Genomic DNA, 56,443 nt, shown 5'->3' on the forward strand with positions numbered 1-56,443 from the left:
CCCCGCCCGGGGGGGCCGCTTCCGTATGCTCGACGTGGCCGGCGCCGCACCCGCTCGGGCGCGCCATGTCCGCTCGAGCGGCAGCGCCGCGCTGAGACACGTCAAGACCCCTGAGACGCTCTGCCAGCGGTGACCCGCCACGACGGCCGGGAAGAGCGACACGGCGCAAGGAGCGAGCATGCCGGAGCACACGACCGGGGCCGGCCCTGCGGTCGACGCCCCCGGGGGCCGTCTGCTGGCCGAGGGAACCCTGGGGCACATGCCGGCCTATGGCCCAGCGCACCTGAGCATGCTCGCGCTGCTCGTGATCGCAGCCCTCGCGCTGACCCTCTGGGCACGGCGCGCAGACGGCGCCCAGGTGGACCGGATCCTGCGGGGCGCCGGCTGGGTGCTGCTGGTCAACTCCGTGCTCTGGACGGCGTGGGGGTTCATGCCCTGGGCGTGGAACATCGACGAGTCCCTGCCGCTGCACTACTCCGATGCGCTGCGATTCATCATCCCGATCGCCCTGATCACCCGGGCGCCCTGGGCGATCGTGGTGAGCTGGTTCTGGGGGCTCACCCTGAACATGCAGTCGGTCCTCACCCCTGATGTGAACTACTTCGTGTGGATTCCCCTGGAGTTCATCGAGTACTGGATCGCGCACCTCAGCGGCGTGCTCGCCCCCGTCGTCCTGACCTGGGGACTGCGTCTGCATCCCACCTGGCGCGGCTATGGGGTCGCCTACGCGGCCACTGTGGGATGGGCGCTGATCGCGATCACCGGCAATGCGCTGACCGGCGCGAACTACGGCTACCTCAACCGGGCGCCGAACGGCCCCTCGATCCTTGACCTGCTCGGTCCATGGCCCCAGTACCTGCTGGTCGAAGCGGTGCTGATCGGCGTGGTGTGGGCCCTGATGACGTTGCCGTGGGCCCTGCTCGATGAACGCCGCGGTGCTCACCGCGTGGGTCGGGGCGGCCTGCTGAGACGGCCCGTCCTCCCTCAGGCCAGCAGCTCCACCTCGGCCAGCCGCAGCGGTCCCTCGGAGGTCACCACCACCAGCCGGTGATGCGTGCAGGGCCGCGGAGAAGCGATCTCGAAGGGCCTGGTCTGCCGGCGCCAGCGGAAGCGCTGACCGGACCGCTCGTCGAGCGTCTCCCAGCGGTGACCGTCCTCGGAGCCCTCCAGCCGCCAGGCGATCGGGTCCGCGCCGGGACCGACCGAGGAGGTCAGGGTGAGGAAGCGAGCCTGCTGCGGCTCGCCCAGCTCCGGCAGGTCGATCACGGCCTCCGCGCGCGGGAACTCCCGCTCGGTGCGGGAGTCGTCGTCCTGCAGCGGGTTCGCGGGGTCGGCGGCGAACAGATCCCGCAGCGGCTGCGGCTGCTCGCCGGGCGGTGTGAGCGAGGGCGGGACCCCGCCCCAGCCACCGGGCTCTGCGCCGAGGCGCATGTGGAGACGACCGTGCAGGTCGGAATGGTCGATCCAGGAGTCCTCGTGGGCCCGACCCTCGACGGTCATGCCCGTGATGCAGACGTCATCAGGACCCTCCGCCTCCGCGGTCACGGAGAACGGCGCGCCGCCGAGCGGGTGCACGCTCACCCGGGGGAAGAGCGGTGCCACCAGGTGGTAACGGCTGGTGCCCAGCTGCAGCGGGTAGAGGCCCAGCGCCGTCAGCAGCCACCAGGCGCTCATCTCTCCGTTGTCCTCGTCGCCGGGATAGCCCTGACCGATCTGCTCGCCGACGAACAGCCGACGCTGGACCTCCCGCACGATCCGCGAGGCCTCCTCAGGAGCACCCGCGTGATGGAAGAGGAAGGGGATGTGGTGCGAGGGCTGGTTCGACATGCCGAACTGCCCCATCCGCACCGCCCGCGCCTCGAGCATCTCGTGGATGACGTGGCCGTAGGTCCCCTTGAGATCCGCCTGCTCGGGGGTCGCGAAGAACTCCTCGAGCCGCCCCCGCAGCATCTCGCGGCCGCCGTACAGCGCGGCCAGGCCCTCTCCGTCGTGCGGGACGTGGAAGGCGAAGTTCCAGCCGTCGGTCTCGGTGAAGTCGCCGCCCCATACCCGCGGGTCGAACTCCTCCGGGCTCTGCGCGAAACCGCCGTCCCGTCGGCGCCCCTGGAAGAACTCGATCGCGGGGTCGAACAGCAGCGGGTAGTTCCGGCTGCGGGCCCGCAGATAGTTCGCCTCCTCCTGCAGCTGCGCGGCACCGGGCGCATCGCCCTCCTTCGCAGCGCGGTCCGAGAGCAGCTCGGCCTGGGCGGCGAGGCCGACGTCGTTGATGTGGGCCTCGAGCGCCCAGGAGACGGACTCCGGGGTGTCTGTGTCGACGTAGCCGGTGAAGACGGCCCGGTCATTGCCCTTGCGGCCCACCTCCTGGATCGGCGGGGTGACGGTGGCATTGCGCAGTCCGGCCTCGTACGCGGAGACGGGATCCGGCAGCGGCACGCCCTTGACCTGGAGATCCGCGAAGGCGATGTCGCTGCTGGTGCCGGTCATGCAGTCCGCATAGCCCGGCGAGGACCAGCGGGCGATCCAGCCGCCCTCGCGGTACTGCTGCACGAACCCGTCGGCGAGCTCCGCCGCGCGCTTCGGATACAGCAGCGCATAGGCGGGCCAGGCGGTGCGGTAGGTGTCCCAGAACCCATGGTTGACGTAGAGGGTGCCGGGGACGACCTGCGCATCGGTGCGATGGTCGGTGGCCTCGCCCTTGGGCGGCAACACCGGGCTGGCGTGCACGGGCTCGGGCCGGGCGCTCGTGCCCGCGTTCTCCCAGTGGGAGTTCGGGTAGAGGTTCAGGCGGTAGAGGTTCCCGTAGAGGGTGCGCCGCTGCGGCGGGGTGGCATCGGGGGCCTCGATCACCTGAAGCCGTTCGGTCCAGGCGGCGTGCGCGGCGGTGCGGATCTCCTGAAAGGAGCGCCCCTCGAGCTCCTGGGCGAAGGTGCGCCGCGCCTGGGTGAGCCCGAGATAGCTGGTGACCAGGCGCACCGTCACCCGCCGTGTGCCGGGGGCGAAGGAGAGCACGCTGCCGGTGCTTCCCTCGCGGGCCTGCTCCACGAACACCGGCGCCGGCTCCACCTGGGCCAGCACGTACATCCGGGTCGCCCCCTCGCTGCGCGCCTCTCCCGGTGCGGTCGAGGAGTCGACCCAGGCGTGCACCCGGCCGTCGAACACGGCGCCGGCGGCATCGATCCGGGAGTGCTGGTCCACCCCCTCGAGCAGCAGATGGCCCGCATCGTCACCGGCCGGCAGGTCGATCTCGTAGATCGCGCCGTGGTCCGTCGGAGCGAGGCGCAGGGAGAGGTCGCCGTCGAGCGCGACCTCGTACAGGTCCGGCCGCGCCGTCTCGCGGTCATGGTCGAAGCCGCGCGACCGCGCCTCCGGGCCGGTCTCGGGAGAGGCGCCCAGCAGCGGCATCAGCATGAACTGGTTCCGGTCCCCCATCCAGGGACTGGGCTGGTGGGAGATCGCCATGCCCTGCAGGCGGGGCCGGTTGTCGGGGCCGTTGGCCCGGTGGTACTCGTAGACCCAGCGCCGGGTGCGGGCGTCGGTCGCCGGGGTGAACAGGGCGAAGCCGTTGGGCAGCCCCGTCAACGGCAGCGTGTTCCCGCGGGAGAAGTCGCCGGAGGCATTGCTGCCGCGGCGGGTGTCGACCCACGCCACCGGGTCCGTCAGCGGCGGGTCCGCGGGGAGCGGTGCGAGGTACGGTCCGTCGATCCAGCCGGTAAGCGTGGCGGGCTCCGCTCTTCGACCCTCGTCATCGAGCAGATCGGCGTCCGGATCCTCGGGGAGGTCGAGGACCAGAAGCACCTCCGTGATCGTGCGACCGACGATCCCGCGGAGATCGACCTGGATCTCGTTCCACTGATCCGGGAACAGGATCCTGCCCTCCCCGAAACCGCGCGCAGTCGCCGGGGTCCCGTACTGGTCCTGCGGGTCGTGGGCGGACAGCCGGCTCCCGTCCTCGAGCACCAGATCGACCCCGACGAAGGTCGCACCCCAGGTCAAGGCCGGATCGAGCACCGGGTGCACGAACCAGCGCAGCACCTCACCGGACGCGACGGTGCGTCCGATCAGCTCCTCCCCGCCCGCCACCGCAGGCAGCGCTGCCTCCCCGCTCTCACCGCTCGACGCCGTATAGCGCACGGCCGACGGTGCGAGGAAGCCGGCCCCGTCCTTGCTGGTCGGTGAGCCGACGGGTCCGTTGTCTGCGGTGACGATCATGTCCTCCAGGCTATCGACCGCAGCGGCCCCTCCGTGCGAGGCGTGCCCTGCGTGGACGCCCGTGCGGGATCGGCTGAGCGTGGGGGCTGCTCCGCATCGCAGATCGGGAGCACATACGGGATACTCGGGCCCGTACCTCGTACCTGCTCCGGGAGAAACACATGGTCTACGCACAGCCGCCCCAGGGGCGCCCGATGCCCTCAGCCTCCGGTCGGGCCAAGCGACCGCTGTGGCACTGGCTGCTCCTCGCCGGAGTGGGTCTCCTCGGCCTGGCGGTGGTCGGGGTGTTCGCCGTCTTCATCGCCATCCAGGTGCTGACCCGCGGCAATCCGCAGACGACGCTCGAGGACTTCTACAGCTCCCTCGAGCAGACCGACTGCGAGCTGTTCATGGACTCCACCACCGAGACCTACCGCGAGGCGACGGGCCTGACCAGCTGCTCGATCTTCGAGGAGGCCCTGGGCGGCGTCACCGCGATCGACTACCAGGTCGATGACCGGATCAACCGGCAGGGGTACGCGATCTTCGAGGTCACCGAGACCTACTCGGACAACGGCGAGGAGGTCGAGGTCGAGCTCCGCTACTACGTGCGTCGCATCGACGGCCAGTGGGACCTCGACGGCATCGAGCTGGTGGAGGAGGGCTCGGAGCCGATCACCTGATCGCTCCCCGATCCTCTGACCTGCCCGTCCGGCAGGGTGCCGGAGTCCTCTCGCCGGCAGCCCGTGCCGGAGGCGCCAGCACCGACGGGCAGCGCCTCATCAGGCGGTGCTCTGCGGTGCCGTGCGCCGATGGGTGCGGCACCGTGCCTGATACGACTCGGCCCCGCCCACCTGGGCCGCGGTCGCCTGCAGCGCCGCCGCGCCGTCGGCGATCAACCGGATGTGGAAGGCCGCGTCCGCGCCGCAGACCGTGCACACGGCGGTCAGCTTCACGACCTCCTCCGCCATGGCCATCAGCGTGGGCAGCGGCTCGAACGGCCCACCGTCATAGGTGATGCACAGCCCGGCCACCTCCACCTGCACGCCGGCCGCGAGCAGACCCTCGATCTCGGGCACGATCCGCGGGCCGAAGAACTGCGCCTCGTCGATCGCCACGATGTCGGGCCGCGCGGCCCCGGCGAGGGCACCGAGCCCCGTCGCGTCCTCGAGCATCCGGGCCGGAGTGCTGCGCCCGGCATGCGTGCTCAGCCGGTCCGCTCCACCGCGGGAGTCCAGACGATGCCCGATCACCGCGACCTCGAGCCCTGCCAGCTGCGCTCGATGGACCCTGCGCAGCAGCTCCTCGGACTTCCCGGCGAACATCGGTCCGGCGATCACGTGCAGTCGTCCTGTCTCCATGGAGCGCATGGGCCCACAGTACGCCCGGGGTGCGGAGCGAGGCCACGGGCACGGACGGCTCCACCGGCACCCTGCTCGGTGGAGCGCTACGGTGGGATGATGAGCACTCGGCGCCCTTCTCCCCTGGCCGGCCGCACACCCACCAAGGGCGACCTGGCCGCCTTCGCCGGCCCGGAGCCGGACGCGATCGACGATGTGCTGCCGATCCCCGGTGCGCCGCTGGGACTGCTCATCGTCGGGATCAATCCGGGGCTGTGGACCGCTGCGGTCAACGCCCCGTTCGCCCGTCCCGGCAACCGGTTCTGGCCTTCGCTGCACCGCGCGGGCCTCACCTCGAGGCTGGTCGATGCCTCCCGGGGGCTCCAGGCCGAGGACGAGGAGGATCTGCACGAGCGCGGCATCGGGATCACGAACCTGATCGGTCGCGCCACGGTGCGGGCCGACGAACTGGGCCGCGAGGAGCTGCAGGAGGCAGGGGCGCACCTCATCGACCGTCTGCCGCGGCTGCGGCCACGGACCGTCGCGATCGCCGGGATCACGGCGTTCCGCCTCGCCTACTCGCTGCCGAAGGCGCGGCTGGGGCTCCAGGACCCTGCCACGATCCCCGGCTGGCCCGAGGAGGTGGCGCTCTGGGTGGTGCCGCAGCCCAGCGGGCTGAACGCGCATGCGAACGTGGAGTCGCTCGCCGCGACCTGGCGCGAGGTCGCGCACTCCGCAGGTGTCCGATACCGGAACGAGGAGTGACCGCCGCCTGACGGGCCGAGGGCGGCGAGCGGAAGCCCCCGACGTGCGCCGCCGGGGGCGTGGGAGATGTCCTAAGGTGCGATGAACAGGCCCGGGACCCCGCCGCGGAGGCGGGAGCAGGTCCCCTCCCTCCCTCTCCGAAGGAGCCCGCGGTGAGCCGCAGCGAACGCCCCGAATCCCCTGATGATCACCAGCGGTTCTCGCTGAACGAGGACTGGGCAGCGACGCTCGTGGGCCTGGTCATCTTCGCCGCCTGCATGCTCGGCCTGCTCTCCCCGGACCTGCTCCCGTGAGCGCCACGGAACGCACGGCCGACGGCACGGCGAACGGGCGGGCGGGCGAGAGCAGCCCCGCCACCGCCGTGGACGGCGAGCACGGCGCACCCACCGGGAGCCCGGACGCGCGCACCGGAGGTGCCGCCCTCTGGACCGTCGCCGGGCTCGTGATCGTGGTGCTCCTGGCCTGGCTGGTCATGGTGCTGACCGATCTGGTGCCCGCGGTCACCGAGGGCACCGGCTTCGGGCAGGTCGCCAAGAGCATCGAGTACCCGGTCTACGCGATCGCTCTCGGGTTCGCCGGGAACGCGGTGCTGTCGCTGACCGGCGTGCGACAGCGCATGGCGGCCGCCTTCCGCACCGAGTTCTTCATCAAGATCGGCCTGGTGCTGCTGGGCGCCACCGTGAACTTCGCCGTGGTGGTGCGCGCGGCCGGTCCCGCGGTGCTGCAGGCGATCCTCCTGATCACCGTGGTCTTCGCTTTCACCTGGTGGTTCGCCGGCGTGCTGGGACTGGACGACAAGCTGCGTGCGCTGCTGGCCACCGCGCTGTCGATCTGCGGGGTCTCCGCGGCGGTCGCCGCGGCCGGGGCGGTGGAGGCGAAGAAGGAGCAGCTCGCCTACACCGCGACCCTGGTGATCGTCTTCGCCGTGCCCTCGATCTTCCTGCTGCCGTGGCTGGCGGGGCTGATGGGCCTCTCCCCCGCCGTGACCGGGGCCTGGATCGGCGGCAACATCGACACCACCGCCGCGGTGACCGCTGCCGGTGCGGTGGCCGGCGAGCAGCCCCTGCAGATCGCCTCGATCGTCAAGGTCACCCAGAACGCGCTGCTCGGCGTGGTCGCCGTGCTGCTGACCCTCTACTTCTCGTTCCGCGCGGCACAGACGGTGGCCGCGGGGTCGGGCGCCGCCGGGTCCGCCGCTGCGGGGTCGGGCGCCGCGTCGGCAGGCGCCGCAGGAACAGGTGCCGCAGCCGGTGGTGCATCGGCCGGGGACGTCCCGGCCAGGGCCCCGCGCTTCGGCGACCGGCGCTCGCTGGCGATGCTGTGGGGTCGGTTCCCGAAGTTCGTGCTGGGGTTCCTGCTCGCCTCCGTGATCGCGACCGTGCTCGCGGAGTCGATGCCCGCCGAGGTGCTGGAGCCCCGGCTGGATACGGCGAAGGAGATCCAGAGCTGGGCGCTGACCCTGGCGTTCGTCTCGATCGGGCTCGAGTTCAACGCGTCGAGCATCCGGGAGTCGGGCTGGAAGCCGATCGTCGTGTTCGCGGCGGCCACGCTGGTGAACCTGGTGGCGGGGCTGGGCCTGGCGCTGCTGCTGTTCCGCGACTTCACCTTCTGACCCCGCCGGGGCGGCGGCGAGATGACCGCGATGCGGACGGACGGTCCCTCACACAGGTTTGGTGAGGCTATCCTTAATCACGCTCGCGGATCGCTGCGGGCAGCCCACCCGTCCCGCCGCCCTGCGGCTTCCCGAAAGGCCCTCCATGGCCCCGCTCTCCCGTCGCGCCTTCGCCGGCTCCGCCGTCACCCTCGCCGCCCTCCTGGCCGGATGCTCCACGGAGGGCTCGTCGACCGGCGCGGAACCGGCGGCCGGCGGCAACGGCGGCGGTGGCAGCGGCGATGGACCGGTGACCGTCGATCATGCCTTCGGAAGCACCGAGCTGCCCGGGACGATCGAGGTCGTCACCACCGTGGCCTGGGCGAACCATGAGGTGCCCCTCGCCCTCGGCGTGGTGCCGGCCGGCATGGCGGCCGCGACCTTCGGCGACGACGACACCGACGGGGTGCTCCCCTGGGTGACGGCCCGGCTCGAGGAGCTCGGCGCCGAACCGCCCGTGCTCTTCGACGAGTCCGACGGCATCGACTTCGAGGGCGTGGCGGACACCGCCCCGGACGTGATCCTGGCCGCCTACTCCGGTCTCACCCAGGAGGACTACGACACCCTCACGGAGATCGCCCCCACCATCCCCTTCCCGGAGGTGGCCTGGGGGACCTCCTGGAGGGACATGATCACCGCCAACGCCGCCGGGATGGGCCGGGCCGACGAGGGCGCCGCCCTGGTCACCGAGCTCGAGGGCGTGATCGAGGAGGCGGTCTCGAAGCACCCGGCGATCGCGGGCCGGAGCGTCATGTTCCTCACCCATGTGGACGCCTCGGATCTCTCGACCGTGAACTTCTACACCGCGCACGACACCCGCACGATGTTCTTCGAGGACCTCGGCATGACCATCGCGCAGAGCGTCCAGGACGCCTCCGCCGAGACCGAGGAGTTCTCCTCCTCGGTCAGCGCCGAGCGGGCGGATCTGTTCGACGACGTCGAGATCATCGTGACCTACGGGGACGAGGCGCTGGTCGCCGCGCTCGAGGCGGATCCGCTGCTGTCCCAGATGCCGGCGGTCAAGAACGGCGCCGTGGTGCACCTGCCCGGGGACAGCCCTCTGGGAACCGCTGCGAACCCGACGCCGCTCGCGATCCCGTACATCCTCGAGGAGTATCTGGTGGAGCTCGAGCGCGCTGCGACGGCATCCGCCTGATCCCCGCCGTTCCGTGACCGCGACCGCTCCCCCGTCGCCCGGACGCACGGCCTCGCTCCTCCGCCGGGCGTCCCGGGTGCGGCTGTCCTGGATGCTCCTGCTCCTCGTGGCGCTGCTCCTGGTCGCCGTCCTCTCGGTGTCCATCGGCTCGCGCGGCGTGACCCCCGGCGACATCCTCGCCGCGCTCGGCGGCTCGACGGAGGGCTTCGGCCCCGCCTCTGTCGCGAAGCGCATACCCCGCACCCTGCTGGCCCTCGCCGCCGGCGCCGCACTGGGCGTCTCCGGAGCCGTGATGCAGGGCGTGACCCGCAATCCGCTCGCCGATCCCGGCATCCTCGGCATCAACACCGGCGCGTCGCTCGCCGTGGTGGTCGGCATCGCCTGGTTCGGCCTCACCGCCGCCTCGTCCTACATCTGGGTCGCGATCCTCGGCGCCGCACTCACCGCCGTGCTGGTCCATACCCTGGGCTCGCTCGGTCACGGCGGGGCCACTCCTCTCAAGCTCGCTCTCGCCGGCGCCGCCACCGGTGCCGCCCTGGCGTCGTTCATCAGCGCCGTGGTGCTTCCCCGCTCGGACATCGGGGACAGCGTGCGCTCCTGGCAGATCGGCGGAGTGGGAGGCGGGACCTATGCCTCCCTCGGGCAGGTGGGTCCGTTCCTCCTCGCCGGAGCGCTGCTGTGCCTGGCGACCGCTCGCGGGTTGAACACCCTCGCCCTCGGGGACGACCTCGCCGCAGGCCTCGGCGAACGGGTCGCCCTCACCCGGGCGGCGGCGGGGCTGGGCGCGGTGGTGCTGTGCGGTGCGGCGACCGCCGTGACGGGACCGATCGGCTTCGTCGGCCTTGTGGTCCCCCATGCCTGTCGCCTGCTGATCGGACCCGACCACCGCTGGCTGCTCCCGTTCAGCGCCCTGGCGGGGGCGGGACTGCTCACCGCCGCCGATGTGCTGGGCCGGATCGTCGCCCGCCCCGACGAGCTCGCCGTCGGCATCGTCACCGCGCTGCTGGGAGCCCCCGTGTTCATCGCCATCGTGCGTCGGCAGCGGATGGCCCATCTGTGAGCGCCGCGAGCACGCTCGAGCGCGTCGCGGCGGTGCGCACGCGCCGCCGACGCCGTACCGCCCTCACCGTCGGCGCTCTCGCCCTCTCGATCCTCGCGGTGTTCTGCCTGACCCTGATGGTCGGGCGCACGTTCTACCCTCCGACGGAGGTGCTCGGGGTCCTGCGGGGCCACGAGGTGCCGGGGGCGAGCTTCACCGTGGGCCGGTTGCGGCTGCCCAGGGCCGTGCTCGCCGTGCTGGCCGGGGCAAGCTTCGGACTGGGCGGAGCGACCTTCCAGAGGCTGCTCCGCAATCCTCTCGCGAGCCCCGACATCATCGGCATCACCTCGGGGGCGAGTGCGGCGGCCGCCTTCGGGATCGTCGTCCTGGGACTGTCGGGAACCGAGGTCTCGCTGCTGGCGATCATCGCCGGCCTGCTGGTGGCACTGGCGATCTATCTGCTCTCCGCCCGCGGCGGCATGGCCGGGACACGGCTGATCCTGGTGGGTATCGGCATCTCGGCGATGCTCACCAGTCTGACGGACTGGGTGCTCTCGACTGCCGGGCAATGGGACCTCCAGGAGGCCCTGCGCTGGCTCACGGGGAGCCTGAACAACTCCTCCTGGGAGCAGGCTCTGCCGGTGCTCGGTTCGCTCGCGGTGCTGGGGCCGGTGCTGCTCTCGCGCTCCGCGGAGCTCGGTGCCACTCAGCTCGGCGAGGATGCCGCGCAGGCCCTCGGGGTGCGGGTGGGCCGGATGCGCCTGGTGGTGGTCATCGCCGCGGTGGGCCTGATCGCCGTCGCCACCGCGGCGTGCGGGCCGATCGCCTTCGTCGCCTTCCTCTCGGGCCCTATCGCCGTGCGGATCACGGGCCCCGGCTCCTCGCCGCTGCTGCCGGCCGCACTCGTCGGTGCGCTGCTCGTGCTGGTCGCCGACCTCGTGGGCCAGTTCGCCACCGGCACGCGCTACCCGGTGGGCGTGGTGACCGGGGTGCTCGGCGCCCCCTTCCTGCTCCACCTCATCATCAGCGTCCACCGTCGAGGGAGTTCCCAGTGACCATCGACCATTCCCTCCGCGTGGAGGACCTCACCCTCGGCTACGGCGAGCGCACCGTGATCGAAGGCCTCGATCTCGAGCTCGTCACGGGAGGCATCACCTCCGTGGTGGGGGCGAACGCCTCGGGGAAATCGACGCTGCTGCGGTCGATGGCGCGGCTGCTCACCCCGCGGCACGGTCAGGTGCTGCTGGACGGCCGGCAGATCCATCATCTGCCCGCCAAGCAGCTCGCCCGCGTCCTGGGGCTGCTCCCCCAGTCCCCGATCACCCCCGAGGGGATCACCGTCGCGGACCTGGTGGGACGTGGCCGCCACCCCCATCAGCGACTCTTCTCGCGCTGGGGAACGGCCGACGACGAAGCGGTCGCCGCGGCGCTCGATGCCACCCGCACCGCCGACCTCGCCGAACGCCCGGTCGACGAGCTCTCCGGCGGTCAGCGCCAGCGGGTGTGGGTCGCGATGGCTCTCGCGCAGGACACGGACCTGCTGCTGCTCGACGAGCCCACCACCTTCCTGGACGTGAGCCACCAGGTCGAGGTGCTCGACCTGCTGACGGATCTGAACCGGGAACGAGGGATCACGGTGGTGATGGTGCTGCACGACCTGAACCTCGCCGCGCGCTACAGCGACCAGCTGGTGATGATCGCCGGCCGCGCGGTGGCCGCCTCGGGTCCACCGGCCGAGGTGCTCACCGCCCAGCGGGTCGAGGAGGTCTTCGGACTGCGCAGCCAGGTCATCACCGACCCGATCTCCGGGACCCCGCTGATGGTGCCGATCGGCAGGCACCACAGCACAGGCCCACCGGCACCCTGACCCACCGGCCCTAGGACGCACCAGCACCCTGACCCGCCAGCCCCTTGACCTGCTGGCCCCGAGCCACCGGCGACTCCCCGGCCCGCTGCAGTCCCTGGACGGCAGTCCGTGATCTGCCGTGATGCTTGCGGCGGCCCGTCCCGCGTGGAAAGGTTGAGCGGACCCAGGCGGGGCGATGACGCCGAGCTGGACGTCCGGTCCCCGCATGCCGAGAACGCTGGAGGTCCCCTGTGAAACTGCCCTGGCTCACGCCCGTCCTCGACCAGACCGGCCCCCTGACGTCGGTTCATCTCGACACCACCCGGACCGACCCGCAGTCCGCCGGCGAGCTCGAGGCGAGGTGGGCGCAGCTGCGCTCGCAGCTCACCGCCGAGGGCGCTCCGCAGCAGCTGCTCGCGCAGATCGAGGAGACGGTGCTCAGCCCCTCGCCCCTCGGCGGGCGCCACGGCCGCTCCGTCTTCGCCTCCGACACCGAGATCCTGGTGGATCGCGTGCTCCCGGCACCGCCGCTGCAGGAGTCCGCGCACCGCGGCGAGTTCCCGCGGCTGCTGCCCTTGCTGCAGCTGATCCCCTTCGCGGTGAGCCAGCTGCTGATCGTGGTGGACCGGGCAGGGGCGGATCTGCATCTGCGCTCCCCGGAGAACCCCTCGATCAGCCATGGTGCCAACGGTCTGGGCGCGGATTCCACGGTCGACGGCGGACACGACGTCCTGCACAAGGTGAGCCTCGGCGGGGGCGCCCAGCACGGCTGGCGGGCCGACAACTACGAGGCCCGGGTCGAGGATTCCTGGGAGCGCAATGCCGATGCCGTCGCCGGGACGGTCGAGAAGATCCTGCGGGAACGCCCGGTGGACATGGTGATGGTCAGCGGAGACGTCCGAGCGCTCGGACTGCTGCGCGAGGCCTTGGGCCGGGAGACCCGTGAGCGCCTGATCGAGGTGCAGGGGGGCAGTCGCGGCGGGGTCCTGGACCGGGGTCCCTTCCGGGAGGAGCTGGACCGCACCACCGAGGACTTCATCGACTCCCGCCAGCATGAGCTCGCGGAGCGGTTCCGGGAGAGTCAGGCCCGCGACGGCGCTTCTGTGGGCGGATCCGCGGAGGTCTGGCAGGCCCTCTCCCGCGGTCAGGTCGAGGAACTCGTCTTCGTCGCCGGCCATGAGCCGGCCGGCATCGAAGAGCTGCTCCGCGGAGCGCTCGCCACCGATGCGTCCCTCTCCGCTCTCCAGGAGGACGCCGACGGGATCCCCGAAGGAGTCGGCGCGCTGCTGCGCTGGAGGGATGAGGCCACCCCGTCCAACCGGGTCGGTTCGATGTCGGGGGATGCCCGCCGGGAGTGACCTCGTCTCCCCGGTCCGCGGGCCGGAGAAGATGCGACCGGCCGGAAGAGATGCGACCGGCCGGAGCCGGGACGGCGCAGGCTCGTCGACCGTTCGGTGGACGTCCTCGACCGCGCCGCCCGAGCGATGCAGGATGGGGGTGCGGCGCCGACGGCCCCGCGGTGTCGACGAGAGCAGGAGGACTCATGCCCGAGGCATGGAGCGAGAAGCGCGAGCGTCAGTACCAGCACATCAAAGACGGCCAGCTGGACAAGGGAGTCTCCGAGGACGAGGCGGAGGAGATCGCCGCCCGCACCGTGAACAAGTCCCGCGCCCAGGAGGGTGAAGCCGAGGAGGCCAGCCGCTCGTCGCTCGAGGACAAGTCACCGTCCGAACGCGGCGGGGAGCGCTCCCACACCGGTGCGCAGGGACGCACCAAGGAGCAGCTCTACCAGGACGCCAGGCGTCAGGACGTCGACGGGCGGTCCAGCATGACCAAGGAGGAACTGCGGGACGCGGTCGAGGACCGATGAGACGCGCGTTCTGAGACAGGCGTCCTGAAACCGGGGCCCGGACGGGCGCCCGGACGGCGGCTCCGCATGGCGGAGAAACTCCTGGCGGGCACCGTCTCCCGAATGGCACGATGCACGGATGGCTGCCGACGATGCACTGACACCGCTCGAGCCCGGCGACCTCGAGGCCCTGGTGGCGCTGGGCGCCGACCATGGGCTCGAGCTCTCCCCGGACACGCTGCGCACCGAGGAGATCGGGCTCGACTTCCGGGTGGCGATCGCGACGGCTGCCGACGGAACGGACTGGGTGCTGCGCATCCCCCGCCGCCCTGACGTGCTGGATCGCGCCTCCGTCGAGGGTCGCCTGCTGTCCTTCCTCCGCCCCCGTCTGGACGTCGCGATCCCGGACTGGCGGATCGTGTCGGACTCGCTGATCGCCTATCCCCTGCTGCCGGGCGTCCCCGGGCTCAGCGTCGGGGCCGATGGCGCCGTGTCGTGGCATCTGGACATCACCTCTCCTGTCCACGCCGCCTCACTGGGACGGACCGTCGCCCAGCTGCACGCCGTCGACCCCGCCGCTGCAGCCGGCACCGGCATCGACTCCCGCTCCCCTGCCGAAGTGCGCGGGGGCTGGCGACGCGACCTCGACCGGGTGGCCGCCGAGTTCGAGATCGCCCCGCGGCTTCGGCAGCGGTGGGACGCCTGGCTGGCCGAGGACGATCTCTGGCCGCAGCACACCGTCCTCACCCACGGCGAGCTCTACCCCGGCCACACCCTGGTCGAGGACGAGCAGATCTCAGGGATCATCGACTGGACCACGGCCACGATCGGCGATCCGGCCAAGGACCTCATGTTCCTTCAGGTCAGTGCCCCCGCGGACGCGTTCGAGGTCGCGGTCCAGGCGTATGAGGCGGCAGGTGGCACCACCTGGCCCCGTCTCGCGGAGCACTGCGCGGAGATGTTCTCGGCCGGGCCCATCGCCTACGGGCTCTTCGCCCTGCAGACCGGCGAGCCGGCCCACCGCGAGGCCGCGAGCGCGGCGCTCAACCCACCCGCCGACCAGTGAGCCGCCCGCCGGCAGCCTGCCGCCAGGCGGCCCCCGTGCAGCCGCCGTGTCACCCCGCAGCGTCTCGCTGAGCGGGCTCTGACCCTGCGCGACAGTGATGTGGCAGACACGGTCGAGCAAACGATCACAAAATCATCACGACACCCACGATCGTTGCCATCATCGCTGGTCAGATGTCCGCACAGGGAGGGGTTGAGCGTCAACACCGCTTCAGGACATGGTCAATTCTGGCCCGTCCCGGCGCGTCACCCCTTGCGTCCGGGGGCCCCGGATCGCCTACGTTGGCCGCCGTTCGTCACGCGAGATACGCGAGATACGCGAAAGGACGGCTGCATGTCCCTCCAGACCACGCACACCCATCGTTCCTCCCGCCCGGCCTCCCTGCGCCGCGGCCTGACCCGCACGGCGGTGACCCTCGCCGGCGGCGCGGTCGTCGCGACCGGCATGCTCGCCACCGGCGGCGCCGCGAACGCTGCGACCGGCTGGGATGACGTCGCCGCCTGCGAGTCCGGCGGCGACTGGTCGATCAACACCGGCAACGGCTACTACGGCGGCCTGCAGTTCTCGCAGCAGACCTGGGAGGGCTTCGGCGGCACCGAGTACGCCTCCAGCGCCGACCAGGCGTCCAAGAGCCAGCAGATCGCCGTGGCAGAGCGCGTCCTGGCCGAGCAGGGTGCAGGCGCCTGGCCGAACTGCGGCTCCGCCCTCAGCGGTGGCGCCGACACCGGCAGCTCCCCGACCCCCGAGCAGGAGGCCCCCGAGCAGGAGGCCCCGGAACAGGACCAGCCGGAGTCCACCGAGAGCCGTCAGTCCGGCCAGCAGGCCAACCGCTCCACCGAGCGCGAGAGCACCGAGCCCCAGGGCGACTGGAGCTGTGACGGCGATGGCATCGCCGACAACTGCGACGAGAACGGCTTCACCAAGGAGACCGAGAAGCCGCAGGAGGAGCCGCAGCAGGCTCCCCAGCAGGAGTCCGCCCCGGCCCCGGAGAAGCCCGCCGGTGAGCCCGGCTCGAAGGCCACCGGTGACCTCTCCGTCGCCGGCACCCTCGAGGTGGACGGCACGATGGGCCCGAAGACCGTCACCGCGCTCCAGGACTGGCTGGGCGTGGAGCAGACCGGTGAGATGAACGAGGAGACGACCCTCGCGCTCCAGGCCTGGGCCAACACCGAGCAGGACGGCAAGATCGGCGAGGACACCGTCGCCGGGCTCCAGCACGAGGTCGGCGCCACCCAGAACGGCTCCGACGAGATCGACGAGGACACCACGGAGGTCCTGCAGGCCTTCCTGAACCTCTACTGATCCCTCCCGGACGCCGCGGCCCTTCGGTCGCCGCTCCCGCGCGGCATCGCCGCACCCTCCCGGACGGCCGGGCCGCCCTCACAGGTGGCCCGGCCGTCCTCGTCGTCCCGGCCCTGCCGTCGTCCCGTCACGCCGTCGCGCGGTCGCGCGGTCGCGCGGTCGCGCGGTCGCGTCACACTGCCCGTGGCCGCCTCGCCCCGTGCACGCCAAGACCGCGTCGGCCGAGCTCGAGGCGGCGGGCTCCGCACCGACGATGACCGCACCCCCGCTCGGACGTGGCAACCCGTGGCAATTCGACTCCCAATGCTCTCTCGCTGACCGAAAGTGAGACAGATCTCTTTCCTCGCGCCCTCTAAGGACTGCAGGTGACGTGGCCATTACCGACGAGTTCGTGATCACAGGACTGGATACGGATCCTGCAACATCTGGCAACAACCACCTCGTCAAGCGGGTGCTGATCAGACTCGACGCACCCGCCGCAGCCGCCCTCGTGGCGACACCTGCGTGACCGAGCCCCGCGCCCCCGGCGCCCGGGTGCTCACGCCCTCAAGGATGAGACCCAAGGAGCACAACGATGAGCACCACCAGCGCGATCCGGGACCCGGGACCGGTGATCCCCTCCGGCGCGCCGCAGCAGACGGCCAATCGGCCGTTCGGCTTCCGGGACAAGATCGGCTACATGTTCGGCGACTGGGGGAACGACTTTACGTTCATCCTGCAGTCCACGTTCTTCATGATCTTCTATACCAACGTGATGGGCATCAGCGCCGCCCACGTGGGCACCCTGCTCTTCGTTGCACGCCTCCTCGATGCCTTCACGGACGTCGGAGCCGGTCGACTTATCGACGTGCTGAAACCGGGCAGATCCGGGCGCTTCAAGCCGTGGCTGCTGCGGATCATGATCCCGGTGACCGTCGCCGCCTTCCTGATGTTCTCGCCGTTCCTGCGGGACGGCATCTACGGGGCGAAGCTGGCATGGATGGTCGTCACCTACATGCTGTGGGGCTCGGTCTTCTACACCTTGATCAACATCCCCTACGGCTCGATGGCCTCGGTCATCTCCAACGATCCCGGCCACCGCGCCTCGCTGTCGGTGTTCCGCTCCCTCGGCGGCACCCTCGCCAACCTCGCCATCTCCGTGCTCCTGCCGCTGATCGTGTTCGTCCAGGTCTCCGGCCAGTCCGAGATGTCCGGCAGCCGGATGATGTGGGCTGCGCTCGGCTGCGGCATCCTCGCCGTCGTCTGCTATCTGCTGTGCTTCGTGAACGTCGAGGAGCGCATCGACACGCCGCCGAAGGCCAAGGATGAGCGCCAGGGTCTGGGTGCCGCCCTCGGCTCGATGATCACCAACCGCGGCCTGACGGGCCTGATCGCCACTGCGCTGCTCATGCTCGTCGCCTTCATGATGCTCGGCGGCATGATGCCGTACATGCTCAACGAGTACTTCAACAACGGCCAGCTGCTGAGCGTCGTGAACTTCGTGGGCCTCGCCCCGACCCTGCTGCTCGTCCCGGTGGCCTCCAAGCTCGCCAAGACCTTCGGGAAGAAGGAGGTCGGCGCCGTCGGCCTCACGCTCGGCGTCTTCTCCGGCGTGCTGCTCTTCGTGATCCGCACCGACAGCCCGTACGTGTTCATGGTTGGCTATGCGCTGCTGATGCTCGGCGTCGCCGCGCTGAACATCCTCATCTGGGCATTCATCACTGACGTGATTGACCTCCAGGAGATCCGCACCGGAGAGCGTAACGACGCCACCGTGTACGGCATGTACTCGTGGTCCCGGAAGCTGGGTCAGGCGATCGCCGGTGGCCTGACCGGCTGGGCGCTGGGCTGGATCGGCTATCTGCCCGGCGGCGTCGACCAGGAGCAGTCGGTCCTCGAGGGCATCTACACCCTGGGCACGCTGGTCCCGGCACTCCTGCTGCTGGCCTCCCTGCTGGCGCTGGTGTTCTGGTACCCGCTGTCCAAGAAGCGGGTCGACGAGAACGTCGCCCTGCTCGAGGAGCGCCACGCCACGGCCGCCGCGGCCGCCGAACACCCCTGACCCTGCAGGCCCCGGCCGGTGTCCCGGAAGCGGGTCCGCCGGCCGTTGTAGGGTCGACGGAGGCCGGGAAACGCATTCCGTGCCCGCCTCCCCGCACTCCCACCCCGCCTCCCCGTCCCGGGGCAGCGCGTCCTCACCATCAGAACGGAGACACCATGTCGGAGAAGCCAGAGAAGACCGTCCGTCTCGGAATCATCGGACTCGGCGCGCAGGGCGGCATGTATGCCGGCCTCCTCGCGGACGGCAAGGTCGCGGGCATGACCCTCGGCGCCATCGCGGACACCGATCCCGCCAAGAAGGACGCCGCCGCCGAGAAGCACCCGGACGTCCACTTCTACGACGACTATCTCGCGATGCTCGATTCCGGCGACGTCGACGCCGTGGTCACCACCGTGCCGCACTTCGACCACGCGGGGATGACCATCACCGCGATCGGCAAGGGCATCCACACCCTCACCGAGAAGCCGGCCGGCGTGTACACCAAGCAGGTCGAGGAGATGAACGCCTTCGCGGCGGAGCACCCCGAGACCACCTTCGCGATCATGTTCAACCAGCGCACCAACCCGGTCTACACCGACCTCAAGGCCCTCATCGCCTCCGGTGAGCTCGGGAAGCTGCGCCACACCTCCTGGATCATCACCAACTGGTGGCGCCCGCAGGCCTACTACGACCAGTCGGCATGGCGCGCGACCTGGGGCGGCGAGGGCGGCGGCGTCCTGGTCAACCAGGCCCCCCACCAGCTGGACCTCTGGCAGTGGCTGTGCGGCACTCCGAAGAGGGTGTTCGCGAAGCTCGCCTTCGGCTTCCAGCGCGACATCGCCACCGAGGACGAGGTCAACGCGGTGGTCGACTTCGGCGACGGCGCCACCGGCAGCTTCATCACCTCGACGAACGACATCATCGGCACCGACCGCCTGGAGATGCTGTTCGACAAGGGCAAGATCGTGGTGGACGGCTCCAAGAAGGTCACCATCACGCGCCTGAAGCAGGACGAGCGCTCGCTCTCGGACACCATGTCCACCGAGGACGTGGGCCGACTGTTCAGGGGCAAGATCGACACGTCCGAGCTGTACGAGACCGAGGTCAAGGAGTACGAGTCGGCCTGGGGCCAGCAGCACATCGCCGTCCTGACCAACTTCGCGGCGCACATCAACGATGGCACCCCGCTGATCGCCGATGGCGCCGAGGGCATCAACGGCGTGCGTCTGGCCTCCGGCATGCAGCTGTCGGCCTGGACCGGCCGCGAGATCGACCTGGTCGACTACCCCGCCGAGGAGTACCTCACCGAGCTGAACCAGCGCATCGAGGCCGAGGGCACGTTCCCGACCCGCAGCTGATCACCTCCGCGCACGACCCGGCGCCGACAGCTCGTCGGCCCGGGTCGTGCCGCACCCGGTCGGCGTCATGGCCGACCACCTGGCCGGCGCCGCTGCCGACTGCCCGGCCGGCGCCGCTGCCGACCGTCCGGCCGGCACCGCCCTCGGCCCCCTCCGCTCGCACCCCGGAGCCGCACCACGGCTCCTCCCCCACTTCGAAGGAGAACCACCATGCCCGTCCTCGGACTCCAGCTCATGATGCTCAAGGACCAGATCAACGAGCAGGGGATGTATGACGTCCTGCGCCAGGTGCGCGAGCTCGACATCGACGCTGTCGAGGTCTCCCAGGTCGAGATGACCGACGAGCTCATCGACGACCTGGTGCGGGGCAAGACCGATTTCGGTGTCGAGACCGCCGCGATGAGCGCCTCGATCGAGCCCGGCGGCAACGGCTTCGCCCTCTCCACCGAGTTCGACCGCGCCGTCGAAGCCTGCCAGAGGACAGACTCCCGCTTCCTGCGCATCGGCATGATGCCCTTCAAGGCGATGACCTCGAAGCCCGCCGTCGAGGAGTGGGCCGCCTCGGTGGAGCCCTACGCCGCCCGCCTTGCGGAGCAGGGCATCACGCTGTGCTACCACAACCACCACGTGGACCTCATCCAGTTCGACGGCGAGCGGATCTTCGACATCGTGCGCCGGGTCGCCCCGTCGCTGCTGTTCGAGGTGGACCTGCACTGGGTCCAGCGCGGCGGCATGGCTCCGCTGGACATGCTCGAGGCATACTCCGGCGCCTGCAAGCTCATCCACGTCAAGGACTTCCGAGTCGCCCCGCTCCCCACGGATGTCTACGCGAAGTTCGAGGCGAAGGAGATCGACATGAAGGAGTTCTACGGAGCCTTCCTGTCGCTCGGCCAGTTCGCCGAGGTGGGCCAGGGCAACATGAACTGGCCCGCGCTGCTCCCCGCTGCGGAGAAGGCCGGCGCCGAGTACTTCCTCATCGAGCAGGACGACACCTACGGCCGCGACCCGATCGACTGCATCCGAGAGTCCCGCGAGTACCTGAGGTCCATCGGGTACTGAGCGCTCGGGCCGACGCCGGCCGGCTGGCACCTTCCCTTCCAGCCCGCGTTGCCCGGTCGGTTCCAGACTCCACCGTGACCCCGACGCCCGGCGCATCGTGCTCCCGCGCGATGCGTCGCGCGTCGGGCGTGAGACGGGTGGCGAGCACACGGCGAGCGGCCGACGGACGGCTGCAGGCGAACGACGAGCGGCCAGCGGACGGCCAACGACGATTGTCTGGATCTGAACCACGTCGAGCGCCGATCCGGTTCACGTCAACGCAATGGCCGTCGCCCCTCGCGCAACGGCACAGCGGGCGGCCACCGGTCCGTGCAGATCGGTACGGGACTCGCGCATCCGTCCGCGCTCGTGGATCCGCCGGCACCCGCTCGGCGGCTCAGCGCACGGTCGGCGAGCGCTGCAGGTAGGTGCGGATCTCGCGGATCTGCGCGGTCTTCGTCGTGCCGGCGAAACGCAGCACGTGACAGAAGTCCACCCGCTGACCGTCCCCCTCCAGAGAGCCGTCGCACGCGGCGAGGCGGCCGTGGTTCAGGACGGTGAGGATCTCTCCTCGCGCCGCGACGAAGGGCGGCGGGACGATCCCCTCGGGTGCCGGGGCGTCCTCGCCGACGAGGTGCCAGGTGGCGTCCTCGCGCAGCCACTCGCGCACGGCGCCCTCCTCCCCCGCCGCCCAGGCCGTCACGATGTCGGCCACGATCGCCATCCGGGGCGAGTTGCCGCAGTCCTCGGGGATCCTCATCTCCATGGCTCGACACCCTAGAGGCGGACCGCCCCGTCTCGCACGTGAAGCGGTCGAGATGCCCGCTTGCGCTTGACGCGACGTCAAGCGACAGGATGGAGCATGCACCGATCGCAGCAGGGTGTCGCGACGGGGAGAGGAACCGGCATGAGCACACAGGAATGGTCGATGCAGGAGGTCGTCAGGACCACCGGCACGACCAGCCGCACTCTGCGCCACTACCAGCAGACGGGCCTGCTGCGACCCTCTCGCACCGGGCACGGCGGACTGCGGTACTACGACCGGGACGGTCTGCTGCGCCTGCAGCGGATCCTCGTGCTGCGCGAGCTGGGGCTCGGGCTGCCGGAGATCGGCCGGGTGCTCACGGAGCAGGTCGACGTCGCGTCCTCGCTGAGGGAGCACGCCGAACAGCTTCAGCGCGAGCAGCAGCGGCTCAGCCGCATCGTCGATTCGGTGCATTCCACGATCAGGATTCTCGAGACAGGAGGAGATCTCATGGCGAACACGATGTTCGACGGATTCGACCACACGCAGTACAAGGACGAGGTCGAGGAGCGGTGGGGCGCGCAGGCGCACGCCGACTCCGACAGGTGGTGGCGCTCGCTGAGCGACACCGAGAAGCAGGAGTTCCAGCACCGGATCGACGAGCTGGTGGCCGGCTTCGCCGACGCCTCGGCGAGGGAGCTCCCCGTCGAGGACGAGCAGGTCCAGGCCCTCACCGGACGGCTGCACGAATGGGTGAGCGCCGGGTGGGGCGGACAGCGCCCCGGGCCCGACGCCTTCGTGGGCCTCGGCGACATGTATGTCGCCGACCCCCGCTTCGGGAAGACCTTCTCGGAGGACGGGCGGGAGTTCGCCGCCTACGTCCGGGACGCGATGACGGTCTACGCGCTCGCGCACCTGGAGTAGACGAGGGCTCTGCGCATCCCAGGCGGGTTCGGTGGCAGCAGCCGCCGGGCCCGCCATCGGCGCGCCGGGTCCCGGTCGGGCCACGCCGGTGCGTGAAGCAGGTCTCGGCCGGATCTCCACGTCACAGATGCCCTCTGACCGGCGAGAACACTCTCGCCTGACCGTCAGCTGGACGGAGCCGCAACAGCGTTCCAGGTTTCGGCGCGTAGCGTCGCCCGCGCCAACGACCACAGGAGGCACAGTGAAGGTTCCCAGTCAGCGGACACTCCGGCGAGCTCTCGCCGCCCTCACGTTCAGCGCGGCGATCGCGCTGACCGGATGCAGCGGCGACCAGGCCGGCACCTCGGGCGCGAGCGACGGCGGCGGACAGCCGGCGGCGAGTGAGGGAGGGCAGGCCCCCGCCGCGAGCGACGGCGGCGGTCAGCAGGCGCCCCAGGCACCGCAGGCGGACGTCTCCGACGTGCCCGAGGTCGTCGCCGAGATCAACGGCGAGAAGATCACCAAGGAGGAGTTCGTCCCGGTCTACGAGTCCCAGCTCCAGCAGGCCGCGATGCAGCAGCAGAGCACCGGCCAGGAGGTGGACCAGACCGAGATGAAGTCACAGGTCGCCAACCAGCTCGTGGACAACCGCCTGCTGCTGCAGGGTGCGACGGACGCCGGCATCGAGCCCACGCGGGCGGACGTCGACGCGACGCTCGAGGAGATCGCCGGGCAGAACGGGCTGGGATCCGCCGACGAGGTGGTGACCACGCTCGAGCAGCAGGGCATGAGCGAGGAGGACGTCCGCAAGGACGCCGCCTCGCAGTTCAAGCTCACCACCTTCATCGAGCAGGAGGCGGACATCAAGGAGCCCAGCGACAAGGAGCTGAAGACGCAGTACGACCAGATGGTCGAGCAGCAGTCCCAGGCCGGCGGTCAGCAGGCGCAGGTGCCCCCCTTCGAGGAGGTGAAGGACCAGCTCGCACAGCAGTCCGTCACCCAGCAGCAGAACGAGGCGGCGACCACGATCGCCGCCGAGCTGCGTGAGTCAGGGGACGTCACCGTCCACCTCTGAGCATTTCCCTGAGGAGCACTCCTCCGCTGATCGCTGTCCCGCCGAGCACTCCCCCGCTCCGCGGCGCACAGCGCGACGGCCGGGTCACCCTTCAGGGCGACCCGGCCGTCGTCATGCGTGGGCCCGCTGGCTGGTGGGCAGGTCCGCGCGGTGGGCCGTCCGCGGGGCGGCCCGTCGGCGCGGTGGGCCCGCCGACGGGTGCACGTGGGCCCTCCGACGGACGCGCCATGCGCCGCGCTCAGAGGTCGCGGCGTGTCCGCTGGCGCACCGCGGCACGCACCGAGAGGGCGATCACACCGAACAGCAGCAGGTAGATCACGATCGTGATCGGGCTGGAGACCAGCACCCGGGGATCCCCGACCGAGGAGAGCAGCGCGTCACGCAGCGAGGACTCCGCGAGCGGGCCGAGCACCATGCCGATCATCAGCGGCGCGACGGGATAGTCGTAGCGCCGCATCAGGAAGCCGATCACACCGATGACCAGCAGCAGCACCAGATCGAAGACCGCCCCGGAGATCGCCCAGATCCCGAGACCGCAGAACAGGGTGATGCCGCCGTAGAGGTAGGGCTTGGGGATCAGCAGCAGCTTCGCCCACAGCTGGGCGAAGGGAAGGTTGATCACCAGCAGCACGACCATCGCCAGGAAGAAGCTCGCCAGCAGCGGCCACACCAGGTCGCGGCTGTTCTCGAACAGCAGCGGCCCGGGCTGCAGCCCGTACTGGCGGAAGGCGGCGAGCATGATCGCGGCCGTCGCGGAGACGGGCAGGCCCAGTGCCAGCAGCGCACCCATCGCCATGCCGGTGGTGGCATTGCCCGCCGCCTCCGGGGCGGCGAGGCCGCGGATCGCGCCCTTGCCGAACATCGGCTTCTTGCGACGTCGGTCCAGACGCCGCTCCGCCTCATAGGCCAGGAAGGTGGGGACCTCGGCGCCGCCGGCGGGGATCACACCGAACGGCAGCCCGATCACCGTGCCCCGGCCCCAGGCGGGCGCCGCCTCGACGAACTCCTTCCGACTGAGGAAGGCGCCTCCGCCCCCGGCCCGCACGCGCAGGTCCTGCCGGTCGCGGCGCACGCGGGAGGCGACGAACAGCACCTCGCCCAGAGCGAGCACGGCGACCGTGACGGTGACCAGGGAGATCCCGTCGAACAGCTGCGGCGATCCCAGGGTGAAGCGCGGCAGTCCGGTGACGCCGTCGGTGCCGATCACGGTGATGCCGATGCCGAGCACCAGAGCAGCGAGGCCCTTGAGGACGTTGTCGGCGACCACCGAGGAGGTGGCGACGAAGGCGAACAGCGCCAGGGCGAAGAACTCCGGCGGGCCGAAGCTGGAGGACAGCGCCACGAGGGTCGGCGCGAGGAAGACGACCAGGATCGAGGCGATCATGCCGCCCACGAACGCCCCGATCGCAGCGGTGGCCAGCGCCTGCGGCGCCCGGCCGGCATTGGCCATCTTGTGCCCCTCGAAGGTGGAGGCGATGGCGGAGGCCTGTCCGGGGGTGTTCAGCAGGATCGCCATGGTCGAGTCGCCGAACAGGCCACCGAAGTACACGCCGGCGAACAGGATGAACGCCGCCGTGGGCTCGAGGGCGAAGGTCATCGGCAGCAGCAGCGCCACCGCCATCGAGGAGCCGAGTCCGGGCAGCACGCCGACGGCGGTGCCGAGCAGGCAGCCGACGACCACCCACAGGAGGTTCATCGGGGTGAGGGCTCCCGCGAAGCCCTGCATGAGCAGGTCGAGCTGTTCCATCAGAACCCTCCTCCCAGGATGCCCGACGGCAGTATCAGGCCCAGCCCGCTGCCGAAGATCAGATAGATGACCGAGCTGAGGAAGAGCGCGATCAGGATGTCGAAGAGCGGGCGGCGGGAGCCGAACCCGTGAGCGGCGCACCAGAACAGCAGCGCCCCGGCGAGGATCCACCCCAGCCACGGCATGAGCAGCGCGAAGGCGAGGAAGCCGCCGGCCACCCAGCCCAGGGCGGCGAAGTCGGAGTGGGTGCGGTAGCGGCGCCCGGAGGTCTCGGTGACCGGTTCGGGGGTGCGCAGCACGCCGAGGGCGAGCAGCACCGCCAGCACCATGCCGATCGCCCCGAGGAGCACGGGGAAGAAGCGGGGGCCGGGGAAGTCCGCATCATCGGCGGGAAGCAGCCCGGCACCGATGAGCAGGAACAGGCTGAACGCGGCGAGCAGGCCCGGCATCAGCAGTGCGGAGCGTCCGTGCCAGAAACCGTGCTGCCCGGTCCCGGGGGCGGGAGCGTCTGCGCTGCTGTCGCCGCCGCTGGTCGCGAGGGCGGCGTCAGCGGTGGCCGGCTCGGGGAGCGCGGGGTCCCCGGGGGCGCGGTTCTCGGCGCTCATCCGTTGATCTCCTCGAACAGTCCGGCGATCCGCTCGGTCTCGTCGGCCACGTACTGCACCAGTTCTTCGCTGCCCAGGGGGACTTCCTCCCAGTAGTACCGCTGCACGGCGTCCTTCCATTCGGGGGTCGCGACCGCCTCGGTGATCAGCTCCTCGAGGTCGGCGATGTCCTCCGGGCTCACGCCGGGGGGCGCGAACAGGGCGCGCCAGTTGGTGAGGGTCACGTCGTACCCGAGCTCGGGCAGGGTGGGGATGTCGATGCCGTCCAGGGGCTCGGGGGCGACCACGCCCAGTCCGCGCAGGCGCCCGGACTGGATCTGCGGGTACATGTCCGCGAAGCCCCCGGCCGTGGCCTGGGCGGTGCCGTTGAGCAGTGCCTGGATCGCCTCCCCGCCGCCGTCCGAGGAGATGTAGGTGGTCTCCTTGGGGGCGATGCCGGCGGCGAGCGCGAGGTCCGTCATCACCAGCTGGTCGAAGGAGCCGCCGCCGGTCCATGCCATCGCGGGCGGGTCCTCGGCCCAGGCCTCGATCAGGGAGTCCAGGTCCTGGTGCGGAGACTCCGCCGGCACGGTGACCAGGGCGTACTCCTCGACGACGCGGGCGACGGGAGTGACGTCGGTGAGCACGGCCTCGGTGCCGAACTGGATCTGCGCCGCGATCTGGCCGGTGCCCCCGACCATGAGGTTGTTGGGGGCCGTCAGCTGGCTGAGGCTGCCCACCGCGATGGTGCCGCCGGCTCCGGGGATGTTCACCACCTGCACATTGCCCACCAGGCTGTTGGAGCGCATGGTCTGCTGCAGCTCGCGCTGGAAGGCGTCCCAGCCGCCGCCGGCCGCGGCCGGTGCGATGAGGGTCAGGTTCGAGCGCACATTGGTGCCGCCGGCGGCGGCGCGGATGGACTGCGCGGCAGCGATGCCGATCACCGGGACGGCGAGCACGCCGAAGCCGATGCTGAGGGCTCGGCGGCGGGTGGGATTCGGTGTGGGCCGGGGCGGTTCCGGCTGCTCCGCGGGGGCGATGGCAGGTCTCCTTCTTCGGGGCGCTGCACAGCCATGACGGGCGCCACGGTGCGCTGATCGGCCAGTGTAACCATGGAACGGGTGGTGCTCGCCCTGTCCGTCCGCAGATCAGCTAGGGTGCCCGGACAGACCATGCGAAGGAGCATCCATGTCAGTCCTCGTCGCCGGAACCGACACCCCCGCCGGACAGGCCGCCTACCGCTTCGGCATCGAAGAGGCCCGCCGCCGTGGGGAGGACGTGGTCCTGTTCCTGATGTCCGGGACGCACACCCCCTCCCCCGATCTCGGCGAGGTGGTCGAGAGGGTCGAGCGCCCGGACGAACGGGACCACTCTCCCACCGGTGACCTGATCGACCGTGCGGAGCAGGACGACATCTCCGCGGTCGTGATCGGGGTGCGCCATCGCAGTGCGGTCGCGAAGCTCTTCCTGGGGTCCTCCGCGCAGCAGATCATCCTCGAGTCGAACAAGCCGGTCATCTGCATCAAGGCCTGAGCCGGCCCTCCCGCGCCGGTCACCGGCGCGACCGGCCGTCGGCAACGGGCAGCCGACGGCAGACAACCGGCAGCCAGCAGTCGGAGAACTGCGGCCGACGGCCGGTAGCCGCAGCATGAGGACAGTGTCCCGCCCTGTGATCAACAGGGCTCTTCTCGAATGTCCCCGCGGTGGGTTATCTTCCTGCCATCGAGGGCCGGAGGCGGCCCTGGAGGCCGCGTCCGATGGTGGGCGCCGCTCGCTCTCCTCACCCTGCTCTTTCCCGCTCTCCCTGCATCACCCCCATGTTCCTGCAGCCCGTTCCCGGGAGGTCCCATGTCCAGACTCCAGCGACTGACGACGTCGGCGGTCGCCGTCCTGATCGCACTGCTCGCCTCGGTCGCCCTCGTCCCCTCGGCGAGCGCGAGCACCCGCCCGATCGACATCAGCTCGTACAAGGTCTCCGATCAGGTGATCACCTCGAGCTACTGCCGCATGGTCTCCGTCTCGATGACCACGAAGAAGCAGAAGGACTACAAGGAGTCCTGGATCGACGTGGACGTCACCCGGGGCCGGGACCTCGTGAACTGGCTCTCGTCCGAGGACGGGAAGACCCTCAACCGGCTGCAGCTCTGCCCGTGGATGGACGGTCTGGGCAAGTACACGATCGGCCCGGCCGACGTCGTCGCCGGATACACCGCGCGCGACTCCCTGGGCACCTACACCGACTACCGCAGCTACACCGACGGCACGACGAAGTCCTTCTACGTGAGGGCCAAGTCGAAGGCGTCCCTCAGCTCGAGCCGCACGGGCCGCACCGTCACCCTCACCGCAAAGGCGAGCAGCCTGAACCTGGACTGGGACCAGTACCGGGCCTACAACCCCTCCAGCGCGACCCTGCAGGTGAAGTCCGGGAAGACCTGGAAGACGGTGAAGAAGGTCAAGCTCTCGAACGGGAAGGCGACCGTGAAGGTCACCTCGAGCTCGAAGAAGCAGTACCGCTTCACGTTCCCGAAGACCTCGACCCGCACCGGGGCGACATCGAACACCGTCGCGCGCTGAGCGTCGCACACGGAACGCCGTCGGCCGATCGGGCATGATGCTGGATGCGAGCGGGCCGCACCGGGCCCGCGAGCGCGCCCGACCACACGATCAACCGGAAGGACCCCCGATGATCCTCATCAACGTGAAGTTCCCTGTGAAGCCCGAGTACGCCGACCGGTGGCCGGAGATCGCGAGCGAGTTCACCGAGACCACCCTCGCCGAGCCCGGGAACCTGTGGTTCGAGTGGTCGCGCAGCGTGAAGGAGCCCAGCACCTATGTGCTCATCGAGGCGTTCACCGACGAGGGCGCCGGTCCGCACGTGAACTCCCCGCACTTCCAGAAGATGCAGGAGGAGTTCCCGCAGTACCTCGAGGCGACCCCGCAGATCATCTCCCACCAGATCGACAGCGACGGCTGGGGCCCGATGGGAGAGATCACCGTGGAGTGAACCTCCGGGGCGGGGCTGGCGAGGGGGTCAGTGCGCCTCGCGCCTGCCCAGCGTCGTCACCGGGGCGGCACCGGGCCGAGTCCACTGCGGAAGCGGTCTGCTGGTACCGCCCCAGGTGGGGGTGCCCTCGGCGTCGGTGCGCCAGGACCAGCAGGCGTGGCGCCCGGCGGGCCAGCCCTCCGGGACGTCCTCCCACTCCTCGCCACGGCCGTAGGGCGTCATGTCCAGCAGCCCCATCGAGAAGTTCACCCGCTCATTGCCGCGACCGGTGGTGCGGTAGGTGAGGAACACTCGCTCCCCGAGACGCAGGAAGCTCGCCAGGTACCCCATGTCACCGCCGATCGGAGCCGGCGCCTCTCGCGCCGAGTACCAGGGCACGCGCCTGTAGCCCATGAAGGCGAGGAAGGGCTGAACCTCCTCCCAGGGACCGGTGGTGAGGATCGCGAGGGAGACCCCGTGGCCCTGAAGGTAGGTCGCATCGTGGAGGTGCCAGGCCGTGGTCGTGCACCCCTCGCACTGGCCCTGGTGCGGGGCGCCGTCGTGCCACATGTGCTGGTAGACCACGAGCCGGTCGCGCCCCTCGAACAGCTCGACAAAGGGCACGGGGCCGTCGGGGCCGGTGACCGTGGCGCTCCCGTCGATCTCCACCATCGGCAGGCGGCGCCGTGCGGCCGCGATCGCATCGCCCTCCCGGGTGTGGGCCTTCTCCCGGGCCAGCAGGCCGTCGCGAGCCGTCTGCCACTGCTGCCAGTCGACGATGGCCGGCCTGCCGGGCTGGTCCTCCATCGGCGCGCTCATCGCAGCTCCCCGTCGCTCCGTTCCCAGGCCGTGCCGGGAGGCTGGGCGAGATAGGTGGGGACGTACTCGAGCAGCTGGAGACCGCCCTCGAAGGTGCGGGCGGCGGCCAGCTCGAGGCCGAAGTCCTCGAACTGCTCCCAGATCCGCTCCAGGCCGGTGCGCCCGGTGATCACCGGGAACAGGATGATCCGGAACCGGTCCACGATCCCGGCCTTCAGCAGCGAATGGCTCAGCCGTATGCTGCCGGTGGTGGTCAGGGGCGAGGTCGCCGTGCGCTTGAGCTCCCGCACCGCCTCGACCGCATCAGTGCTGATCAGTGTGGTGTTCGGCCACGCCAGCGGTTCCTGAAGGGTGGAGGAGAAGACGACCTTCGGCAGCTCGGCCATCTGGGCGAAGCTGGCCTTCTCCTCCTCGGAGACGTCGATCCGCTGCGCCTGCTCGGCCATCTGGGACATCAGCCGGTAGGTGGTGGCACCCATCAGGGTGACGGAGTCCGGCTGCTCGGACAGCCAGGTGAGGTACTCGGGGCTCTCGAGCCCCCACCATCCCGGCCAGCCGTCACCGGCGGCGCAGCCGTCGAGGGAGAGGATGAAGTCCACCAGCAGCTCCCCGGCGGCGACGCCGGTGGGTGAGGCTGCGGGGATGGTGCTGGTCTCGGCATCGCTCATGGCGATCGCTCCTCGAAGAGTTCTGCCCCGGCCCTCGCCGCGGCTCCCTCCACTCAAGCACGTCCTCGGTGTCGCGTCCATGGTGGTTCCCGGCGGGGTCAGCGACGGCGAACATCCCCAGCGGGAACACGATCGACCACAGGGAGGGCGTGCAGCGCAGGGGGACGCGGTGGAGCAGGTGCCGTCACAGGCTCGCCCCGGCCAGCAGCAGCACCGGCCAGAGCGCGAATCACCAGAGGATCCGGGCGGTCCCGCCGATGATTCCCCGCACGACATGTCACACCCTCGAGGAAGAACATTGCAGTCGGTGCAGGTTCCGCCTACGGTGCTTCCGAGACACCACCACTCAGGAGAGGACGCCCGTGGCCGACGAGCCGACCGGATCGAGCACGCCCGGGAGCCCCCCGGACCCCGACGAGCATGTCCAGGACCAGACCAGCCGCAACATCACCATGGCGGTGCTGCTGGCGGGCGCGTTCGTCATCATCCTGAACCAGACCCTGCTGAACACGGCGCTGCCCGCGTTCATGGTGGACTTCGGCATCACCGCGAACACCGCGCAATGGGTGACCACCCTGTTCATGCTGGTCAACGGCATCATGATCCCGGCGACCGCGTTCCTGATCCAGAAGTTCTCCACGCGCACGATGTTCTTCGCCGCGCTGGGCATCTTCGCGGTGGGGACCGTCATCTGCGCGATCGCCCCGGTGTACGGCGTGCTGCTGCTGGGCCGGGTGGTGCAGGCCGCGAGCGGCGGCATGATCATGCCGCTGATGCAGACGATCCTGTTCGCGATCTTCCCCATCCACAAGCGCGGCACCGCGATGGGCACCTTCGGCCTGGTGATCTCCTTCGCCCCCGCGATCGGACCCACCCTCTCCGGATTCATCGTGGACCACTGGTCGTGGCGGGTGCTGTTCGTGATGATGCTGCCGATCGCACTCGGGGCGCTGCTCTTCGCGCACCGGACGCTGAAGAACGTCACCGAGCAGACGAACCCGCGACTGGACGTGCTCTCGCTGATCCTGTCCACCTTCGCCTTCGGCGGGCTGCTGTTCGGCTTCAGCAACGCCGGCAACGTCGGCTGGACCAGCGGGCAGGTGCTCGTCCCGCTCGTCGTGGGCGTGCTGACGCTGGTGTGGTTCACCCACCGCCAGCTGCGCCTGGAGGAGCCGCTGCTGGAGCTGCGGGTGCTGAGAAACCGCATGTTCACCCTCGGCACCGTGCTGGGCATGCTGGTGTTCATGGCGATGATCGGCGGGATGCTGATGATCCCCCTGTTCATGCAGAACATGAGCGACTTCACCGCCATGGAGTCCGGGCTGGTGCTGCTGCCGGGTGCGCTCATCATGGGTTTCATGTCCCCCGTGACGGGCCGGATCTTCGACCGCTTCGGTGCCTCGGCGCTCGCGATCATCGGCTTCGCGCTGCTGATGATCACCAGCTTCCTGCTCGCCCGCCTCAGCGTGGACACGACCTTCGCCTACATCGCGATCGTCAACGCGGTGCGGATGCTCGGCACCGCGATGGTGATCATGCCGGTGACCACGGCCGCCCTGAACCAGCTGTCGCCGCTGATGATCCCCCACGGCGCCGCCGTGAACAACACGATGCGTCAAGTCGCCGCCTCCGTCGGCACCGGGGTGCTGGTGACGGTGATGACGGCCGCCGCCCGTGACCCCGAGGAGTACGGCGTGGCCGGCACGATCCACGGCGTGAACGTGGCCTTCGCGGTGGCCGGGGTGATCTCCCTGCTGGGCCTGATCGGCGCCTGCTTCCTGCGCGGCTCCCGGCCACGGCAGCCGGAGCCGGAGAACGCTCCGCAGGCGTAGGCGTCGACGACCCGACGGGACGACGGCCCTGCCCCCTTGCGGTGCCGTGCCGAGCTCGTAGACTTCTCTCTGTGACTGCGCTCACCGCGGCCCCGGCGGCGGACCGTCCGGTCCCCGTGCTCGACCTCCTCCAGGAGCACACATGAGCAGGACCACCGGAACCAGCACCTGGACCGATCTGTCCGTCCAGGACCTCGACGCCGCCAAGGCCTTCTACACGGGAGTCTTCGGCTGGACCTTCCGCGACCTCGGCGCGGAGTTCGGCCACTACGCGATCATCTCCAACATCGACGGCGCCCCCGTGGGCGGTGCCATGTCGGTCGCGGGGATGACCGCGCCCGACGGCACGGCACTGCCCACCGGCTGGGACGTCTACCTCACCGTGGACGACGCCGACACGCGCCTCGCCGCCGCCCTCGAGCACGGCGCCACCGCCCTCACCCCCGTCATGGACATCGGCACCGACGGCCGGAACGTCATGCTGAAGGACCCCACCGGCGCCACCATCGGCATGTGGCAGGCCGAGGAGTTCGAGGGCTACGAGTTCACCGGCTCACCCGGCTCCCCGGTGTGGTTCGAGCTGATGACCCACCAGTTCGATGCCGCCTCTGCCTTCTACACCTCCGTGTTCGACGCACAGCTGGTGCCGATGGGCGAGTCGATGGAGGATGACTCCGTCCGCTACGCCACCAACGGCCCCGGGGAGTCCGCGAGCTGGGGACTGTGCGATGCCAGCGGAGTGATGCCCGTCGAGGATGCCGGCTGGCGCTTCTACCTCGCCGTCGATTCCTCCGCCGCGGCGATCGAACGCATCGAGGAGCACGGCGGGACCGTGCTCGACGGTCCGATCGACTGCCCCTTCGGGCGGATCGCCACGATCGCCGATCCCGAGGGAGCGACGTTCCAGATCAGCGCAATGAGCGAGGCGGTAGCGGAGGGGTGACGGTCGATCCGGGCAACCCGGAACTCGGATAAGGGGTGTTATCGCGCTGGAGGGCTTGAGAAGTCGGACAGCTGTCGCATTCTGTGATCGTGGCTCGCGAGGCCGGCACGGAACCGGCGCGGGTCGAGATCGTGGACTGTCCGGCACCACAGGGGGCCCGAGTCGTGTGACGCCGTTCCCGGTCCTGAGCAAGCACGTCGCACCTGAAGCGCGACCCGCCTCGGGGGCGCTGGAATCTACGAATGGCGATCGACAATCCCTTGGTCCCCGATGGGGCCGGCCACCACACGGGCCCCATGGGCGGGGCACAGGGGATCGAGCACGAGGTGCGCGGCAACGAGCGCACGGCGGCGAGGCACTCCCACCACCGGTCCGGTGGCTGACACCTGGACTACTGTAGTGGCGCAGGCCACACTGGAACGGTCTCGCGGCACGCGCCGCTGACCCCCTCACGGATCCGGATGGTGACTGCTGGATCACCTCCCCCGCGCGACATTGGCCTCAGGTTCTGAAAGCTTCTAAGGTCGAAAGGCCTGCGACCTGGGGATGCACTCGGGCGTCGGCTCCGATCCCGCTGCGGGTCCCGCTCGCCCGTGCGAGCAGGTCCGCACCGCTCGCACGTCGAACGAAAGGACCGTGATGGCTGAGGCCACGCCCTCTCCTCGTCCCGCTGACTCCCCCGGCACCGGCGCGAGCCCCGGAGGAGGGGACGGTCCGCACGTGTCCCCGGCCGCTGCGGCGGCGCCCGCCCGCTCCCCGGTGAACTGGCCGGTGTTCCTCGGCACCGCCGTGATCATCGTCGGCTTCGTGCTCTTCGCCGCGATCTGGCCCGGCACCGCGGAGACCGTCATCTTCGGCTCCATGGCGTGGGTGGCGACCAACTTCGGCTGGTACTACGTCCTGACCGCCGCGCTCGTGGTGGTCTTCGTGCTGATCGTCGCCTTCTCCAAGGTGGGTGGGACGAAGATGGGCCCAGACCATTCGGTGCCGAAGTACAACCTGTTCACCTGGGCGGCCATGCTGTTCGCGGCCGGCATCGGCGTGGACCTGATGTTCTTCGGGATCTCCGGACCGGCCACGAACTTCCTCACCCCTCCGGACGTCCCGGCCGGTTCCGAGGACGCCGCCCGGATGGCCACCGTCTGGACGATCTTCCACTACGGGATCCCCGGCTGGGCGATGTACGCGTTGATGGGGATGGCCTTCGGCCTGTTCGCCTACCGGTACCACCTGCCGCTGTCGATCCGCTCGGCGCTCGCGCCGATCTTCGGCAGGCGGATCCACGGCGCCGTGGGCCATGTCGCCGAGATCGGCGCGACCATCGGCACGATCTTCGGCATCTCCGTGTCCCTCGGCATCGGCGTGGTGTTCCTCAACTTCGGACTCTCCGCACTGTTCGGCATCCCGAACTCGCTCGCGGTGCAGATCGCCCTGATGGCCCTGGCGGTGTTCATCACGATCCTGTCCACGGTCTCCGGCGTGGACAAGGGCATCCGCCGGCTCTCCGAGCTCAACGTGGGCCTCGCGATCGTGCTGATGCTGTGGGTGCTGTTCTCCGGGAACACCCCTCAGCTGCTCAACGCCCTGGTCCAGAACATCGGCGACTTCTTCTCGCGGTTCCCCTCGATGCTGATGAACACCTTCGCGTACAGCGAGGGCGCGGCGGACTACCCCGCGGATCAGTGGATGGCCGACTGGACCCTGTTCTTCTGGGCCTGGTGGATCGCCTGGTCGCCCTTCGTGAGCCTGTTCCTGGCACGCATCTCCCGGGGCCGCACCCTGCGACAGTTCGTCATCGGCGTGCTGCTGATCCCCTTCGCCTTCATCCTGATGTGGGTCTCGATCTTCGGGAACGCGGCGATGAGCTTCTTCGGGGACGAGGCGTTCCTCGACCTCGCGATCAACCAGCCCGAGTCCGGATTCTTCAACCTGCTCGACCAGTACCCCGGCGCGCTCTTCACGGTCTCGCTCGCGCTGCTCACCGGACTGTTCTTCTACACCACCTCTGCGGATTCCGGTTCGCTGGTGATGGCGAACATGACCTCCAAGGCCACCACGACCGACTCCGACGGCCCGCCGTGGCTGCGCATCGTCTGGGCCGTGATCACCGGCGCCCTGACCCTGGTGATGCTGTTCATCGACGGTGTCTACACGCTCCAGGCCGCGACCGTGATCGTCGGACTGCCGCTGTCGGTGATGATCTACCTGGTGATGTTCAGCCTGTGGAAGGTGCTGCGCACCGAGCGCATGAACCTCGAATCCCGCCAGGCGACCCTCCCCGCCCTGCTGACCAGCCGCGTCCGTGAGGCAGATGGCGGCGACCGTGGTTCCTGGCGCCAGCGGCTGCGGCACCGCATGTCCTACGCCACCGCGGAGCAGGCGAGCGCCTTCATCAACTCCGTCGCGACCCCTGCGGTCGAGGAGGTCGCCGCCGAGCTGAGGACGCTCGGCGCGGAGGTCTCCTGCCACCGCGGTGCGCATCCGGACAGCGAGATCCCGTTCGTGGACCTCGTCGTCTCCTTCCCCGACGCGGAGGACTTCAAGTACCAGACCTACCCGGTCGCGTACTCGACGCCCAGCTTCGCCGCGAACCTCGCCGCGGTGCGGGACACCTACTACCGGGTGGAGATCTTCTCCTCCCTCGGCTCCCGCGGCCGCGACATCATGGGCTACTCGAAGGACCAGGTCATCGCCGATGTCCTGGACTCCTACGATGCCCACATCATGTATCTGACGATGAGCACCGAGATCGGCACGGCGACCGGCACGATCCCGGTCACCGCGCCGGACACCTGGAGCGACACCGACCACATCGACCCCGCCACCGAGTCCGCCGGCTCCACCCACGCCACCGACTCGACCGACTCCGAGGAGCGCCATGACTGACACCACCGCCACCCTGTTCATCGATGGAGCGTGGGTCCCCTCGTCCTCCGGCGAGACCCGCGCCGTGATCTGCCCGGCCGATCAGCGCGAGGTCGGCGTCGTCTCCGAGGCCACCACCGAGGACGTCGAGCGCGCGATCCTCGCGGCCCGCCGGGCCTTCGAGTCCCGCGTCTGGGCCGACAGGCCGGCCTCCGAGCGCGGTGACTTCCTGCTGCAGGTCGCCGATCAGCTCCAGGAGCGCAAGGACGAGTTCGCCCGCGCAGAGGCCTTCGACACCGGCAAGCGCCTGGTCGAGGCCGAGGGCGACATGGACGACATCACCGCCTGCTTCCGCTACTTCGGGAAGGTCGCGGGCCAGAACCCGGGCCGGCTGGTCGATGCCGGGGACGACACCGTGATCTCCCGCGTGGTGCACGAGCCGATCGGCGTGTGCGGCATGATCACGCCCTGGAACTTCCCGCTGCTGCAGGCCGCATGGAAGATCGCCCCGGCCCTGGCCGCCGGCAACTCCTTCGTCATCAAGCCGGCCGAGCTCACCCCGCACACCACGATCCTGATCGTGGACGTGATGGAGAAGCTCGGCCTGCCCGCGGGGGTCGCGAACCTGGTGCTCGGCAGCGGCGCCGTGGTCGGCGCTCCACTGTCCTCGCACCCGGAGATCGACCTGGTCTCCTTCACCGGCGGCCTGGTCACCGGGCGGAAGATCGCCGCCTCCGCCGCGCAGGACATCAAGAAGGTCGCCCTCGAGCTGGGCGGCAAGAACCCCAACGTCATCTTCGCCGACGCCGACTACGAGGCCGCGCTCGACAACGCGCTGAACGCCGCGTTCATGGACTCCGGACTGCTCTGCTCCGCCGGGACGCGCCTGATCCTGCAGGACACCATCGCCGAGCAGTTCGTCGACGATCTCGTCGCCCGCGCCGAGGGCATCGTGATGGGCGGCCCGCTCGACGAGGCGGCGGAGACCGGCCCGCTGATCTCCAAGGAGCACCGCGACAAGGTCACCGACTACGTCCAGCGCGGCATCGAGGCCGGTGCCCGCCTGCGCACCGGCCACCACTGGGGCGGTCCCGAGCACGAGCAGGGCTTCTTCTTCGCCCCGACCGTCCTCGACCGGTGCACCTCCGAGAACCCTGCGGTGGTCGAGGAGGGCTTCGGCCCGGTGATCACCGTGGAGACCTTCTCCACGGAGGACGAGGCGATCGCGATCGCGAACGACACCGAGTACGGCCTGGCCGGTGCGGTGTGGACCTCGAGCTCCGGCACCGCCAACCGGGTCTCGCGGCGGCTGCGCCACGGCACCATCTGGATCAACGACTTCCACCCCTACCTGCCGCAGGCGGAGTGGGGCGGCTTCAAGAAGTCGGGCGTCGGCCGCGAGCTGGGCCCCACCGGGCTCGAGGAGTACACCGAGGCCAAGCACATCTACGAGAACACCGAACCGGCCGTGACCGGCTGGTTCCCGCGCAAGGACTGACCTCCCGGGCTGACCGGGGCCGTCCCGTCCACCCGCACACCGGGGCGGCCCCTCCCCCTCCCACGCACTTCTCTCCCACGCACTCCTCACCTGCGCCTCGCTCACGCGCTCCGCGCTCACCCGCCCCACATCCACCCGCTCCACAGACAGGAAGCAGCAGTCATGCCCGCACAGGACCTCCCCTCCGAGAACCCCGTCGCCGAGTTCGACTACGTCATCGTCGGCGGCGGCTCCGCCGGCGCGGCGCTCGCCGCCCGCCTCAGCGAGGACCCCTCGATCGAGGTGGCCCTCCTCGAGGCCGGCCCCTCCGACCTCGAGCATCAGGAGGTGCTGCAGCTGAAGCGCTGGCCCGAGCTGCTCGAGGGCGGGCTGGACTGGGACTACCCGATCGAACCGCAGGAGAACGGCAACTCCTTCATGCGCCACGCCCGTGCGAAGGTGCTGGGCGGCTGCTCCTCCCACAACTCCTGCATCGCCTTCCACCCGCCGGCGGAGGACATGGACCTGTGGGAGCAGCTCGGCGCCGAGGGCTGGAACGCCGAGACGATGATGCCGCTGATCGCGCGCCTGGAGACGAACCGGGACCGCACCGGCGAGGGCCACGGCACCGACGGTCCGGTGCACCTGATGGATGTGCCGCCCGAGGACCCGCTGGGCGTGGCGCTGCTGGACGCCTGCGAGCAGGCCGGCATCCCGAGGGCCCGGTTCAACGACTTCGAGACCGTGGTGACCGGCGCGAACTGGTTCCAGGTCAACCGCCAGGCCGACGGCACCCGCGCCTCCTCCTCCGTGTCCTACCTGCACCCGAACCTGGAGCGGGAGAACCTGCACGTCCTCACCGGCCTGCAGGTGACGCAGGTGCTCTTCGACGAGGACCAGCGGGCCACCGGCGTGGAGTACATCGACAACGCCTTCGACCGCTCCTCGATCATGCACGCCCGCCGCGAGGTGATCCTCTCCGCCGGCGCGATCGACACCCCCAAGCTGCTGATGCTCTCCGGCATCGGCCCGGCCGAGCACCTGCGCGAGGTGGGCCTCGACGTGCGCGTGGACTCCCCCGGCGTCGGCTCGAACCTGCAGGACCACCCCGAGGCGGTCATCTCCTGGGAGTCCACGCAGAAGATGACCCGCGAGTCCACCCAGTGGTGGGAGATCGGGATCTTCGCCGCCACCGAGGAGAGCCTGGACCTGCCGGATCTGATGATGCACTACGGCTCGGTGCCCTTCGACATGCACACCCGCCGGCAGGGCTACCCCACCTCGCCGGAGTCCTTCGCGCTCACCCCGAACGTCACCCATGCCCGCTCCCGTGGCACGGTGCGCCTGCGCTCGATCGACTACCGCGACAAGCCGAAGGTCGATCCGCGCTACTTCACCGACGAGGACGGTCATGACATGCGCGTGGCCGTCGCCGGGATCAGGAAGGCCCGCGAGATCGTCGCGCAGTCCGGGATGGACGCCTACCGCGGCCGGGAGCTGTTCCCCGGGGAGGATGTGCAGTCCGACGAGGAGATCGCCGAGTACGTCGCGAAGACCCACAACACCGTCTACCACCCCGCCGGCTCCTGCCGGATGGGGGCGGTCGATGACGATATGTCTCCGCTGGATCCGCAGCTGCGGGTCAAGGGCGTCACGGGCCTGCGCGTGGTCGACGGCTCGGTGATGCCGCAGCTGGTCGCGGTGAACCCGAACATCACCACGATGCTGATCGGCGAGCGCGCCGCGGAGCTGATCCGGAACGAGCAGGGAGCCTGATCCCACCGGCCCTCACCGGGCTGACGCGCGGCACCCGTCGGATGTCCCCGACCGTTGCGCAGTGGGCGCTCTGAGCACCGAGAACCCCCACTGCGCAACGGTCGACTCGCGCCTGCCGAGGCGCCTCCGGTCCGGGATCCTTCGCACCTCGCACGGGGCGTCTCGCTCGTCCTCGAATCCGTGCGCCGCGCCCCCTCGGGCCCGCACCTCCCCGGGGTGAGCTCAGCGGGTGACGTCGATGAGCAGCTTCCCGTTCGCGGTGCCCGCTCTGCTGGCCTCGAAGGCCTCGGCCGCATCGGCGAGCGCGAAGGTGCGATCGATCTCGACCTCCAGGGCGCCGCCGGCGACCTTCTCCAGCAGGGTCCGCAGGCGCGGGCCGTCGGGGCGCACCCACACCCAGCGCCCGCCGGCCTCCTCGACGGAGGGATCGGCGATCGAGACGTGCCGGCCGCCCTCGGCGAGCAGTGCGAGCGTCTCCCCGCGGACCCCTCCCACGAAGTCCGCGACGGCGCTGACGCCGTCGGGTGCGATCTCGCGGACCCGCTGGACGAGGCCCTCCCCGTGGGCGACGGGCGTGACGCCGAGGGCCGTGAGCTTCTCGTGGTTGCGAGGGGAGGCGGTGCCGATCACGGTCGCGCCGAGCTCCCGTGCCAGCTGCGCGGCGAGATACCCGACCCCGCCGGAGGCGGCATGGATCAGCAGCGTGTCCCCGCTGGCCAGCCCAAGGGTCTCGAGGCTGCGCAGCGCGGTCAGGCCCGTCAGCGGCAGGCCCGCGGCGGCCTCGACGGTCACTCCGTCAGGGATCGCGGCCACCGAGGTGGCGGGCAGGGCCACGAACTCGGCGAAGGTGCCGTGGTGGATGAGGTCGGTGCGGCCGTAGGAGGCGACACGATCACCGGGCGCGAACTCCGGGGTGTCGGGGCCGACGGCCTCGACCACACCGGCCACGTCCCAGCCGGGGATCACGGGGAAGATCGCCTCGATGAGGCCGTCGAGCCCGCCGGCCATCACCTTCCAGTCGACGGGGTTCACGGAGGCGCGCTCGATGCGGATCAGCACCGCACCGGGGCTGAGGGTCGGCATCGGGACGTCGCTGAGCTCGAGGGTGCCGGGCTCGCCGTACTGGGAATAGGTCATGGCTCGCATGCCAGGGACAACACGGCCAACTGCGGATTCATTCCCGACGGTCAGGGATCAGGAGGTGGGGGGCGCTGGGATCTCGGCACCCGCTTCAGGAAAACAGTGGTCGCGCGGGTGCCGAGCGACTAGCCTCGAAGAACACGTCGTCGCGCGATCTCGACGGGACGACCAGAGGATCGGGAAACGTCATGCCGCTCCACGAGGGCCGCACGTATGTCATCACCGGCGCGGACACCGGCATCGGGGCGCTGACCGCTCAGACCCTGCAGGAGCGGGGTGCACGGGTGATCCGATGCGGCATCGGCGAGGACGTCGACGTGCGCGCGGACCTCGGAGACGAGAGCGGACGAGACCACCTGGTCACCGAGGTGGGCCGACTGGCGCCGGGAGGAATCGACGGTCTCGCGCTGATCGCGGGGATCGGGGTCCCGACGGCCGAGACGATCCGCGTCAACTACTTCGGCACGCTCTCCGTGCTCGCCGGCCTGCGCACTCTGCTGCGACGGAAACCGACTCCGCGAGTCGTCGTGGTCTCCTCTGCCTCCGCCCTGTCCGCCGGCGACCCCGACGTCATCGGTGCCTGCCTGCGGGGTGACGAAGAGGCGGCGGTCGCCGCTGCGCAGCGCGTCATCGCACGCGGACGGGGCGGCGTGCTCTATCGGTCCTCGAAGATCGCGCTGAATCGCTGGGTCCGCCAATCGGCGCCCGCCGAGGAATGGGCGGGCACCGGGGTGCCTCTGAACGTCGTCGCGCCGGGAATCGTGGAGACCGGCACCGCCCGCGAGACCATGCTGGAGGACCCGGCACAGGCGAAGATGCTCAGCACAGCGCTCCCCCAGCCGCTCGGATTCCCTGGCCCCGTCCAGGCCATCGCCGACGCGGTGGCGTGGATGCTGAGCGCGGAGAACTCCTTCATGGCCGGGCAGATCGTCTTCGTCGACGGCGGGGCCGATGCCACCCTCCGATCCGACAAGCCCTACGCCGACGGTGTCCGGTACGGCGCCGCAGCCACGACGAAGATGCTCTACTGGGCCCTCGCCGCGAAGGTCAGAGCGCTTCGCCGACGGTGAGCACCGCTGGCCTGCCGGCCCCACGTGCACTCTGACCTCGCCCGTGCGGCCTGGCGTCTCCGCCTGGCCTTCTACGACGCCTGGACCTCGACGACGCCTGGCCCTCTACGACGATTCGTCCACAGGCTCGGCATCACGGATCTGGCCGTGGGCGAGCGCGCTCCAGAAGTCGCCGCGCACGTAGCGCTGCTCGGGGTCGGGCTCGAAGTCCCAGTGCCGGGACCGGCCCTGCTGCAGCGCCTCGGCCACCAGGCGGCGTCGGTCCTGGCTGTCCAGCACCTGCTCCTCGAGCACGGCGAGGTCGTACTGTCGCTCGAGCTCCCCGCGCAGCGTGCGGGCGAGCTCGGCGTGCTCGGGTGCCGCGGCGACGTTGACCAGCTCGTGCGGGTCCGCGACGAGATCGAACAGCTGGTCCGGATCGCCCGGGCAGATCACGTACTTGTGCTGCCCGCGCACCAGGGTCAGCTGGGGCCGCAGCGTGGCCTCGGCCAGATACTCGATGACCAGGTCACGATCCGCCGGCCCGGACTCCCCGGCGGCTTCGCGGCGGGCTGATTCCAGCAGCGAGATGCCGCCCCGTCCGGGGGCGGCCGCAGGCTGCTCGACGGGAGCGGCCGCCAGCTCGAGCAGGGTCGGCATCAGGTCCAGCAGGGAGACCGGGTTCGCATAGCGCCCTCGCGGCACCAGATGCTCCGGCCCGTGGACGATCAGTGGCACCCGCGCAGACTCCTCGTAGGGAGACATCTTGTACCACAGGCCCTTCTCGCCCAGCATGTCGCCGTGGTCGCTGGTGACCACGATGACGGTGCTCTCCCGCAGCCCCAGCACCTCCAGCCGCTCCTGGATCCGCCCCACGTGGTCATCGATGTAGCTGACGGCCGCGTAGTAGGAGCGGCGGGCGCGCGCGACCTCTTCGGTGGTGGTCTCCCGCTGGTCGAAGCCGCTCATCGCCCGCAGCCGGTGGGTGTGCGGGTCCTGCGCGGCGTCGGGCACCTCCGGATGCTGCGGTGCGGGGATGTCGACGCCCTCGAAGCGGTCCCAGTGCTCGCGCGGCGGCTCGTAGGGATCGTGGGGGTGGATGAAGCTGGTGACCATGAGGAAGGGGATGTCCTCGCCGGCCGCCCGGTTCGCCCGCACCCGGTCGTTGAGGTGGCGCAGGGTGCGGAAGCCCACCTCGTCGTCGAAGTCCTGCTGCACCGTGGCCTGGGAGACCCCGGCGGTGTAGACCGTGTCCGCGTCGTGGTACCACTGCAGCCGGTCGGCCGGGTCCTTCCGCCAGTCCGGGACCATGTCCATGTCCGCCGGGTAGACGTCGGTGGTCAGGCGCTGTTCGAAGCCGTGGTGCTGGTCGGGGCCGATGAAGTGCATCCGGCCGACGAGTGCGGTGTGGTACCCGGCGGCGCGCAGGTGGTGGGCGAACGTCGGTGTCGAGGCGGCGAAGTCGTCGCCGTTGTCGTAGCAGCCGATGTCCGAGGGCATGCGGCCCGTCATCATCGAGGCGCGCGAGGGGGCGCACAGCGGGGTGGTGCAGTACGCCCGGTCGAAGACGGCGCCGTCCGCCGCCAGCGCGTCCATGTGCGGGGTGCGGGCGGCCTCGTCCCCATAGGCGCCGAGCGCCTGCGCCGCCATCTGGTCGGCCTGGATGATCACGATGTTCGGTCTCATGGTGCTGTCCTTCCTGTGAGTCGGACGCTGGTCCGGGCGCGCCGGCCCTCAGGTCCGTTCGGGCTCGCGGTGCTCATCTCGGTCCGAGGCGGTGCCCTCGACGCTCTCGCCGGCCGTCGCCTCGTCGGGCTCCGGCTCCCAGCCGTCGGCCCACTTCCCGGTCTCGAAGTCATAGCCGACGGGTTCGCCGTGCTCATCGGTGCGCTGATACCACTCGGTGTAGTCCGCGTGGGTGGAGTCGACCTCCGCTCCGGCGCCCTCGCCCGGTTCGGCCCGGACCACCTGCAGGCGGAAGTCGTCGTCGAATCTGTCGACGCCGTCCACGACCGCGTTGCTGACCGCGACCTCGGCGTACTGCTGGCGCAGGGTGAGCGGATCCGTCCGCAGCTCCCGGAACCAGGCGACGATGATCAGGAGCATCACGAACGCGAAGGGCACCGCGGTGATGATCACGAGCGACTGCAGCCCCTCCAGGGCGGTGTCCCCGCCCAGCAGCAGCATGACCACGGCGATCCCGGCCATCACCAGGCCCCAGAACACCACGACCGGCTTGGGCGGGTTCTGGCTGCCGCGCGTGGTGAGGATGCCCATCACCACAGAGGCCGAATCCGCCGCCGTGATGAAGAAGATCGCCAGGATGCACATGATCAGCACCGGCATGATCTCGGACAGCGGCAGGTTCTCGACGATGGAGAACAGCACCTCGGCGGGGTTGACCTGCTCGATCGCCCCCAGCCCGCCCTCGCGGTACATCGCGATCGCAGTGCCTCCCATGATCCCGTAGGCCACGAACAGCAGCGTCGAGGGGATGAGGATGACGCCGAGCACGAACTGGCGGATCGTCCGTCCCCGGGAGATGCGCGCGATGAAGATGCCCACGAAAGGCGACCAGGAGATCCACCAGGCCCAGTAGTAGACGGTCCAGCTGGACTGGAAGTCGAGGGTCTCCTGGCCCCAGGAGGCGGAGCGCGCCATCATCTCGAACATCGACCCGATGTACTCCATCATGGCCGAGGGCAGCAGGTTCAGCAGGAACAGCGTCGGTCCCAGCAGGAAGATCAGCCCGGTGAAGCCGATCGTGAGCACGATGTTGATGTTGGAGAGATAGCGGATGCCGCGCGAGACGCCGGAGATCGCCGAGATCACGAAGCCGATCGACAGCACCGCGATGACCAGCACCAGGGCAGTGTTCGTCAGTTCGGAGACCCCCGAGACGATCACGACGCCCTCACCGATCTGGAGCGCGGCGATGCCCAGGGCGGCCGCCGTGCCGAACAGGGTCGCGATGATCGCGAAGATGTCCACGAGCTGGCCGGCCCAGCCGTCCGTGTGCTTCTTCCCGAACAGGCGCTGGAAGATCGAGGACATCAGCAGGGTGCGCCCACGGCGGTAGGCGGCATAGGCCACGGCACCGCCGACCAGGGCATACATCGCCCAGGCGTGGAAGCCCCAGTGGTAGTAGGTCTGGGCGAGGGCCGCGTGCATGGCCTCCACCGACTCCGCCTCGTTCGTCAGCGGCGGAGGATTGAGGAAGTAGGTCAGCGGCTCGGAGGGTCCCCAGAACATCACGCCGATGCCGAGGCCGGCGGCGAAGAGCATCGCGACCCAGGAGAAGGTGGAGAACTCGGGGCGTTCGCCGTCCTTGCCGAGCGGGATCTTGCCGAACCGGCTCAGCGCCAGGGCCAGCAGTGCGATCAGCACCACCGTCGCGACGGCGTTGAACAGCCAGCCCAGGTGGCTCATGGTCCAGCCGTAGGCCGCGTTCGCGACCGTGCTCACGCTCGCCGTGTTCACGATGCCCCAGATCACGAACGCCACCGCGAGGGAGCCGGCCACTGCGAAGACGATCTTGTCCACGCTGTACGTGCGGCGCTGCTCGTCGATGGCGATGCCCGGCACCAGCGCCGGGTGGATGTTGTGGGGGTACGGCGGGCGCGAATAGTCCAGGGTGGGGAGTCGCTCCCCACGTCGGGGCTGCGGGCTCCTCGTCGTCTCTGGCGTCGTGCGCGGTGCGGGCTCGTCCTCAGTGGTCACGATGCGGCTCCGTTCAGGTGGGCCCGAGGGCTCGGGAGGGAAAGTGGCAGGCCGACGGGCGGAGGCGGAGCCCGCGGTCAGGTCGGCCGCGCGCCCGGCCGACCAGCGGCAGGGATCTCTCCACTGTAGACGGCCCCTCGACCGGCCCTCCATACGGCCCCTCCGCCAGTCCTCCCGTCGACCCCGTGACCGGTCCGTCGTCCCGCTCGGACCGCCGGCTCTCCGTGACGGGCCGTCGGCGATCGAGGCGCACCGTCCTGGCCGGTGGTGCCCGTGCCCTCGTGTGACGGCAGATGACGGTGATGGGCACTGCCCGTGCTCCCTCGCCCTCTCGAGGCATACAGTGAAAACCATGCTCACCGACACCGCGCTCCGAGAGGCGTTCTCACAGTTCCCCCAGGGGATGGTGCTGGTCGCCGCCGAGATCGACGGCGTGCGCCACGGCCTGGTCGCCTCGACCTTCACCGTCGGCGTCTCGCTGGATCCGCCGCTGGTCTCCTTCGCGGTCCAGCACAGCTCCAGCACCTGGCCGATCCTCCGCGAGCACGGGCATCTCGGAGTGACGGTCCTGGGGCGCTCGCAGGTCCCGGTCACCCGCCAGCTGGCCTCGACCGATCGCGCCCGCCGTTTCGACGGGATCGACGTGACGGTCGATCCGGCCGGCGCCCTGATCGTGCAGGACGCCCCGGCGTGGATGACGGTGCGCGTCCACGATCAGGTGCGCGCCGGGGACCATGACCTCGTGCTGCTCGAGGTGCTCGCGATCGACAGCCTGCCCGAGGCGACAGCCGTCGTGTTCCATCGCAGTCAGTTCAAGGAGCTGACCTACGAGATCTGAGCCGGCGATCGGCCGGGCATCCTCGGAGCAGACTCCGCCCACCGGTCCGCAGGATCGACGCCCAGCACCCGGGCGCGGGCCGCTCGGCGAGACGCGCGGCACCCGGGAGTGAGCCGCTCGGCGACGTCGTGCGGGGCTCACCGCTCGTGCAGCTGCCCCTCCTCGACGTGCCAGCGACGGTCGATCCGCACCGTCTCCAGCATCCTTCGGTCATGGGTGACCAGCAGCAGCGTGCCCTCGTAGCTCTCCAACGCCTGTTCGAGCTGCTCGATCGCGGGAAGGTCCAGATGGTTGGTGGGCTCGTCGAGCACCAGCAGGTTCACGCCGCGGGCCTGCAGCAGTGCGAGGGCGGCGCGGGTCCGCTCCCCCGGCGACAGCTCCGCGGCGGGACGGCCCACGTGCTCCGCCCTCAGCCCGAACTTCGCCAGCAGGGTGCGGAGATCCGCCGGGGTCATCTCCGGGAGCTGCGCCTGGACGGCCTCGGCGAGCGAGGCGGGGCCGGTGAACAGTGAGCGGGCCTGGTCGATCTCGCCGATCTGCACGCTCGCACCGAGAGCAGCCGTGCCCTCGTCCACCGGTCGGTGTCCCAGCAGCGCTCGCAGCAGAGTCGACTTCCCGGCTCCGTTGGGCCCGGTGATGCCGATCCGCTCCCCCGCACTGACCTGCACCGAGATCGGTCCGAGCGTGAACTCGCCCTGCCTCACCACGGCCGACGAGAGCGTGCTGACCACTGTGCTCGAGCGCGGCGCGGACCCGATGGAGAACTGCAGCTGCCACTCCTTGCGCGGCTCCTCGACCTCGTCGAGCCGAGCGATGCGGCTCTCCATCTGACGTACCTTGCGGGCCTGCTTCTCGCTCGACTCCGACTGCGCCCGACGTCGGACCTTGTCGTTGTCCGGGGACTTCCTCAGCGCGTTGCGCACACCCTGGCTGGACCACTCGCGCTGGGTACGGGCCCGGGAGACGAGATCCGCCTTCGTCGCAGCGAACTGGTCGTACTGCTCGCGGGCATGGCGGCGCAGCGTCGCCCGCTCCTCGAGGAAGGCGTCGTATCCGCCGCCGTAGAGGCGGTGGGAGTTCTGGGCGAGGTCCAGCTCGAGCACCCCGGTGACACAGCGGGACAGGAACTCACGATCGTGACTGACCAGCATTGCTCCCCCGCGCAGGCCCTGGACGAAGGCCTCGAGCCGCTGGAGCCCGTCGAGGTCGAGATCGTTGGTGGGCTCGTCCAGCAGCACCAGGTCGAAACGGCTCAGCAGCAGCGCGGCGAGCCCGACCCGCGCCGCCTGCCCGCCGGAGAGGGACGTCATCATCGTCCCGTCGATCTCGTGCGCGGCGACGGGCAGCCCGAGCTCGGCGAGCACCACCGGGATCCGCTCCTCCAGGTCCGCCGCGCCGCTGACGAGCCAGCGCTCCAGGGCTGCGGCGTAGACGTCGGCCGGATCCGGACCGCCGCGCGGAGCGGGATGCTCGAGGGCGGCCGCGGCGGCATCCATCTCCGCGGTGGCCTGTGCGCAGCCGGTGCGTCGGGCGATGTGCGCCGCGACGCTCTCGCCGGGGCGACGTTCGTGCTCCTGGGGAAGCCAGCCCACGAAGGCATCCGGCGGAGTGAGGGAGACGGTTCCCTTCTGCGGAGCGATGACCCCGGCCAGCAGTCGCAGCAGCGTGGACTTGCCGGCACCGTTGGCGCCCACCACACCGATCACGTCGCCGGGCGCGACAGTGAGGTCGAGACCCTCGAAGAGCGTGCGGTGGCCGTACCCGCCGCTGAGTGCGTGGGCGACGAGAGTGGCGGTCATCCGCACAGTGTCCCATCGGGGACCGGACGCTCAGCGCGCCTCCGGCCGCGGGGCCCTGGCCTGGCCGACGCCCTCGGCTGGCCCGGCCGCGGGATCCTCATCCTCGGTGTCCAGCACCACTCCGCGACGGATCGAGATCGTCACCGCCACGGCGATCGCGGCGAGAGCCGTTGCGGCGATCAGGTAGCGCAGCGGGTTCGCCTCGCCGCTGAGCGCGCTCATCCCCACCACGGCGGGGGCGATCAGCACGGCGACCAGGTTCATCACCTTGATCAGCGGGTTGATCGAGGGACCGGCGGTGTCCTTGAACGGGTCGCCGACGGTGTCGCCGATGATGGTCGCCTCGTGGGCGAGGGAGCCCTTGCCACCGTGGTGGCCGTCCTCGACGATCTTCTTGGCGTTGTCCCAGGCCCCGCCCGAGTTCGCGAGCATGACGGCCATCAGCACGCCGGTGGCGATGGCCCCGGCGAGATAGCCGGCGAGGGCGGGTGCGCCGAGGCCGAAGCCAACGGCGATGGGCGCGGCGACCGCGAGCAGGCCCGGGGTGGCGAGCTCCCGCAGCGAGTCGCGGGTGACGATGTCGACCACCTTCCCGTACTCGGGCTTCGCGGTGCCCTCCATGATCCCGGCGATCTCGCGGAACTGCCGGCGCACCTCGTACACGACGGCGCCGGCGGCTCGACCCACGGCGCTGATCGCGAGGCCGGAGAACAGGAACACCACGGCACCGCCGATGATCACGCCGACGAGGGTCTGGGGGGCGAAGACGACGGACTGGTCCAGGAAGTCCTGATAGCGCTCGCCCAGCACGTCGCGGATCGAGTCGGTGTAGGAGCCGAACAGAGCGGTCGCGGCCAGCACGGCGGTGGCGATCGCGATGCCCTTGGTGATGGCCTTGGTGGTGTTGCCGACGGCGTCGAGCTCGGTGAGCACCTGAGCGCCCTCGCCGTCCACATCGCCGCTCATCTCGGCGATGCCCTGGGCATTGTCGGTGACCGGACCGAAGGTGTCCATCGCGACGATCACGCCGACGGTGGTGAGCAGGCCGCAGCCGGCGAGTGCGATCGCGAACAGGCCGGCGATGCCGGAGCCGCCGAGCAGGAAGGCGCCGAACACGGCGCCGGCGATCACCAGGGCGGTGAACACCGCGGATTCCAGGCCGAGGGAGAAGCCGGAGAGCACCACGGTCGCGGCGCCCGTGCGGGAGGTGGCGGCGACCTGGCGCACGGGCCGGTCCTCGGTGCTGGTGTAGTAGCCGGTGAGGTAGAGGATCAGCACGCCGAGGGCGATGCCGATCGCGACGGCGCCGGCGGCGATGATCCGGGGATCGTCGATCACGGCGCTCGAGTCCTCGATCCCGAGCTCGGCGAAGCTGCCGGGCAGGTAGACGAAGGCTGCCACGGTGCACAGCACCGCGGAGATCACGGCGGAGTACAGGAACGATCGACGGATCGTGGTCAGAGCGCTCTGGCCGTCCTTGGGGGTGGTGAGGTAGATGCCGATCAGGGCGGTGAGCACGCCGATCGCGGGAACGATCAGGGGGAAGACCATGCCCGCCTCGCCGAAGGCGGCTCGGCCGAGGATCAGGGCGGCCACCAGGGTCACCGCATAGGACTCGAAGAGATCCGCCGCCATGCCGGCGCAGTCGCCCACGTTGTCGCCCACGTTGTCCGCGATGGTCGCGGCGTTGCGGGGATCGTCCTCGGGGATGTTCTGCTCGACCTTCCCCACCAGGTCGGCGCCCACGTCGGCCGCCTTGGTGAAGATCCCGCCGCCGACGCGCATGAACATCGCGACCATCGCGGCACCGAAGCCGAAGCCCTCGAGCACCAGGGCGGCGTCGCCCCCGAAGATCAGCACCACGGCTCCCGCCCCCAGCAGGCCGAAGCCGATCGTCGCCAAGCCCACGCACGCGCCGGTGCGCACCGCGATCAGCATCGCAGGGTCCCGTCCCACCTCGTGCGCAGCAGCGGCGACCCGCACGTTCGCGCGGACCGCGAGCCACATCCCGAGGTAGCCGATCAGGCCGGAGAACCCGGCCCCCACCAGGAAGGCGACCGAGCGGGCGGCGCGCAGCAGCATGCCCTCGGTGCCCGTGGCCCCGTGGGTGGGGAGCAGCAGGAGCAGCACGAAGGCGATGGCGGCGAAGACGGCGAGGGTGCGCAGCTGCCGGCGAAGGTATGCCGCAGCACCCTCCTGCACGGCGCCGGCGACCTCGTTCATGGCCTCGGTCCCGGTGCGGGCTCGCAGCACCTCGGTGCGGAATCTCAGCGCCATCGCGATCGCGATCAGGGCGATCACCACGATCACCGCGACCGTGGCGAGACTCGCCCCGGAGAGTGAGATGGATTCCGGTGTCATGAGGTCCTCCGCACGTCGTCGTGGGTCTGAAGACCGGCATCACGGATGCACTGTGTGGCAGCGCGCATGCCTGATTCTGGAACCTTAGCCGCGATCCGCGCCCGGGATCACCCGTTCCGGCAAGTCGCGGAAGGAGCAAGGCGGAGCCGGAGGGGGTCTCGTCGGTCCGCTCAGGAGTTGAGTCGTTCCGGAGCGGAACGTGTCCGCGCAGCCGAGAGTCAGCACGGGCAGTGCAGGGTCGCGCTGGATGGCGTCACGAGCTTCTCGGTGTCGAGCTCCGCCCTCGGCTCCCTGGGTGGGAGGCGCGGAGGTCGAGGAAGAACACGCGCTCGACGAAGTGCCACCGCTCGCGCGGTCCGGTGCGGAGCTCGTGCTCCAAGGGTTCTGACCAGGGCTGGTCGGTGAACTCGCCGAAGGGGTCGAGGTGAGTCGGGTCAAGCTGGGCGAACTGGCTCTCGAAGATGGTCCCGATCTCGTCGATCACGGTGCCGACGGTCTGCTCGGCATCGGGCGGCGTGGGCGCGGCCCGTTCGGTCCCGGTCAGCGACTCCGTCTCTGTCGGTGACTCGGTCTGCGCGACCTGGGACTCGGCGGTATGGGCGTCGGCGACCTGACGATCCGCCTCGGCCTGTCGCCTCTCGGTGAGGTACCGGGCGGCGGCTCGGCGAGTTTCGTCGACACCGGCCTTGTGCTGGCGGGCCAGTTCCTGCTGCCGCCGCCGGGCGGTGCCGACGGGGTCGAAGTTGACCCCACCCCGCCGAGAGGTCTGCCCGTATCGGGTGGTCCACTCCACGCTGCGGCGGATCCCGTGCTCATCGGTGATGACCCGGGCACGCTGACCTGCGTGCTCCTTCTGATTATCCGCCGCGCACAACCCGTTGCCGTTGGCATAGTGGGTCTTCCCGCCCTGGGACCAGGGGATGATGTGGTCGATCTGCCGGATCGGGGCATCACAGTGCGGTGCCCGGCAGGTCTGATGCGCATACCGGATCAGCTTCGCCAGCGCGGGCGGGAACTGGCGGGATCGGGACTCGAGCGCCACCACCTGGCCATCCTCCTGGTCCAGGAACACCTTCCGCAAGGTCAGCGCCAGGTCAGGATCCTCCCCCGCCTCGGCAGCTTCGAGAGTCATCAGCATCTCCTGGCGAACATGCTCGTAGGGAACACTGCCGTAGCCCTCGATCGTGGCGGCGTCTGCATGGTTCGGTGCCAACAGCGACCGATCCGTGACCAGCACTCCGATCTCCAACGTCGAGGGGTCGATCCCCTCGCCTCGCCCGATCAGGGCGTCGATGAACTGATCGGCCATGATCTGCTGATGCCCCCGCCGATCCCCACCTGCCCGGGCCTTCTCCGCCGCCAGCGAGAGGCCCTTGCGGATCCGAGCCGCGTCCAGGGCCGTCACCTTCGCGGTGACCGTCGCCATCCCATGCCGACCCCGATGCACGGTGACGTTCCGCTCGCCCTTCGCCTTCTCATGCCGGGCCGCGGCACCGGCGGGGTCCAGACCGTGCAGCACGCGCTCAGCCTCATCGCCCCACTGCCCCGGACCACAGCCCTCGAGGTCACCGAGGTGACTGGTGAGGATCTCATCGACCCGTGCCCGCTGCTCCGAACTGGCCGGACCCATCGTCTTGCCGACCTGGTGCGCCGAGGCGGGCGCCGTCCGCCCTTGAGCGAGAGCGGTCAGCATCCCCGGCATCGACTGCACCAGGCGCCGCGAGGAGGACATGGTCTGGCCCGCGGCAGACTTCGAGATCCTCAGCGCCTCACCCGTCTCGGCCCGCGCGATCATCAGCGCCTGCTGCGCCGTCTCCCCACGCTCCCGGCTCTCCTGCTTCACCGCGCGCTCCAGATGGACCAGCGCCCGCGCCTGCACCGCCGCGACCGCACTGGCCAGCCTCTGCAGCCTCCGCAGCAGAGTGATCGACTCCTGCGCCGACAACCTCTCCAACGACCGCGACCCCTGCGCCCCCAGCTCCGCCAGCGCGATCCGGGCCCGCTCGATGTCGACCTCTCCCAGGAAGAGCTCCTCGTCATTCACCGCGATCACGACGTCGCCGACCGACGGCCCGCACGTCGCCGCTCCATCGGCCGACGGCCCGTTCGTCGCGGCATCGTCGACTGCAGGCTCCCCCTCGAACCGCGCGGCATCGTCCCTGCGGGAGCCGTCGTCGGCTCCCGGGAACTCTGCACGCTCGCCGTTCGAATCGAATGTCATGCATTCATTGTCCCACGAGGCAGCCCTCCACGAAAGGGTTAGACCGATATTACTTAGCCGTAGCATTAACTTGTGGATAACTCGCCGCGGTGTAGGAAACGTTGCATGACCGGTACGGACAGCGCGAGCAATACATCGTACTAGCGCCCCGCAATTGCAAGTGGGCGCATCGCAAGAGAGCATGAGAGATGAATCGAACGGACATTCCCACAATCACAGGATTCACTCAGGCGGTCGATCCGCGGTCGTCCGGTGCGTGGTCGTGCCTGGGAGGCTATCGACACGCTCCGACACCCGAGGCCCGCGCACCGGCCTTCCCCACCCCTGGCCTCCCCGGCGACCCTGGCGTAGGTTGTCTGCACCGATCCCCCGCGGGGTCCGGCCCGCGGCCGACCACAGGAGGGCACCATGGCAGGTCACGTCTACAGCATCACCGAGATCGTCGGCACCTCACCGGAGAGCAGCGACGACGCGATCAAGAACGCCATCGCCGAGGCGTCGAAGACGCTGCGGAACCTCGACTGGTTCGAGGTCACCTCGATCCGCGGCCACCTCGAGGACGGCTACGTCGCCGACTGGCAGGCGACGCTCAAGATCGGCTTCCGTCACGAGCGCTGAGCTCGCGGGGCTCGGGGCCGTCAGTCGCGCGACGACGCGACCCCGAGCGTGTCGGCGTGCTCGCTGATCACCCGCGCGAGGTCGACATCGCGACTGGTGATACCGCCGACGTCATGGCTGGTCAGAGTCGCGGTGACCTCGGGATAGGTGAGGGTGAGGTCCGGGTGATGATTCGCCGCCTCGGCGGCGTCGCCGATGCGGTTGATCAGATCGAGACCGGTCACGAAGTCGCCCGTGGCGAAGCGCACGGTGAGGGTCTCGCCGTCCTGGCGCCAGCCGGTGAGCGCGGCGTCGGAGATCTCGGCAGGGGTGAGGGTCTTCCTGGGATCAGCCATGCCTCCATCGTGCCCCTGTCCGCACCGCACGGCTACCCCGTCCGGCGGTCCTAGAACGCACGCGCGCCTGTCCCCCTGCGGTGACCAGCCCCGTCGCAGCGACCGGTGGTGCCAGAGATCCGTCCAGTCACCAGAACGCGCCGCCGCCTCCCCCATCCGCCACACTGGAGGCATGAACGATCTGCAGGTGGCCCCCGGGCCGGGCGCGCCGCGGGGCCTGCGGGTGCCCGCCTCGGAGCTCCTCGAACAGTTCTCGCACTCCTCCGGTCCGGGCGGGCAGGGCGTCAACACCACCGACTCCCGCGTCCAGCTGAGTCTGGATCTGGCCACCACCACCGCGCTCGACGAGGTCCAGCGCGATCGGGTCATCTCCCGACTGTCGACGAAGCTCGCCGGCACCGTCCTGACCATCACCGCCACCGAGCAGCGCTCCCAGCGGCAGAACCGTCGGGCGGCGCGTGAGCGTCTCGCCACGCTGCTGCGCGAGGCCGTGGCCCCGCCGGTGGTGCGCCGGGCGACCCGCCCCACCAAGGGGTCGAAGCGGCGGCGGCTCGAGGCCAAGCGCCGTCGGGCGGGCCTGAAGCAGAGCCGCCGCGCACCCGGCACGGAGTGAGCGCGATGCAGCACCCCTGCCGCGTCACGATGCGGTGACCCGCGATCTCCGCCTCGAGAATCCGTGTGCAGCGGGTCCGCGATCCCGTTGATCCCGATCCCGCGGTTCGCAGCGTCGGTGCCCCGAGGGTCCCCCGTCGCCTAGATTGACCTCATGCTCCGCAACCTCCTCGCCCGCGCCTACTGGGCTCTCAGCCCCTGGACGCTCGTCACGGAGCCCGCCCCGCGGCGTCCCTCCGTCCTCCTCGGTGCCCCGCACACCTCCAACTGGGACTTCGTGCTCATGCTGGCCATCGCGTGGCGGCTGCGGATCCCGCTGCGCTGGCTGGGCAAGCACACCCTGTTCACGTCCTGGCGCGGCCCGTTCATGCGCGCCCTGGGAGGGATCCCGGTGGATCGTTCGGCCCCGAGCCGGGTGGTCGACGAGGTGGTGGCCCGAGTGCACAAGGGCGAGGTGTTCGGCCTGGTCGTCACGCCCGACGGGACGCGCGGTGCGCACAGCCACTGGAAGTCCGGATTCCATCGGATCGCCCGCGCCACGGGGATGCCGGTGGTGCTCGGCTACGTGGACCGCACTACGATGACGACAGGTCTGGGGCCCAGCCTCGAGATGACCGACGAGATCGGCGCCGACATGGACCGCATCCGGGCGTTCTACGCCGACAAGTCCGGGTACCACCCCTCCGAGCGGGTCGAGCCGCGTCTGCGCGAAGAGGGCATGGGGACCGACTCCTCGTCCGAGCCCACCCCCTGAGACGCGCGGAGGGCGGCCCGGGCTCGGCACGTCCCCTGCCGTGCACGCGTGTCCTCCTCCTGGCCCGGACCTGCGTCCTCTAGCGTGAGCCTGTGCCCCAGCCCACACAGCCGCCTCGTCCGCTCCAGCTCACGCGCCGAGGCCGGCTGGTCCGCTCAGGGCTGGTGCTCCTGCTCGCACTGGTGCTGATCCTGGCTCTGGTCTCCCTGCTGCGAGCGCTCGGCGGGAACGAGTCGGAGCCGCCGGCGCCAGCCGCCCCCACCTCCCCCGCGCCGAGCGACGGAGGCACCTCGGACGGCGGCGGCGCCTCCGACGGCGGCGGCGCCTCGGACACTGCCGGCGAGTCGGCCGACGGCGACCAGGAGGCGCTGTCCAGCCCCACGCCAGAGGCCGAGACCGGCTCTGGAGACGCCGCCACCGAGGATGACGGGTTCGTGCGCACGGGCACCGACGGCGAGGGGACCTGGACAGTCGCCGCCGCGGAGGAGCCGCACCACGGGTCCGAGGCAGGTTCTGGTGACGACGAGGAGACGGAGCGGGCCACCCGGACGTACGCGGTCCGGGTCGAGGACGGCATCGGGATCGACGCCGAGGAGGCCGCCGCCGAGATCGCGACAGTGCTCGCCGATCCCCGCGGCTGGCAGGACCTCGAGGGGGTGAGCTTCCGACGGGTGGCGGAGCCGGCAGATGCCGAGTTCACGATCTCGGTGGGTTCGCCGCCGACGGTCGACGAGCTCTGCCTCCCGGCACGGACCGGCGGGCTGTGGAGCTGCCGCATCGGCGGCGACGTCGCCCTGAACTCGGATCGCTGGCTGCACGCCACCCCCACCTATGAGGACCTCACCGAGTACCGCGCCTACATGATCAATCACGAGGTGGGGCACTTCCTCGGGCATGGCCATGCCCCGTGCGGCGGCGAGGACGAGCCGGCACCGGTCATGCTCCAGCAGTCGATGGACCTCGCCGGCTGCACGCCCAATGCGTGGCCCGCGACCGGTGCGACGGGCTGAGGTCCGGGCTCTACCGCAGCAGCCTCGAGAGCAGGCGGTGCGCCGTGCGGCGTCCCACCCGTCGGCTCACGGCGCCGGGGCCCTGTTGTGCGGCGCGGACGTCACCGCGCACCCGTCGTGCGCGCAGCAGCCAGTTCAGCATGAGGTCCTCCTGATCGTCGGGTCCCCCGACCGTACCCTCCCGCCGTGTTCTCCCGCCGGAGTGCCGGCCCCTGCTGCCGTCGCGACGTTGTGATGGTTCCAGCGCACGCCGCACCGCCCTCCGATCGCACACCGCACCGCCCTCCGATCGACAGTGCACAGGCCCGCTCCTGATCAGCCCCTGCGCCATCTCGGCTTCCTCACCATCGGGCTCTTCGATCCCGAGGATCCCGCCGCAGGGCATGAGTCGACCCTCCAGATCATCGAGCTCCAGGGCCTGGTGGTGATCCCCACCGACTCCGCGACCGACGAGCAGGAGCAGCGATACCGCGCCCACGTCGAGGAGCGTCTGCCGCGCACCAGCTGAGGTCACCGCATGCCTGCTGGCTCGTCGCGTGCCTGCTGGCTCGTCGCCCGGCCCGCTGCCGCACGGCAGCTCCCCCTTCCGCCCTCGAGGGCGCGGGTGCAGGATGTCCCCAGGACCACCGTGCAGACCTGTCTCTGGTTCGACGGCCGTCTCGACGAGGCCGCCGAGTTCTACCTCTCGCTCCTGCCGGGGTCGAGGATCCTTCATCGCAGCGTGTACGAGGAGGGCAGCGGCCCCCCGGACGGCCCCGACATGACCGGCCAGGCCCTCACGATCGACCTCGAGCTCGCGGGAGTGCCGTACACCCTCCTCAACGGCGGTCCGCAGTTCCCGCTGTCCGAGGCGGTCTCGATCGTGGTCACCGTCGACTCGCAGCAGGAGATCGACCGGCTGTGGGAGGCGATCGTCGGCAGCGGCGGCCGCGAGTCGCAGTGCGGATGGTG

General features: G+C 70.3%; 51 protein-coding genes and 1 pseudogene (1 of these 52 cut by a window edge). 36 read left to right on the forward strand and 16 right to left on the reverse strand.

The features are described from left to right. The first annotated feature begins 178 nt into the window (after positions 1-178). Positions 179-1,051, forward strand: a complete 873-nt coding sequence (locus tag VF289_RS17330) for a TIGR02206 family membrane protein (protein WP_330885329.1) — start codon at positions 179-181, stop codon at positions 1,049-1,051. Here the strand turns inward: VF289_RS17330 and VF289_RS17335 are convergent. Beyond that, positions 985-4,209 carry a GH92 family glycosyl hydrolase gene (locus VF289_RS17335; protein WP_330885331.1) on the reverse strand — a complete coding sequence of 1,075 codons (3,225 nt, stop codon included), beginning with the start codon at positions 4,207-4,209 and terminating at the stop codon, positions 985-987. The two genes, VF289_RS17330 and VF289_RS17335, sit on opposite strands and share 67 nt — an antisense overlap. Before the next feature lie 194 nt (positions 4,210-4,403). Between VF289_RS17335 and VF289_RS17340 the strand changes: the two genes are divergently transcribed. Continuing rightward, positions 4,404-4,871 (forward strand): hypothetical protein, encoded by a 468-nt coding sequence (locus tag VF289_RS17340; RefSeq protein ID WP_330885333.1) that lies wholly within the window; start codon positions 4,404-4,406, stop codon positions 4,869-4,871. Between the two features lie 99 nt (positions 4,872-4,970). Here the strand turns inward: VF289_RS17340 and VF289_RS17345 are convergent, their stop codons facing one another. Continuing rightward, entirely contained in the window at positions 4,971-5,558 is a 588-nt protein-coding gene (locus VF289_RS17345) for a thymidine kinase (protein WP_330885335.1), read from the reverse strand. Between the two features lie 90 nt (positions 5,559-5,648). On the opposite strand from VF289_RS17345, the gene VF289_RS17350 reads away from it, so the two are divergent. The 15 genes from VF289_RS17350 (at position 5,649) to VF289_RS17420 (ending at position 20,639) form a co-directional block, all read left to right on the forward strand. Beyond that, positions 5,649-6,293 (forward strand): mismatch-specific DNA-glycosylase, encoded by a 645-nt coding sequence (locus VF289_RS17350; RefSeq protein ID WP_330885337.1) that lies wholly within the window; start codon positions 5,649-5,651, stop codon positions 6,291-6,293. Positions 6,294-6,445: 152 nt separating this feature from the next. Next, positions 6,446-6,586: a hypothetical protein gene (locus tag VF289_RS17355; protein WP_330885339.1), complete on the forward strand. Its 141-nt coding sequence runs from the start codon at positions 6,446-6,448 to the stop codon at positions 6,584-6,586. Then, positions 6,583-7,905, forward strand: a complete 1,323-nt coding sequence (locus tag VF289_RS17360; RefSeq protein ID WP_330885341.1) for a YeiH family protein — start codon at positions 6,583-6,585, stop codon at positions 7,903-7,905. Before VF289_RS17355 ends, VF289_RS17360 begins: the two co-directional genes overlap by 4 nt. Before the next feature lie 145 nt (positions 7,906-8,050). Further along, on the forward strand, positions 8,051-9,100 hold the full coding sequence (locus VF289_RS17365) for an iron-siderophore ABC transporter substrate-binding protein (RefSeq protein ID WP_330885343.1): 1,050 nt from the start codon (positions 8,051-8,053) through the stop codon (positions 9,098-9,100). Between the two features lie 91 nt (positions 9,101-9,191). Then, positions 9,192-10,160, forward strand: coding sequence for an iron ABC transporter permease (locus tag VF289_RS17370; RefSeq protein WP_330885345.1), 969 nt, complete (start codon positions 9,192-9,194; stop codon positions 10,158-10,160). Then, the gene (locus tag VF289_RS17375; protein WP_330885347.1) at positions 10,157-11,194 is read left to right on the forward strand and encodes a FecCD family ABC transporter permease; all 1,038 of its coding nucleotides are present in this window, start codon (positions 10,157-10,159) and stop codon (positions 11,192-11,194) included. The genes VF289_RS17370 and VF289_RS17375 overlap by 4 nt, the downstream gene beginning before the upstream one ends. Beyond that, positions 11,191-12,006, forward strand: coding sequence for an ABC transporter ATP-binding protein (locus tag VF289_RS17380; protein WP_330885349.1), 816 nt, complete (start codon positions 11,191-11,193; stop codon positions 12,004-12,006). Before VF289_RS17375 ends, VF289_RS17380 begins: the two co-directional genes overlap by 4 nt. Positions 12,007-12,236: 230 nt before the next feature. Next, positions 12,237-13,343 carry a hypothetical protein gene (locus VF289_RS17385; protein WP_330885351.1) on the forward strand — a complete coding sequence of 369 codons (1,107 nt, stop codon included), beginning with the start codon at positions 12,237-12,239 and terminating at the stop codon, positions 13,341-13,343. 185 nt (positions 13,344-13,528) lie between these two features. After that, positions 13,529-13,855 carry a plasmid stabilization protein gene (locus tag VF289_RS17390; RefSeq protein WP_330885353.1) on the forward strand — a complete coding sequence of 109 codons (327 nt, stop codon included), beginning with the start codon at positions 13,529-13,531 and terminating at the stop codon, positions 13,853-13,855. Between the two features lie 118 nt (positions 13,856-13,973). Beyond that, on the forward strand, positions 13,974-14,900 hold the full coding sequence (locus VF289_RS17395) for a macrolide 2'-phosphotransferase (RefSeq protein WP_330885355.1): 927 nt from the start codon (positions 13,974-13,976) through the stop codon (positions 14,898-14,900). 333 nt (positions 14,901-15,233) lie between these two features. Continuing rightward, positions 15,234-16,202, forward strand: a complete 969-nt coding sequence (locus VF289_RS17400) for a transglycosylase family protein (protein WP_330885357.1) — start codon at positions 15,234-15,236, stop codon at positions 16,200-16,202. 370 nt (positions 16,203-16,572) lie between these two features. After that, positions 16,573-16,710 carry a hypothetical protein gene (locus tag VF289_RS17405; protein ID WP_330885359.1) on the forward strand — a complete coding sequence of 46 codons (138 nt, stop codon included), beginning with the start codon at positions 16,573-16,575 and terminating at the stop codon, positions 16,708-16,710. A gap of 66 nt (positions 16,711-16,776) precedes the next feature. After that, positions 16,777-18,243 carry a glycoside-pentoside-hexuronide (GPH):cation symporter gene (locus tag VF289_RS17410; protein ID WP_330885361.1) on the forward strand — a complete coding sequence of 489 codons (1,467 nt, stop codon included), beginning with the start codon at positions 16,777-16,779 and terminating at the stop codon, positions 18,241-18,243. Positions 18,244-18,398: 155 nt separating this feature from the next. Beyond that, entirely contained in the window at positions 18,399-19,580 is a 1,182-nt protein-coding gene (locus tag VF289_RS17415) for a Gfo/Idh/MocA family oxidoreductase (RefSeq protein WP_330885364.1), read from the forward strand. Positions 19,581-19,790: 210 nt separating this feature from the next. Beyond that, complete coding sequence (locus tag VF289_RS17420) at positions 19,791-20,639, forward strand: sugar phosphate isomerase/epimerase (protein ID WP_330885366.1); 849 nt, start codon at positions 19,791-19,793, stop codon at positions 20,637-20,639. A 376-nt stretch (positions 20,640-21,015) separates the two neighbouring features. Here VF289_RS17420 and VF289_RS17425 read toward each other — a convergent pair whose 3' ends face one another. Beyond that, positions 21,016-21,384: a nuclear transport factor 2 family protein gene (locus VF289_RS17425; protein ID WP_330885368.1), complete on the reverse strand. Its 369-nt coding sequence runs from the start codon at positions 21,382-21,384 to the stop codon at positions 21,016-21,018. Between the two features lie 141 nt (positions 21,385-21,525). Between VF289_RS17425 and VF289_RS17430 the strand changes: the two genes are divergently transcribed. Both VF289_RS17430 and VF289_RS17435 read left to right on the forward strand, forming a co-directional pair. After that, positions 21,526-22,287, forward strand: coding sequence for a MerR family transcriptional regulator (locus tag VF289_RS17430; RefSeq protein WP_330885370.1), 762 nt, complete (start codon positions 21,526-21,528; stop codon positions 22,285-22,287). 241 nt (positions 22,288-22,528) lie between these two features. Beyond that, complete coding sequence (locus VF289_RS17435) at positions 22,529-23,341, forward strand: SurA N-terminal domain-containing protein (protein ID WP_330885372.1); 813 nt, start codon at positions 22,529-22,531, stop codon at positions 23,339-23,341. 238 nt (positions 23,342-23,579) lie between these two features. On the opposite strand, the gene VF289_RS17440 is transcribed toward VF289_RS17435, so the two are convergent. Genes VF289_RS17440 through VF289_RS17450 form a run of 3 tightly spaced genes read right to left on the reverse strand, consistent with a single transcriptional unit; the run spans position 23,580 to position 26,631 of the window. Then, positions 23,580-25,088 carry a tripartite tricarboxylate transporter permease gene (locus VF289_RS17440; protein WP_330885374.1) on the reverse strand — a complete coding sequence of 503 codons (1,509 nt, stop codon included), beginning with the start codon at positions 25,086-25,088 and terminating at the stop codon, positions 23,580-23,582. Further along, a complete protein-coding gene (locus VF289_RS17445; RefSeq protein ID WP_330885376.1) occupies positions 25,088-25,693 on the reverse strand; it encodes a tripartite tricarboxylate transporter TctB family protein in 606 nt (201 codons plus the stop codon). Before VF289_RS17445 ends, VF289_RS17440 begins: the two co-directional genes overlap by 1 nt. Next, entirely contained in the window at positions 25,690-26,631 is a 942-nt protein-coding gene (locus VF289_RS17450) for a tripartite tricarboxylate transporter substrate binding protein (protein ID WP_414644522.1), read from the reverse strand. Before VF289_RS17450 ends, VF289_RS17445 begins: the two co-directional genes overlap by 4 nt. 229 nt (positions 26,632-26,860) lie before the next feature. On the opposite strand from VF289_RS17450, the gene VF289_RS17455 reads away from it, so the two are divergent. The 3 genes from VF289_RS17455 (at position 26,861) to VF289_RS17465 (ending at position 28,676) form a co-directional block, all read left to right on the forward strand. Continuing rightward, complete coding sequence (locus VF289_RS17455) at positions 26,861-27,205, forward strand: universal stress protein (RefSeq protein WP_330885378.1); 345 nt, start codon at positions 26,861-26,863, stop codon at positions 27,203-27,205. A 315-nt stretch (positions 27,206-27,520) separates the two neighbouring features. Beyond that, positions 27,521-28,246: a hypothetical protein gene (locus VF289_RS17460; RefSeq protein ID WP_330885380.1), complete on the forward strand. Its 726-nt coding sequence runs from the start codon at positions 27,521-27,523 to the stop codon at positions 28,244-28,246. Between the two features lie 109 nt (positions 28,247-28,355). Further along, complete coding sequence (locus tag VF289_RS17465) at positions 28,356-28,676, forward strand: putative quinol monooxygenase (protein WP_330885382.1); 321 nt, start codon at positions 28,356-28,358, stop codon at positions 28,674-28,676. A gap of 27 nt (positions 28,677-28,703) precedes the next feature. Here VF289_RS17465 and VF289_RS17470 read toward each other — a convergent pair whose 3' ends face one another. Together VF289_RS17470 and VF289_RS17475 are read right to left on the reverse strand one after the other, a co-directional pair. Next, entirely contained in the window at positions 28,704-29,474 is a 771-nt protein-coding gene (locus tag VF289_RS17470; protein WP_330885384.1) for a DUF899 family protein, read from the reverse strand. Then, the gene (locus VF289_RS17475; protein WP_330885386.1) at positions 29,471-30,142 is read right to left on the reverse strand and encodes a dihydrofolate reductase family protein; all 672 of its coding nucleotides are present in this window, start codon (positions 30,140-30,142) and stop codon (positions 29,471-29,473) included. The genes VF289_RS17470 and VF289_RS17475 overlap by 4 nt, the downstream gene beginning before the upstream one ends. A 362-nt stretch (positions 30,143-30,504) precedes the next feature. Between VF289_RS17475 and VF289_RS17480 the strand changes: the two genes are divergently transcribed. From VF289_RS17480 to VF289_RS17505, 6 genes are all read left to right on the forward strand, one after another. Beyond that, positions 30,505-31,974 (forward strand): MDR family MFS transporter, encoded by a 1,470-nt coding sequence (locus tag VF289_RS17480; RefSeq protein WP_330885388.1) that lies wholly within the window; start codon positions 30,505-30,507, stop codon positions 31,972-31,974. 142 nt (positions 31,975-32,116) lie between these two features. Continuing rightward, on the forward strand, positions 32,117-32,917 hold the full coding sequence (locus VF289_RS17485; RefSeq protein ID WP_330885391.1) for a VOC family protein: 801 nt from the start codon (positions 32,117-32,119) through the stop codon (positions 32,915-32,917). 242 nt (positions 32,918-33,159) lie between these two features. Continuing rightward, complete coding sequence (locus VF289_RS17490; protein ID WP_330885393.1) at positions 33,160-33,300, forward strand: hypothetical protein; 141 nt, start codon at positions 33,160-33,162, stop codon at positions 33,298-33,300. A 256-nt stretch (positions 33,301-33,556) separates the two neighbouring features. Beyond that, positions 33,557-35,803, forward strand: coding sequence for a choline BCCT transporter BetT (gene betT, locus VF289_RS17495; protein WP_330885395.1), 2,247 nt, complete (start codon positions 33,557-33,559; stop codon positions 35,801-35,803). Further along, a complete protein-coding gene (locus VF289_RS17500; protein ID WP_330885397.1) occupies positions 35,796-37,280 on the forward strand; it encodes an aldehyde dehydrogenase family protein in 1,485 nt (494 codons plus the stop codon). The genes betT and VF289_RS17500 overlap by 8 nt, the downstream gene beginning before the upstream one ends. Before the next feature lie 162 nt (positions 37,281-37,442). Next, positions 37,443-39,035: a GMC family oxidoreductase gene (locus VF289_RS17505; RefSeq protein ID WP_330885399.1), complete on the forward strand. Its 1,593-nt coding sequence runs from the start codon at positions 37,443-37,445 to the stop codon at positions 39,033-39,035. Between the two features lie 222 nt (positions 39,036-39,257). On the opposite strand, the gene VF289_RS17510 is transcribed toward VF289_RS17505, so the two are convergent. Continuing rightward, positions 39,258-40,172 (reverse strand): NADP-dependent oxidoreductase, encoded by a 915-nt coding sequence (locus VF289_RS17510; RefSeq protein ID WP_330885400.1) that lies wholly within the window; start codon positions 40,170-40,172, stop codon positions 39,258-39,260. 191 nt (positions 40,173-40,363) lie between these two features. On the opposite strand from VF289_RS17510, the gene VF289_RS17515 reads away from it, so the two are divergent. After that, the gene (locus VF289_RS17515; protein WP_330885403.1) at positions 40,364-41,245 is read left to right on the forward strand and encodes an SDR family oxidoreductase; all 882 of its coding nucleotides are present in this window, start codon (positions 40,364-40,366) and stop codon (positions 41,243-41,245) included. Between the two features lie 105 nt (positions 41,246-41,350). Here VF289_RS17515 and betC read toward each other — a convergent pair whose 3' ends face one another. Together betC and VF289_RS17525 are read right to left on the reverse strand one after the other, a co-directional pair. After that, the gene (gene betC / locus VF289_RS17520) at positions 41,351-42,910 is read right to left on the reverse strand and encodes a choline-sulfatase (RefSeq protein WP_330885405.1); all 1,560 of its coding nucleotides are present in this window, start codon (positions 42,908-42,910) and stop codon (positions 41,351-41,353) included. A gap of 48 nt (positions 42,911-42,958) precedes the next feature. Next, a complete protein-coding gene (locus VF289_RS17525) occupies positions 42,959-44,944 on the reverse strand; it encodes a BCCT family transporter (RefSeq protein ID WP_330885407.1) in 1,986 nt (661 codons plus the stop codon). A 352-nt stretch (positions 44,945-45,296) separates the two neighbouring features. Between VF289_RS17525 and VF289_RS17530 the strand changes: the two genes are divergently transcribed. Then, positions 45,297-45,782 carry a flavin reductase family protein gene (locus VF289_RS17530; protein WP_330885409.1) on the forward strand — a complete coding sequence of 162 codons (486 nt, stop codon included), beginning with the start codon at positions 45,297-45,299 and terminating at the stop codon, positions 45,780-45,782. Between the two features lie 137 nt (positions 45,783-45,919). Here VF289_RS17530 and VF289_RS17535 read toward each other — a convergent pair whose 3' ends face one another. The 3 genes from VF289_RS17535 to VF289_RS17545 form a co-directional block, all read right to left on the reverse strand. Beyond that, a complete protein-coding gene (locus tag VF289_RS17535) occupies positions 45,920-47,581 on the reverse strand; it encodes an ABC-F family ATP-binding cassette domain-containing protein (protein WP_330885411.1) in 1,662 nt (553 codons plus the stop codon). A 30-nt stretch (positions 47,582-47,611) separates the two neighbouring features. Beyond that, positions 47,612-49,942 (reverse strand): sodium-translocating pyrophosphatase, encoded by a 2,331-nt coding sequence (locus tag VF289_RS17540; RefSeq protein WP_330885412.1) that lies wholly within the window; start codon positions 49,940-49,942, stop codon positions 47,612-47,614. A 253-nt stretch (positions 49,943-50,195) separates the two neighbouring features. Continuing rightward, the gene (locus tag VF289_RS17545) at positions 50,196-52,163 is read right to left on the reverse strand and encodes an HNH endonuclease signature motif containing protein (RefSeq protein ID WP_330885413.1); all 1,968 of its coding nucleotides are present in this window, start codon (positions 52,161-52,163) and stop codon (positions 50,196-50,198) included. A 408-nt stretch (positions 52,164-52,571) separates the two neighbouring features. Between VF289_RS17545 and VF289_RS17550 the strand changes: the two genes are divergently transcribed. Further along, the gene (locus tag VF289_RS17550; protein WP_330885415.1) at positions 52,572-52,781 is read left to right on the forward strand and encodes a dodecin; all 210 of its coding nucleotides are present in this window, start codon (positions 52,572-52,574) and stop codon (positions 52,779-52,781) included. A 20-nt stretch (positions 52,782-52,801) separates the two neighbouring features. Here VF289_RS17550 and VF289_RS17555 read toward each other — a convergent pair whose 3' ends face one another. Continuing rightward, positions 52,802-53,116: a 4a-hydroxytetrahydrobiopterin dehydratase gene (locus VF289_RS17555; RefSeq protein WP_330885417.1), complete on the reverse strand. Its 315-nt coding sequence runs from the start codon at positions 53,114-53,116 to the stop codon at positions 52,802-52,804. Between the two features lie 172 nt (positions 53,117-53,288). On the opposite strand from VF289_RS17555, the gene arfB reads away from it, so the two are divergent. The 3 genes from arfB to VF289_RS17570 all read left to right on the forward strand — a co-directional run bounded on the left by arfB (position 53,289) and on the right by VF289_RS17570 (position 55,492). Then, complete coding sequence (gene arfB / locus VF289_RS17560; protein ID WP_330885419.1) at positions 53,289-53,729, forward strand: alternative ribosome rescue aminoacyl-tRNA hydrolase ArfB; 441 nt, start codon at positions 53,289-53,291, stop codon at positions 53,727-53,729. A 153-nt stretch (positions 53,730-53,882) separates the two neighbouring features. Beyond that, on the forward strand, positions 53,883-54,482 hold the full coding sequence (locus tag VF289_RS17565; RefSeq protein WP_330885421.1) for a 1-acyl-sn-glycerol-3-phosphate acyltransferase: 600 nt from the start codon (positions 53,883-53,885) through the stop codon (positions 54,480-54,482). Positions 54,483-54,574: 92 nt separating this feature from the next. After that, the gene (locus VF289_RS17570; protein ID WP_330885422.1) at positions 54,575-55,492 is read left to right on the forward strand and encodes a DUF3152 domain-containing protein; all 918 of its coding nucleotides are present in this window, start codon (positions 54,575-54,577) and stop codon (positions 55,490-55,492) included. 10 nt (positions 55,493-55,502) lie between these two features. On the opposite strand, the gene VF289_RS17575 is transcribed toward VF289_RS17570, so the two are convergent. Beyond that, positions 55,503-55,634, reverse strand: coding sequence for a hypothetical protein (locus VF289_RS17575; protein WP_330885425.1), 132 nt, complete (start codon positions 55,632-55,634; stop codon positions 55,503-55,505). Positions 55,635-55,787: 153 nt separating this feature from the next. Between VF289_RS17575 and VF289_RS17580 the strand changes: the two are divergent. Together VF289_RS17580 and VF289_RS17585 are read left to right on the forward strand one after the other, a co-directional pair. Next, positions 55,788-55,904, forward strand: a pseudogene (locus VF289_RS17580) (LLM class flavin-dependent oxidoreductase); the annotation flags it as partial. Positions 55,905-56,120: 216 nt separating this feature from the next. Next, positions 56,121-56,443, forward strand: the 5' portion of a protein-coding gene (locus tag VF289_RS17585) for a VOC family protein (protein WP_330885427.1). The gene runs 145 nt beyond the window's last position; only the first 323 of its 468 coding nucleotides appear in the window; it begins with the start codon at positions 56,121-56,123; its stop codon lies beyond the right edge, outside the window.

It is taken from the genome of Brachybacterium sp., assembly GCF_036379615.1.
In the GTDB taxonomy this organism is placed as follows: domain Bacteria; phylum Actinomycetota; class Actinomycetes; order Actinomycetales; family Dermabacteraceae; genus Brachybacterium.

Coding starts and splice junctions, on each gene's coding strand:
- VF289_RS17330 (WP_330885329.1), top strand. CDS start 179: ATGCCGGAGCACACGACCGGGGCCGGCCCTGCGGTCGACGCCCCCGGG.
- VF289_RS17335 (WP_330885331.1), bottom strand. CDS start 4,209: ATGATCGTCACCGCAGACAACGGACCCGTCGGCTCACCGACCAGCAAG.
- VF289_RS17340 (WP_330885333.1), top strand. CDS start 4,404: ATGCCCTCAGCCTCCGGTCGGGCCAAGCGACCGCTGTGGCACTGGCTG.
- VF289_RS17345 (WP_330885335.1), bottom strand. CDS start 5,558: ATGCGCTCCATGGAGACAGGACGACTGCACGTGATCGCCGGACCGATG.
- VF289_RS17350 (WP_330885337.1), top strand. CDS start 5,649: ATGAGCACTCGGCGCCCTTCTCCCCTGGCCGGCCGCACACCCACCAAG.
- VF289_RS17365 (WP_330885343.1), top strand. CDS start 8,051: ATGGCCCCGCTCTCCCGTCGCGCCTTCGCCGGCTCCGCCGTCACCCTC.
- VF289_RS17370 (WP_330885345.1), top strand. CDS start 9,192: ATGCTCCTGCTCCTCGTGGCGCTGCTCCTGGTCGCCGTCCTCTCGGTG.
- VF289_RS17390 (WP_330885353.1), top strand. CDS start 13,529: ATGCCCGAGGCATGGAGCGAGAAGCGCGAGCGTCAGTACCAGCACATC.
- VF289_RS17395 (WP_330885355.1), top strand. CDS start 13,974: ATGGCTGCCGACGATGCACTGACACCGCTCGAGCCCGGCGACCTCGAG.
- VF289_RS17400 (WP_330885357.1), top strand. CDS start 15,234: ATGTCCCTCCAGACCACGCACACCCATCGTTCCTCCCGCCCGGCCTCC.
- VF289_RS17410 (WP_330885361.1), top strand. CDS start 16,777: ATGAGCACCACCAGCGCGATCCGGGACCCGGGACCGGTGATCCCCTCC.
- VF289_RS17415 (WP_330885364.1), top strand. CDS start 18,399: ATGTCGGAGAAGCCAGAGAAGACCGTCCGTCTCGGAATCATCGGACTC.
- VF289_RS17420 (WP_330885366.1), top strand. CDS start 19,791: ATGCCCGTCCTCGGACTCCAGCTCATGATGCTCAAGGACCAGATCAAC.
- VF289_RS17425 (WP_330885368.1), bottom strand. CDS start 21,384: ATGGAGATGAGGATCCCCGAGGACTGCGGCAACTCGCCCCGGATGGCG.
- VF289_RS17430 (WP_330885370.1), top strand. CDS start 21,526: ATGAGCACACAGGAATGGTCGATGCAGGAGGTCGTCAGGACCACCGGC.
- VF289_RS17440 (WP_330885374.1), bottom strand. CDS start 25,088: ATGGAACAGCTCGACCTGCTCATGCAGGGCTTCGCGGGAGCCCTCACC.
- VF289_RS17445 (WP_330885376.1), bottom strand. CDS start 25,693: ATGAGCGCCGAGAACCGCGCCCCCGGGGACCCCGCGCTCCCCGAGCCG.
- VF289_RS17455 (WP_330885378.1), top strand. CDS start 26,861: ATGTCAGTCCTCGTCGCCGGAACCGACACCCCCGCCGGACAGGCCGCC.
- VF289_RS17460 (WP_330885380.1), top strand. CDS start 27,521: ATGTCCAGACTCCAGCGACTGACGACGTCGGCGGTCGCCGTCCTGATC.
- VF289_RS17465 (WP_330885382.1), top strand. CDS start 28,356: ATGATCCTCATCAACGTGAAGTTCCCTGTGAAGCCCGAGTACGCCGAC.
- VF289_RS17470 (WP_330885384.1), bottom strand. CDS start 29,474: ATGAGCGCGCCGATGGAGGACCAGCCCGGCAGGCCGGCCATCGTCGAC.
- VF289_RS17475 (WP_330885386.1), bottom strand. CDS start 30,142: ATGAGCGATGCCGAGACCAGCACCATCCCCGCAGCCTCACCCACCGGC.
- VF289_RS17485 (WP_330885391.1), top strand. CDS start 32,117: ATGAGCAGGACCACCGGAACCAGCACCTGGACCGATCTGTCCGTCCAG.
- VF289_RS17490 (WP_330885393.1), top strand. CDS start 33,160: ATGGCGATCGACAATCCCTTGGTCCCCGATGGGGCCGGCCACCACACG.
- betT (WP_330885395.1), top strand. CDS start 33,557: ATGGCTGAGGCCACGCCCTCTCCTCGTCCCGCTGACTCCCCCGGCACC.
- VF289_RS17500 (WP_330885397.1), top strand. CDS start 35,796: ATGACTGACACCACCGCCACCCTGTTCATCGATGGAGCGTGGGTCCCC.
- VF289_RS17505 (WP_330885399.1), top strand. CDS start 37,443: ATGCCCGCACAGGACCTCCCCTCCGAGAACCCCGTCGCCGAGTTCGAC.
- VF289_RS17510 (WP_330885400.1), bottom strand. CDS start 40,172: ATGACCTATTCCCAGTACGGCGAGCCCGGCACCCTCGAGCTCAGCGAC.
- VF289_RS17515 (WP_330885403.1), top strand. CDS start 40,364: ATGCCGCTCCACGAGGGCCGCACGTATGTCATCACCGGCGCGGACACC.
- betC (WP_330885405.1), bottom strand. CDS start 42,910: ATGAGACCGAACATCGTGATCATCCAGGCCGACCAGATGGCGGCGCAG.
- VF289_RS17530 (WP_330885409.1), top strand. CDS start 45,297: ATGCTCACCGACACCGCGCTCCGAGAGGCGTTCTCACAGTTCCCCCAG.
- VF289_RS17535 (WP_330885411.1), bottom strand. CDS start 47,581: ATGACCGCCACTCTCGTCGCCCACGCACTCAGCGGCGGGTACGGCCAC.
- VF289_RS17540 (WP_330885412.1), bottom strand. CDS start 49,942: ATGACACCGGAATCCATCTCACTCTCCGGGGCGAGTCTCGCCACGGTC.
- VF289_RS17545 (WP_330885413.1), bottom strand. CDS start 52,163: ATGACATTCGATTCGAACGGCGAGCGTGCAGAGTTCCCGGGAGCCGAC.
- VF289_RS17550 (WP_330885415.1), top strand. CDS start 52,572: ATGGCAGGTCACGTCTACAGCATCACCGAGATCGTCGGCACCTCACCG.
- VF289_RS17555 (WP_330885417.1), bottom strand. CDS start 53,116: ATGGCTGATCCCAGGAAGACCCTCACCCCTGCCGAGATCTCCGACGCC.
- arfB (WP_330885419.1), top strand. CDS start 53,289: ATGAACGATCTGCAGGTGGCCCCCGGGCCGGGCGCGCCGCGGGGCCTG.
- VF289_RS17565 (WP_330885421.1), top strand. CDS start 53,883: ATGCTCCGCAACCTCCTCGCCCGCGCCTACTGGGCTCTCAGCCCCTGG.
- VF289_RS17575 (WP_330885425.1), bottom strand. CDS start 55,634: ATGCTGAACTGGCTGCTGCGCGCACGACGGGTGCGCGGTGACGTCCGC.